Source organism: Tissierella sp. MB52-C2 (assembly GCF_030931715.1).
Classification (GTDB): Bacteria; Bacillota; Clostridia; order Tissierellales; family Tissierellaceae; genus Tissierella.
In genome coordinates, this window is the sequence record NZ_CP133261.1 from 2,883,576 (window position 1) to 2,941,246 (window position 57,671).

The 57,671-nt window shown below is 31.1% G+C and carries 57 protein-coding genes and 1 riboswitch (2 of these 58 cut by a window edge); of the genes, 5 read left to right on the forward strand and 52 right to left on the reverse strand.

Annotated features, from left to right (window positions below; all coding sequences use genetic code 11):
* Positions 1-684 carry the 3' portion of a S9 family peptidase gene (locus RBU61_RS14720; protein WP_308876281.1) on the forward strand. Its footprint begins 1,314 nt before the window's first position, so the window shows 684 of its 1,998 coding nt (coding positions 1,315-1,998); its start codon lies beyond the left edge, outside the window; the stop codon is at positions 682-684.
* Between the two features lie 29 nt (positions 685-713).
* Here the strand turns inward: RBU61_RS14720 and pcp are convergent, their stop codons facing one another.
* From pcp to RBU61_RS14760, 8 genes are all read right to left on the reverse strand, one after another.
* Complete coding sequence (gene pcp / locus RBU61_RS14725; protein WP_308876283.1) at positions 714-1,355, reverse strand: pyroglutamyl-peptidase I; 642 nt, start codon at positions 1,353-1,355, stop codon at positions 714-716.
* A gap of 225 nt (positions 1,356-1,580) precedes the next feature.
* Positions 1,581-2,933 (reverse strand): TldD/PmbA family protein, encoded by a 1,353-nt coding sequence (locus RBU61_RS14730; RefSeq protein WP_308876285.1) that lies wholly within the window; start codon positions 2,931-2,933, stop codon positions 1,581-1,583.
* A 2-nt stretch (positions 2,934-2,935) separates the two neighbouring features.
* Positions 2,936-4,321, reverse strand: coding sequence for a TldD/PmbA family protein (locus RBU61_RS14735; protein WP_308876287.1), 1,386 nt, complete (start codon positions 4,319-4,321; stop codon positions 2,936-2,938).
* Positions 4,322-4,335: 14 nt separating this feature from the next.
* A complete protein-coding gene (locus tag RBU61_RS14740) occupies positions 4,336-5,292 on the reverse strand; it encodes an oligopeptide/dipeptide ABC transporter ATP-binding protein (RefSeq protein WP_308876289.1) in 957 nt (318 codons plus the stop codon).
* The gene (locus RBU61_RS14745) at positions 5,285-6,310 is read right to left on the reverse strand and encodes an ABC transporter ATP-binding protein (protein ID WP_308876291.1); all 1,026 of its coding nucleotides are present in this window, start codon (positions 6,308-6,310) and stop codon (positions 5,285-5,287) included. Before RBU61_RS14745 ends, RBU61_RS14740 begins: the two co-directional genes overlap by 8 nt.
* Before the next feature lie 11 nt (positions 6,311-6,321).
* On the reverse strand, positions 6,322-7,242 hold the full coding sequence (locus RBU61_RS14750) for an ABC transporter permease (protein WP_308876293.1): 921 nt from the start codon (positions 7,240-7,242) through the stop codon (positions 6,322-6,324).
* Positions 7,243-7,253: 11 nt separating this feature from the next.
* Positions 7,254-8,189 (reverse strand): ABC transporter permease, encoded by a 936-nt coding sequence (locus RBU61_RS14755; RefSeq protein ID WP_308876294.1) that lies wholly within the window; start codon positions 8,187-8,189, stop codon positions 7,254-7,256.
* Positions 8,190-8,261: 72 nt separating this feature from the next.
* Positions 8,262-9,956: a peptide ABC transporter substrate-binding protein gene (locus RBU61_RS14760; protein WP_308876296.1), complete on the reverse strand. Its 1,695-nt coding sequence runs from the start codon at positions 9,954-9,956 to the stop codon at positions 8,262-8,264.
* A 186-nt stretch (positions 9,957-10,142) separates the two neighbouring features.
* On the opposite strand from RBU61_RS14760, the gene RBU61_RS14765 reads away from it, so the two are divergent.
* Both RBU61_RS14765 and RBU61_RS14770 read left to right on the forward strand, forming a co-directional pair.
* Positions 10,143-11,207, forward strand: coding sequence for an ArsR family transcriptional regulator (locus tag RBU61_RS14765; protein ID WP_308876298.1), 1,065 nt, complete (start codon positions 10,143-10,145; stop codon positions 11,205-11,207).
* Positions 11,208-11,287: 80 nt separating this feature from the next.
* Positions 11,288-12,142 carry a YihY/virulence factor BrkB family protein gene (locus tag RBU61_RS14770; protein WP_308876300.1) on the forward strand — a complete coding sequence of 285 codons (855 nt, stop codon included), beginning with the start codon at positions 11,288-11,290 and terminating at the stop codon, positions 12,140-12,142.
* Between the two features lie 49 nt (positions 12,143-12,191).
* Here RBU61_RS14770 and RBU61_RS14775 read toward each other — a convergent pair whose 3' ends face one another.
* The 3 genes from RBU61_RS14775 to RBU61_RS14785 all read right to left on the reverse strand — a co-directional run bounded on the left by RBU61_RS14775 (position 12,192) and on the right by RBU61_RS14785 (position 16,137).
* Complete coding sequence (locus RBU61_RS14775; protein WP_308876303.1) at positions 12,192-14,225, reverse strand: methyl-accepting chemotaxis protein; 2,034 nt, start codon at positions 14,223-14,225, stop codon at positions 12,192-12,194.
* A 273-nt stretch (positions 14,226-14,498) separates the two neighbouring features.
* Entirely contained in the window at positions 14,499-15,920 is a 1,422-nt protein-coding gene (locus RBU61_RS14780; protein ID WP_308876304.1) for an aminopeptidase, read from the reverse strand.
* Positions 15,921-15,948: 28 nt separating this feature from the next.
* Positions 15,949-16,137: a YjfB family protein gene (locus RBU61_RS14785; RefSeq protein WP_308876306.1), complete on the reverse strand. Its 189-nt coding sequence runs from the start codon at positions 16,135-16,137 to the stop codon at positions 15,949-15,951.
* Between the two features lie 149 nt (positions 16,138-16,286).
* On the opposite strand from RBU61_RS14785, the gene RBU61_RS14790 reads away from it, so the two are divergent.
* The gene (locus RBU61_RS14790) at positions 16,287-16,850 is read left to right on the forward strand and encodes a hypothetical protein (protein ID WP_308876308.1); all 564 of its coding nucleotides are present in this window, start codon (positions 16,287-16,289) and stop codon (positions 16,848-16,850) included.
* Between the two features lie 45 nt (positions 16,851-16,895).
* Here RBU61_RS14790 and RBU61_RS14795 read toward each other — a convergent pair whose 3' ends face one another.
* The 41 genes from RBU61_RS14795 to RBU61_RS14995 all read right to left on the reverse strand — a co-directional run bounded on the left by RBU61_RS14795 (position 16,896) and on the right by RBU61_RS14995 (position 57,350).
* Complete coding sequence (locus RBU61_RS14795) at positions 16,896-17,210, reverse strand: hypothetical protein (protein ID WP_308876310.1); 315 nt, start codon at positions 17,208-17,210, stop codon at positions 16,896-16,898.
* A gap of 83 nt (positions 17,211-17,293) precedes the next feature.
* Complete coding sequence (locus RBU61_RS14800) at positions 17,294-17,941, reverse strand: hypothetical protein (RefSeq protein WP_308876312.1); 648 nt, start codon at positions 17,939-17,941, stop codon at positions 17,294-17,296.
* A 376-nt stretch (positions 17,942-18,317) separates the two neighbouring features.
* The gene (locus RBU61_RS14805) at positions 18,318-19,631 is read right to left on the reverse strand and encodes a glucose-6-phosphate isomerase (RefSeq protein WP_308876314.1); all 1,314 of its coding nucleotides are present in this window, start codon (positions 19,629-19,631) and stop codon (positions 18,318-18,320) included.
* Between the two features lie 32 nt (positions 19,632-19,663).
* Positions 19,664-20,782 (reverse strand): dTDP-glucose 4,6-dehydratase, encoded by a 1,119-nt coding sequence (gene rfbB, locus RBU61_RS14810; RefSeq protein WP_374212452.1) that lies wholly within the window; start codon positions 20,780-20,782, stop codon positions 19,664-19,666.
* 27 nt (positions 20,783-20,809) lie between these two features.
* Positions 20,810-21,679: a glucose-1-phosphate thymidylyltransferase RfbA gene (rfbA, locus tag RBU61_RS14815; protein ID WP_308876317.1), complete on the reverse strand. Its 870-nt coding sequence runs from the start codon at positions 21,677-21,679 to the stop codon at positions 20,810-20,812.
* A 26-nt stretch (positions 21,680-21,705) separates the two neighbouring features.
* Positions 21,706-22,803, reverse strand: coding sequence for a DegT/DnrJ/EryC1/StrS family aminotransferase (locus RBU61_RS14820; protein ID WP_308876318.1), 1,098 nt, complete (start codon positions 22,801-22,803; stop codon positions 21,706-21,708).
* A gap of 196 nt (positions 22,804-22,999) precedes the next feature.
* Positions 23,000-23,863, reverse strand: coding sequence for a fumarate hydratase (locus tag RBU61_RS14825; protein WP_308876320.1), 864 nt, complete (start codon positions 23,861-23,863; stop codon positions 23,000-23,002).
* 2 nt (positions 23,864-23,865) lie between these two features.
* Positions 23,866-24,399 (reverse strand): fumarate hydratase C-terminal domain-containing protein, encoded by a 534-nt coding sequence (locus RBU61_RS14830; RefSeq protein ID WP_308876322.1) that lies wholly within the window; start codon positions 24,397-24,399, stop codon positions 23,866-23,868.
* A 12-nt stretch (positions 24,400-24,411) separates the two neighbouring features.
* Entirely contained in the window at positions 24,412-25,548 is a 1,137-nt protein-coding gene (locus RBU61_RS14835; protein ID WP_308876324.1) for an HpcH/HpaI aldolase/citrate lyase family protein, read from the reverse strand.
* Positions 25,549-25,568: 20 nt separating this feature from the next.
* Positions 25,569-26,462 carry a hypothetical protein gene (locus tag RBU61_RS14840; protein ID WP_308876326.1) on the reverse strand — a complete coding sequence of 298 codons (894 nt, stop codon included), beginning with the start codon at positions 26,460-26,462 and terminating at the stop codon, positions 25,569-25,571.
* A gap of 15 nt (positions 26,463-26,477) precedes the next feature.
* On the reverse strand, positions 26,478-27,623 hold the full coding sequence (aepY, locus tag RBU61_RS14845; protein WP_308876328.1) for a phosphonopyruvate decarboxylase: 1,146 nt from the start codon (positions 27,621-27,623) through the stop codon (positions 26,478-26,480).
* Positions 27,616-28,599 (reverse strand): aldo/keto reductase, encoded by a 984-nt coding sequence (locus tag RBU61_RS14850; protein ID WP_308876330.1) that lies wholly within the window; start codon positions 28,597-28,599, stop codon positions 27,616-27,618. The genes aepY and RBU61_RS14850 overlap by 8 nt, the downstream gene beginning before the upstream one ends.
* Before the next feature lie 43 nt (positions 28,600-28,642).
* Positions 28,643-30,019, reverse strand: a complete 1,377-nt coding sequence (locus RBU61_RS14855; RefSeq protein ID WP_308876332.1) for an MmgE/PrpD family protein — start codon at positions 30,017-30,019, stop codon at positions 28,643-28,645.
* Positions 30,020-30,046: 27 nt separating this feature from the next.
* Positions 30,047-31,285 carry an ATP-grasp domain-containing protein gene (locus RBU61_RS14860; RefSeq protein ID WP_308876333.1) on the reverse strand — a complete coding sequence of 413 codons (1,239 nt, stop codon included), beginning with the start codon at positions 31,283-31,285 and terminating at the stop codon, positions 30,047-30,049.
* A gap of 44 nt (positions 31,286-31,329) precedes the next feature.
* Positions 31,330-32,460 carry a glycosyltransferase family 2 protein gene (locus tag RBU61_RS14865; RefSeq protein WP_308876335.1) on the reverse strand — a complete coding sequence of 377 codons (1,131 nt, stop codon included), beginning with the start codon at positions 32,458-32,460 and terminating at the stop codon, positions 31,330-31,332.
* 81 nt (positions 32,461-32,541) lie between these two features.
* Complete coding sequence (locus RBU61_RS14870) at positions 32,542-33,669, reverse strand: glycosyltransferase (protein ID WP_308876337.1); 1,128 nt, start codon at positions 33,667-33,669, stop codon at positions 32,542-32,544.
* Positions 33,670-33,728: 59 nt separating this feature from the next.
* The gene (gene tagD / locus RBU61_RS14875; RefSeq protein ID WP_308876339.1) at positions 33,729-34,115 is read right to left on the reverse strand and encodes a glycerol-3-phosphate cytidylyltransferase; all 387 of its coding nucleotides are present in this window, start codon (positions 34,113-34,115) and stop codon (positions 33,729-33,731) included.
* 22 nt (positions 34,116-34,137) lie between these two features.
* On the reverse strand, positions 34,138-35,388 hold the full coding sequence (locus tag RBU61_RS14880) for a CDP-glycerol glycerophosphotransferase family protein (RefSeq protein ID WP_308876341.1): 1,251 nt from the start codon (positions 35,386-35,388) through the stop codon (positions 34,138-34,140).
* Between the two features lie 37 nt (positions 35,389-35,425).
* Positions 35,426-36,190: a CBS domain-containing protein gene (locus tag RBU61_RS14885; protein ID WP_308876343.1), complete on the reverse strand. Its 765-nt coding sequence runs from the start codon at positions 36,188-36,190 to the stop codon at positions 35,426-35,428.
* 130 nt (positions 36,191-36,320) lie between these two features.
* Positions 36,321-37,499, reverse strand: a complete 1,179-nt coding sequence (locus RBU61_RS14890; RefSeq protein ID WP_308876345.1) for a cytidylyltransferase domain-containing protein — start codon at positions 37,497-37,499, stop codon at positions 36,321-36,323.
* Between the two features lies 1 nt (position 37,500).
* Entirely contained in the window at positions 37,501-38,367 is an 867-nt protein-coding gene (locus RBU61_RS14895; protein WP_308876347.1) for an N-acetylneuraminate synthase family protein, read from the reverse strand.
* Complete coding sequence (locus tag RBU61_RS14900; RefSeq protein ID WP_308876349.1) at positions 38,342-40,231, reverse strand: 6-hydroxymethylpterin diphosphokinase MptE-like protein; 1,890 nt, start codon at positions 40,229-40,231, stop codon at positions 38,342-38,344. Before RBU61_RS14900 ends, RBU61_RS14895 begins: the two co-directional genes overlap by 26 nt.
* Positions 40,218-40,844, reverse strand: coding sequence for a hypothetical protein (locus RBU61_RS14905; RefSeq protein WP_308876351.1), 627 nt, complete (start codon positions 40,842-40,844; stop codon positions 40,218-40,220). Before RBU61_RS14905 ends, RBU61_RS14900 begins: the two co-directional genes overlap by 14 nt.
* A gap of 155 nt (positions 40,845-40,999) precedes the next feature.
* Positions 41,000-41,815 carry a flagellin gene (locus RBU61_RS14910; RefSeq protein WP_308876353.1) on the reverse strand — a complete coding sequence of 272 codons (816 nt, stop codon included), beginning with the start codon at positions 41,813-41,815 and terminating at the stop codon, positions 41,000-41,002.
* 111 nt (positions 41,816-41,926) lie between these two features.
* Positions 41,927-42,328, reverse strand: coding sequence for a HEPN domain-containing protein (locus tag RBU61_RS14915; protein WP_308876355.1), 402 nt, complete (start codon positions 42,326-42,328; stop codon positions 41,927-41,929).
* Positions 42,321-42,677 carry a nucleotidyltransferase domain-containing protein gene (locus RBU61_RS14920; protein ID WP_308876357.1) on the reverse strand — a complete coding sequence of 119 codons (357 nt, stop codon included), beginning with the start codon at positions 42,675-42,677 and terminating at the stop codon, positions 42,321-42,323. The genes RBU61_RS14915 and RBU61_RS14920 overlap by 8 nt, the downstream gene beginning before the upstream one ends.
* A 153-nt stretch (positions 42,678-42,830) precedes the next feature.
* A complete protein-coding gene (locus tag RBU61_RS14925) occupies positions 42,831-43,424 on the reverse strand; it encodes a hypothetical protein (RefSeq protein ID WP_308876359.1) in 594 nt (197 codons plus the stop codon).
* On the reverse strand, positions 43,411-44,700 hold the full coding sequence (locus RBU61_RS14930; RefSeq protein ID WP_308876361.1) for an AAA family ATPase: 1,290 nt from the start codon (positions 44,698-44,700) through the stop codon (positions 43,411-43,413). Before RBU61_RS14930 ends, RBU61_RS14925 begins: the two co-directional genes overlap by 14 nt.
* A gap of 184 nt (positions 44,701-44,884) precedes the next feature.
* Positions 44,885-46,432 carry an HD domain-containing phosphohydrolase gene (locus RBU61_RS14935; protein ID WP_308876363.1) on the reverse strand — a complete coding sequence of 516 codons (1,548 nt, stop codon included), beginning with the start codon at positions 46,430-46,432 and terminating at the stop codon, positions 44,885-44,887.
* A gap of 35 nt (positions 46,433-46,467) precedes the next feature.
* Positions 46,468-46,692 (reverse strand): carbon storage regulator CsrA, encoded by a 225-nt coding sequence (csrA, locus tag RBU61_RS14940; protein ID WP_308876365.1) that lies wholly within the window; start codon positions 46,690-46,692, stop codon positions 46,468-46,470.
* A gap of 1 nt (position 46,693) precedes the next feature.
* On the reverse strand, positions 46,694-47,107 hold the full coding sequence (gene fliW, locus RBU61_RS14945; protein ID WP_308876367.1) for a flagellar assembly protein FliW: 414 nt from the start codon (positions 47,105-47,107) through the stop codon (positions 46,694-46,696).
* Positions 47,108-47,238: 131 nt separating this feature from the next.
* Entirely contained in the window at positions 47,239-48,210 is a 972-nt protein-coding gene (flgL, locus tag RBU61_RS14950; RefSeq protein WP_308876368.1) for a flagellar hook-associated protein FlgL, read from the reverse strand.
* Positions 48,211-48,234: 24 nt separating this feature from the next.
* Positions 48,235-49,647 (reverse strand): flagellar hook-associated protein FlgK, encoded by a 1,413-nt coding sequence (gene flgK, locus RBU61_RS14955; protein WP_308876370.1) that lies wholly within the window; start codon positions 49,645-49,647, stop codon positions 48,235-48,237.
* A gap of 23 nt (positions 49,648-49,670) precedes the next feature.
* Positions 49,671-51,050 (reverse strand): flagellar hook-associated protein FlgK, encoded by a 1,380-nt coding sequence (gene flgK, locus RBU61_RS14960; protein ID WP_308876372.1) that lies wholly within the window; start codon positions 51,048-51,050, stop codon positions 49,671-49,673.
* 3 nt (positions 51,051-51,053) lie between these two features.
* A complete protein-coding gene (locus tag RBU61_RS14965) occupies positions 51,054-51,521 on the reverse strand; it encodes a flagellar protein FlgN (protein WP_308876374.1) in 468 nt (155 codons plus the stop codon).
* Positions 51,522-51,535: 14 nt separating this feature from the next.
* Positions 51,536-51,898, reverse strand: coding sequence for a flagellar biosynthesis anti-sigma factor FlgM (gene flgM / locus RBU61_RS14970; protein ID WP_308876376.1), 363 nt, complete (start codon positions 51,896-51,898; stop codon positions 51,536-51,538).
* Positions 51,882-52,292 (reverse strand): TIGR03826 family flagellar region protein, encoded by a 411-nt coding sequence (locus tag RBU61_RS14975; RefSeq protein ID WP_308876378.1) that lies wholly within the window; start codon positions 52,290-52,292, stop codon positions 51,882-51,884. Before RBU61_RS14975 ends, flgM begins: the two co-directional genes overlap by 17 nt.
* Positions 52,293-52,395: 103 nt before the next feature.
* Complete coding sequence (locus tag RBU61_RS14980) at positions 52,396-53,043, reverse strand: ComF family protein (protein WP_308876380.1); 648 nt, start codon at positions 53,041-53,043, stop codon at positions 52,396-52,398.
* A 3-nt stretch (positions 53,044-53,046) separates the two neighbouring features.
* Positions 53,047-55,269, reverse strand: coding sequence for an ATP-dependent RecD-like DNA helicase (locus tag RBU61_RS14985; protein ID WP_308876382.1), 2,223 nt, complete (start codon positions 55,267-55,269; stop codon positions 53,047-53,049).
* Between the two features lie 47 nt (positions 55,270-55,316).
* Positions 55,317-56,489 carry a methionine adenosyltransferase gene (metK, locus tag RBU61_RS14990; RefSeq protein WP_308876384.1) on the reverse strand — a complete coding sequence of 391 codons (1,173 nt, stop codon included), beginning with the start codon at positions 56,487-56,489 and terminating at the stop codon, positions 55,317-55,319.
* Between the two features lie 228 nt (positions 56,490-56,717).
* Positions 56,718-56,822, reverse strand: a riboswitch (SAM riboswitch).
* 57 nt (positions 56,823-56,879) lie between these two features.
* A complete protein-coding gene (locus tag RBU61_RS14995; protein WP_308876386.1) occupies positions 56,880-57,350 on the reverse strand; it encodes a small multi-drug export protein in 471 nt (156 codons plus the stop codon).
* Between the two features lie 171 nt (positions 57,351-57,521).
* Here RBU61_RS14995 and RBU61_RS15000 point away from each other — a divergent pair, with 171 nt between their 5' ends.
* A protein-coding gene (locus RBU61_RS15000; RefSeq protein ID WP_308876388.1) for a methyl-accepting chemotaxis protein crosses the window boundary here: on the forward strand, positions 57,522-57,671 show its start. It continues 1,938 nt past the right edge of the window; 150 of the gene's 2,088 nt are visible here — the first part of the coding sequence; the start codon lies at positions 57,522-57,524; the stop codon falls past the right edge of the window.

Sequence of the window (57,671 nt, forward strand, 5' to 3'; positions counted from 1 at the left end):
CCTGCCATATTAAATATCCATGGCGGTCCTAAAACAGTTTATGGAGATATATTTTACCATGAAATGCAATACTGGGCAAATGAAGGCTATGTTGTATTCTTCTGCAACCCAAGGGGTAGTGATGGTAAGGGCAATGAATTTTCAGACATAAGAGGTAAATATGGTACTATAGACTATGATGATATAATGAAGTTTACTGATTTAGTCCTAGAAAAATGTACTTTTATAGATAGGGAAAGAGTTGGAGTAACTGGTGGTTCCTATGGTGGGTTTATGACTAACTGGATAATAGGCCACACCAATAGATTTAAGGCAGCTGCTTCTCAAAGATCTATCTCTAACTGGATTTCTAAGTTTGGTACTACAGATATAGGATATTATTTTGTAGAAGATCAAAATGCTGCTACACCTTGGTCTGATGTGGAAAAACTATGGTTCCACTCTCCTATGAAATATGCAGATAAGGTAGTTACACCTACTTTATTTATTCATTCAGAGGAAGATTATAGATGCTGGCTACCAGAAGGTATTCAAATGTTTACTTCCCTAAAGTATCATGGAGTAGATTCTAGATTATGTATGTTTAAGGGAGAAAACCATGAACTAAGCAGATCTGGAAAGCCAAAACATAGAATTAAAAGATTAGAAGAAATAACCAATTGGTTTGACAAATACCTAAAATAAAATAATCAGGGCTAGGCCTGATTATTTTATTAATGAGTTTTTCCTTCCTGTGCCTTTATATCCTCTTTATATTTTAATGCCCCTTCGATAGCTAGTTTTAAGGCTTTTGTAATATTTGCTGTACTCATACTAGCAACATTTCCTTTATCTACAACTTGCTCCGGTAGAAAAGGTACATGAATAAATCCTCCTCTTAAATTAGGAAACTTCTTGTCAATTAGATATAATAATCCATACATAATATGGTTACATACAAAGGTTCCAGCAGTATTGGAAATACTAGCAGGTATTCCTCCTTTTCTTATTTCCTGAGTCATAGCTTTAATAGGTATAGATGCAAAATATGCATTTTCACCATCTTCAAATATTTTTTCATCTATAGGATGGTTTCCTTCATTATCTGATATTCTTGCATCATCTATGTTTATAGCCACCCTTTCTAAGGTAATATCATATATTCCACCAGCTTGACCAACACATATAACTATGTCTGGTTTTTCTTCCTCTATTGCCTTTTCTAATTCCACTATGGATCTCTTAAAGACAGTAGGTATTTCTTTTTTTATAATTTCTGCCCCACCAATATTATCTTCTAAATCTTTTATTGCCTCATAGGCAGGATTTATCTTTTCTCCTCCAAAGGGATCAAATCCTGTAATCAATACTTTCATTTATTTACCTCCTTCACTATACAAAAGCTATTTTTTTCTTGTATTAAGACACTACTATTTTTTATAGTTTTTTATTACCCCTTTTCACCTACCTTTACTTTAGTAATTTTATTTAAAATATTTTGTTTTTACTAAAAAACGAGTGAAGATTAGTCTCCACTCGTTTTTATTATGTGATTCAATGTTGTAAGTATATGTTGTAAGTATAGAATTGGTATATAAATTTTACTTACCAGCTATTGTTAGTTTGCCCACCAAAATTGAAGGGGAGCCAAAATAGTTTGAACTTGGATGACAAAACTTAGTATCATTTCCAATGCTCTTAATATTTTTTAGCATCTCATACAAGTTTCCTGCCATGGTTATTTGAGAAAGTGGTCTGACTACTTTTCCATCTTCCACTAATAATCCCTTAGATAATAAAGAGAAGTTTCCAGATGTAGGATTGATTCCTGCATGTAGTCCATCAATATCTATAATAATTATACCCTTTTCCATGAATTTAATCATATTTTCTAAAGATTTATTTCCTTCTTCAATACACATATTTGTACTCATTATGTCAATAGAGGATTTATGTGAATCTCTAAATCCATTTCCTGTAGAAGAAGTATTCTCCTTCTCAGCAATTTTATTATTATAGAGAAAAGTCTTTAATACTCCTTTTTCTATTATATATTTTTTATTAGTTAAAGTACCTTCATCATCAAAAGTTCTATAGTATTTTCCATCTTCCATCAAAGGGTCTTCTATTATATTGAAAAAATCCACTGCTACTTCAGTGCCGATTTTTCCCTTCATTAAAGATAAATTCTTTTGAACATTACTTCCAAAAAATATTGGCAAAAAACTACTAAACATATCTGCTGCCACATTGTTTCTAAGGATTACCTCATAATTAGAAGACTCTATTGGTTCTGCTCCAAGCATCATCAATGCGTCTCCTACACTATCCTTAATAAGTATCTCCTTATATTCTTCCTTAAGGTCATTGAATAGGTAGTGAGAATACCCTGTCTGCATATTCCTTCCCTCTTCTGTAACAGCTCCAAGATTTATTGTACCTATAGTATGACTATCTTCTAATTCTAGACCTTTAGTGTTTCTAATATATACACTTTCAGTCTTCTCGCCATAGCTACATTGGCTTATGGTTTTTACTCTTGTATCTACACTATAGGCTCTTTTTTCTAAATCAAATAAGTAATTTATTTTGTCTTCTTCACTATATTTATTAAGTAGATTTTCCCGTGGAATAAATTCTTCTACTCCTAGTGTTTGGGAAGAAATCTTTTCTATCGTCTCATTATGGTTATTCTCTGCATATTGAATTAAATTTTTTATCAGCTCATCTAAATTTTCCTCTGCCAGCTTTTCAGTATAGGAATAGCCCATTTTTCCATTATAAATCCCTCTTAAGGATAGACCTATTTCTTCTGCCACTATATATTTTTCCAATTCTCCCTCATATATATTAAAATCCACTGAAGAATCTTTACTTATATAGACTTCCATTTCCTCTATATCATAGGCCTTACCCTTCTCAAATAAAGAAGATATTAATTTATCTCTATCCATTCCTATTCCTCCCTTCCGCCAACAGTCATGGTCTTAACCCTAAGGGTAGGCTGTCCTGCACCAATGAATAATGCTCCACTACCTGCATAACAATAACCTTGCCCAATCTGAAGATTATCTCCTACCATATCTACGTCTTGAAGGATTTTATTACCATTACCTATTAAAGTTGCACCCTTAACTGGTTTCGTTATTTTACCATTTTCAATTAAATATGCCTCTGATAGGGAGAAGTTAAAATCTCCTGTAGCTGGGTTTACTGAACCCGCTGAAATATATTTAGCAAATAAACCCTTCTCTGTATTTTCGATTATCTCTTCTTTTGTACTAGTACCTTTATCTATATAGGTATTTGTCATACGAGCAGTTGGAGAAAATCTATAGCTTTGTCTTCTTCCTGAAGCTGTAGGGTTCATATTCATTCGTCTAGCATTTAATTTATCTATCATATATCCCTTTAGGATACCATTTTCAATAAGAATATTTTTCTGTGTTCTCATACCTTCATCATCTACTCCAAGGGAACCCCAAGAATTGACTATTGAACCATCATCTACTAAAGTAACTACATCAGAAGCTATCTTTTCTCCTATTCTATCTGAAAAAACTGAAAGTCCTTTAGCTACAGATGAAGCCTCTAAGCTATGTCCACAGGCCTCGTGAAACATTAGTCCACCAAATCCATTATCTACAACAACTGGCATATTTCCAGCAGGACAATAATCAGCCATTGCCATTGTCTTAGCATTTCTAGCTGCTTCCCTTGCATAATCTTCTATAATAATCTTATCATAGAACTCAGTACCCATTAAAGCACCAGGTCCAATATATCCAGTTTCTATTTGTCCATTATGTTCAGCTGCGGCAATAATTAACATTCTTGTTCTCACTCTTGTATCTTCTATATAGATACCTTCCGTATTGGCTATAAGTACGTTTTGCTCTTGATCTAAGTAATTTACCGTCATTTGGGTTATTTTCTCATCATAGTCCATTCCAGCTTGATATGCCCTCTTTGTGAATTCCATTTTCTTAGATAAATCAACTTTAGATGGAAAATTTACATAGGGATGATTTACTGGATCAATAGCTTTATCAAAGTTTAATACAATATCTTTTTTATCACCTTTAAAAGATTTTGTTATTCTTCTTGTAATATTTATAAGATTTTCTTTAGATAAATCGTTGGTATATCCATATACAGAACTTAACCCCTTAAAGACTCTAATACCTATACCAAAGTCTCTTCCACTCATACCTCTTTCAATATTACCACCAAGAGTGGCAATTTCTGTAGAAAAGTTATCTTCCATAAATACTTCACAGAAATCACCACCGCATGATAATGCTTCAAAAAATATATCTTCAATTATTGATCTATTTAACATCAAATTCCCCCTTTCTAATATAAGTGACAGGCAACAAAATGATCCTTTTCCACCTCTTTTAATACAGGGGTTTCCTTGTGACAGATATCTTTTGCATAGGCACATCTCTTAACAAATTTACACCCAGGTGGCGGATTAATAGGTGAAGGTACTTCTCCTTCTAGTTTTATCCTATTTCTTGTTTCCTCTGCACTAGGGTCTGCCACTGGTATAGCAGATATTAGTGCCTTTGTATATGGATGTAATGGATTGTCATATAAGGCATCATTACTTGCTAATTCTGCCATGGAACCTAAATACATTACCCCTACTCTATCTGATATATGTTTTACCATGGAAAGGTCATGGGATATAAACAAATAAGTTAAACCCATTTCCCTCTGTAATTTTATAAGAAGATTTACTATTTGAGCTTGGATAGATACATCAAGGGCAGAAATAGGCTCATCACACATAATAAATTGTGGTTCTACTGCTAGAGCCCTTGCTATACCTATTCTTTGTCTTTGTCCTCCTGATAGTTCGTGGGGGAACCTAGAACCATGTTCAGGATTTAAGCCTACCTTCTTTAGCAAATCGTGTATTCTTTCTTGTCTTTCTTTATTACTTAATTTTAAATGAACATCCATACCTTCACCTATAATGTCACCTATGGTCATTCTAGGATCTAAGGAAGCATATGGGTCTTGGAATATAATTTGAGCATTTTTCTTAAACTCAAGTTTTTCTGCTCTGTTCATTTTATGAACATCTTTTCCATTAAATAAAACTTGACCTGATGTGGCTGGATAAATGCCTAAAATTGTTCTACCACAAGTAGTTTTTCCACATCCAGACTCACCAACTAAACCTAAAGTTTCACCTTTTTTTATATTAAAGCTTACATTATCTACAGCTTTAAGAGTTGCATTTTTTCCTACTTGAAAATATTTTTTCAACTCTACTATTTCTATGAAATTATCCTTACTCATTTTTTCCACCTCCTAAGTTCCTTACTCTGTCTACTTTAGGAGCATCTGGGTGCTGTAGCCAGCAATTTACTTTATGTGTACCTGAAAGACTAGTTTCTTCTGGTCTCATTTCCTTACATATTTCCATTGCATGCTCACATCTTGAAGCAAATGGACAACCTGGTAATGGAAGAATTAAATCTGGTGGTGTACCACCTAAGGAGTAAAGCTCTTCCTTACTCTTTGTATCTACACTTGGTACAGAGCTAAGTAGGGCCCAAGTATATGGATGCTGGCTATTATAGAAGATTTCTTCCTTAGTTCCAGTTTCCACAATATTTCCTGCATACATAACCTGAATTCTATCTGCAAAGTTTGCAACAACTCCAAGGTCATGAGTTACAAGAATAATGGCAGTACCAAATTTATCTTTTAATTCCTTTAATAAATCCATAATCTGAGCTTGAATAGTTACATCAAGGGCAGTAGTTGGCTCGTCTGCAATAAGCACTCTAGGATTACAAGATAAAGCTATGGCTATCATAACCCTTTGTCTCATTCCACCTGATAGTTCGTGGGGATATTGATTTATTCTTTCTTCTGCATTTGGAATATTTACTAATTTAAGAAGTTTTATTGCCTCTGTTTCTGCTTCTTTCTTACTGTTTTTTTTATGAATCTGTAAGGTTTCCATTATTTGCTTACCTACTGTCATAGTAGGGTTTAAAGATGTCATAGGGTCTTGGAATATCATGGCTACATCTTCCCCTCTATAGGAAAGTAGTCTCTTTTTATCCATTTCTACAACATTTTCACCATCAAATAAAATCTGTGAACCTTTTTTTATTTCCGCTGGTGGAGTTTTTAATAGTCTTAGAATAGCCTTTGCTGTAACAGTTTTTCCACAACCTGATTCTCCAACAATGGCTAATGTTTCTCCCTTGTGAACGTCAAAACTAATACCTCTAACAGCCTTTACCTCTCCTGCATAGGTATGAAATGATATATTTAAGTCTTTAATTTCTAGTACCTTTTCCATTTTTCTCCCTCCTATTGTCTTAGTTTAGGATCTAGAGCATCTCTAAGTCCATCACCTAGTAATGTAAATGACAACATGGTTAAAGCAATCATAAGAGCCGGGAAAAACAATTGATGAGGATAAAATATAAAGTTTTGCTGTGCAGCTGATGCTAAAGCACCCCATGAAGTTGCCGGTGGCTGAGGTCCAAGTCCAAGATAGGATAGGAATGACTCAGCAAAGATATACCCCGGAATATCAAAGGTAATAGTTACTATAACTATACCTAAAGAATTTGGAATTAAATGTTTTGTGATTATTTTCCAAGGACTAACTCCTAGTGCTTCCGCTGCCATAATATATTCCTGCTGTTTTATTTGTAACATCTGCCCTCTAACAAGTCTTGCCATACTGCACCAACCAGTTAAAGTTAAAGTTAAAAGTAAAGTTCCTATATCTCTTGATTCTGTAACTATGGAAATTATAATAACTATTATTAAATATGGAATAGAAGTTAAAACCTCAACTATTCTCATCATAATATTGTCTACTTTTCCCCCGAAGTATGCAGCAAAGGCACCATAAATACTTCCCACTATTGTAGAAATAAGTGCACCTACAATACCTATTATCATAGATGTTCTACCTGCTTGCCATACCCTAGAGAAAACATCACGTCCTAATTCATCTGTACCAAACCAATGCTCACTATTTGGCTTTAGGTTAATCTTTGATGAATCTACTTCTTCATATTTGAAACCATTTATATGTGGTCCTATTACAGTCATTATACATATGGTTAAAAGTATTACAATGGCTAACATTGCAACCTTATTAGTTTTAAGTCTTCTCCAAGCATCTTGCCAATAGCCGACTCTAGGACGTGCCATGGCTTCATTTGATGATGGGTCTATACCAATCTTTCTAAATTTATCTTTTGAAATGCCTTCCATTTTGGGCCCTCCTATTTGCTATTTTTTGCAACTCTAATTCTAGGGTCTGCAACACCATAAAGTAAATCTACTACTAATTGAGTTATTACAAATAATGCTGCATAAAAAACTGTAGTTCCAATAATCATAGTATAATCCCTATCATTAATGGAAGTAATATAATATGAACCTAATCCTGGAATACCAAATATCCTTTCAATAACAAAAGAACCTGTAAATATTCCTGCAATTTGTGGTCCAAGTATAGTAATAGCAGGAAGTATTGCATTTCTAAGTACATGTTTTCTTACAACATTAAATGGACTAACACCTTTTGCCTGAGCTGTAAGAACATAGTCTTGATTTAATACTTCTAGTACATTGGAACGCATATATCTTCCATAAGTAGCTATGGAACCAAAGCACATGGCTATTGTAGGAAGAATAGTATGTTTGAACTTACCCCAGCCAGTAGTTGGTAAAAGCTCAAATTTAACCGATAATGTATATTGCAAAAGTGCAGCAATAATAAATACGGGAACAGTAATACCTAAAATAGCTATAAACATAACTAAATAATCTGGCCATTTATTCCTATTTAAGGCAGCTATTATTCCAAGAGTAATACCAATTACAATACCTAAGCTAATTGCTTGCATACCTAGTCTACCTGATACCTTTGCATTTGTTAGTACAGTTTCTGTAACTGATCTACCTGGATACCTTAGAGACTCCCCTAAATCTCCCTTTGTAATTAGATTTTTCATAAATGTTCCATATTGAACTATAACAGGTTTATCCAATCCATACTTTTGATAGTAATTTAACTTAATTTGTTCTGGCAAATTCTTAGCCATATGAGCTAAGGGATCTCCTGGTATACTATGCATCAAGAAAAAAGTAATAGTTACAACAATCCATAGAGTAAGAATCATATATCCAATTCTTTTCATTATATACTTACCCATAATCTTCCTCCTTTGCTTATTTAGCAATATAGCAGTCTATAGATATATCTATAAACTGCTATATAAATTTAACTATCTACCTTGAGTAAAGCTATATTTATATCCTTGAGTACCAAATGGAGTAACTCCTAAGTCATTAACATATTTATATCTAAATACATGGTCTCTTGGATATACTACTGGAGCTACTGCTGCTTCTTCATATAATAATATATTTTCTGCTTCTTTAAAGTACTCTAAACGTTTAGCACTATCCATCTCTGAAGCAGCTAAAGTCACAAGTTCGTCAAATCTTTCATTTACCCAGCCAGTACCTATAGCTGGTGCATCTGATTTAAATAAGTTTAGCATATTAATTGGGTCATTGAAATCTGCTCCCCACTGCATATAACCAATTTGGAAATCTCCTTTTTTTACATTACCATCAAATACCGGCCATTCCATTTGCTCTACTTGGAAATTAATTCCCAATGTTTTAATATAAGTTTGTTGTAGATACTCTCCATATGTTCTGAACCATTGATCTGTTCCACCTAATGAAATCTTTACTGTTAATTTAGATGGGTCTGTATCCATTCCTAATTCTTCTAACCCTTTGATTAAAAGTGCTTTAGGATCTTTATTTTCATCAGCTAATTTTTTAATTGGCGATTCTGCCACTTGTCTATACTCGTCATCACCTATATTTATACTTGGTGGTACCCAACCATAAGCTGGAGCAGGTACTCCATAGAATACAGCATCAGCTAATTCTTCTCTGTTTAAAGCTATTGTAAAAGCTTTTCTTATATTGGCATTTTTAAATACCTCATCTTGAGTATTGAAGAACATGAAGTTAATACTTGGATAAATTATTTCTATATGATTTAAGTTCTCATCCTTCATAAACTTATCTTTCCATTCTCCCTTATTAACCGTCGCTGAATCAAAGGAACCATTTGCTAGGGAGTTATAAATAGCATTTTGATCTGAAATAATTTTCAAATTTACATTTTGTAGTTTAACAGTATCTTTATCCCAATAGTTATCATTCTTAGTTAAAACCAATTCACTATTGTGAACCCAAGTCGTTAAAGTAAATGGTCCATTATATACTAAAGTATCGAATTCTGAACCATATTTATCTCCTTGTGCTTCAACTATATCTTGTCTTTGAGGGTACATTACTCTTTGATAAGTTAATTGCTCAAAATATGGAGTTGCTGACTCTAAAGTTATTTCAAGAGTATTATCATCTAAGGATTTTACTCCAAGTTCATCAACTGTAAGTTCTCCATTATTTACTTTTGACGCATTTTTAATTGACATCAAAATCCACGCATAAGGTGATGCTGTTTCTTGAGCTACTGATCTTTTTATACCATATTCATAGTCTTGAGCTCTTACTTTAACTCCATCTGACCATGTATTTTCTCTAATTTTAAATGTCCATACAGTACCATCTTCACTATGCTCCCAGCTTTCTGCTCCTGCTGGTGCTAGGAAGTTATTTTGATTCTCATCTTCTTCTAATCTAGTAAGTGGTTCTAATACATTATTAAGTACTTTGTTTGAATACATATCTGAACCTTTAGAAGAGTCTAAAGTACTTGGTTCTGCTACTAAATAAAGATTTAGATATTGTTCCTTATCAATAGTTGCTTCCCCATCATTTTGATTACCTTCTGTTACTGGTACTTCACTGTTTTCTTTTTTTCCACAGCCTGCTACACTAAGTAAAATTAACATTAATGCAAGTGATAATGCTAAAAACTTTTTGCTTCTCATCTGTGAATCCTCCTTTTGTTATTAAGTATATTAATTTTATAATTTCAGTATAGAATATTTTCTAACGCCTGTCAACTTTTTATCTATCATTACGTTAGATTATTTTCTAACATAACCCCAATTTGCTATTGAATTAATTTTCAGTATATTGTATCATTTACATAAGACTAATTAGGAGGTGAAAAAATGGAAAATACTCAAGTATGCAGAATAGAATATAATAAAGCAATAGAGTTTATATCATCTATTCTCAAGTATACTAACAATAAATCTCGCCAAATCTATTGGAATACTCCTGATTTGGTAAATGATAGTGCTAAGGGAATAATGGATTTTTCCCCTAATAAAGAGGTAAAAGAATGGTTAAAGTATGTAGATAATAATATATCTCCTTTTTTTCGTAATGATTTGGTATTCGTAACAGATGAAACCTATAGATTAATAGATGTTTGCCTTAATCTTATAATGATGAAGGATATTAAAGAACCCCTAGAAATGATAGAAGCCCTAGGAGAGTTGGAGTCTTCCACTATGATTCAAATTTCCTATAAATATTATGAACTTGCGGCTTCACTAGATAATGATATAGAGTTAAAAAACACCTTAACTGAAGTTTATTCCCCTGAAATAGCTTCAGCCTTTATGCAAATGAAGACTCATCCTGAAGAATATAAAAATAAGCTAATAGATGTCTTACAAATTTTCTATAATGAATTTTATAAACCCTTTGAAGATAACGTTTATAATTATATGGAAGAAAGATTAGTTTTTCATAATGAATTATTTAAAAAAGATTCTGCTGGTTTTATAAATACCATAGGAATTGGAGATTATTCTAAAGCCATGGAGCTTCACAATGAAATAGTTATATATATGAGTTTTTATATCGATGTGGGTATAATTTATTTTACTTTTGAAGATATTTTGGTTATGTGCTGCGGCCAAACTATTGAGCATAGATTTGAAAGCAGGAAGAAACGTGATACTTATAAATCATTATTTAAGGCTTTATCTGACGATAAAAGAATAGAAATACTAAAATTAACTTCTAAAAGACCTTGGTATAATAAAGAGCTGTCAGATTATTTTAATTTAACTACAGCTACTCTATCCTACCACTTAAATTTATTACTAGATTTAGAGATATTAAATTTTGAACCTAGTATTATAAATAATAGATACTACTACACTACAAATAAGAAAAGACTTGAAGAACTTTTCAATATGGCCTTAGAAGATTTGTTTAACTAAGGTATAATGGCTCCAGCTAATTGTTCATATATGCATTTTTATGGTAAACTATTAGTATACTTATAGTTGGGGGTGTTATTTTGTTAAATTGGCTAGATAGATATGATAATATATATGCTAAATTTTTAAAGGAATTATTATTTAGAGTAAAGGATGACAATGTAACCGCCATAGGTGCTCAATTATCCTATTATTTAGTATTGTCTATTTTTCCATTTCTAATATTCCTTTTAAATATACTAAGCTATACTTCCATTGCTCGGGAGGATGTATTACATAGTATAATAGTTTTATTGCCAATGGACACTCAGAGAATAGTATCTAATTTATTTATTGAAACCGTAACAACTAGCAGCGAAACTTTGCTCTCCCTAGGTGCTATCACTGGTCTTTGGGCAGCCTCTAAGGCAATAATGGCTCTCATTCGTATATTAAACAAGGCCTATGATGTAGATGAAACGAGGCATTATCTAGAGTTAAGGGGGATGGCAATATTATTTACCTTGGCTCTTTTATTGTTATTGGTTATAGTACTATTAACATTAGTATTTGGAGAAGTCCTTGGAAATCGATTATTTGATTTCTTAGGTATTACACAAAATTTCATTTCCTTTTGGCAATATTTTAGGGTGATTATATCCTTGGCCTTTATGATTCTCATATTTGCATTATTATATAGATTTATACCTTCCATAAAAAATGGCAGAAAAATCAACTTAAAAAATACCATTCCTGGTGCCATATTTGCATCTATTGGATGGATATTTACGTCTACTATATTTTCTTACTATGTAAATAATTTTGCCAACTATGGAAAGACATATGGCAGCCTTGGAGGAATAATAGTTTTACTTATTTGGCTCTATTTAAGCAGTATTATAATAATCTTAGGCGGAGAAATTAATGCCACCTTGTGGTATATACGAAATAATTAAAAGAGGATTAGACTAAAACTAGTCTAACCCTTCTTTATCTTTCAAATTGCTACATTTCAATTTTTGCTACTAAATCTCTCAATTCCATTGCCAATTGAGACAATGATTCTGATGATGATGCGATTTCTTCCATGGAAGCCGTTTGTTCCTCAGTTGCTGCAGATATATTTTGAATACTATCGTTTATACCCTTACTCATGCCTTCAATAGCAACTGCACCTTTTACTGCATTTTCTGTTCCTTCTGCCACTTGATTTATGGCTTTAGCTATGTTTTCCACCTGGCTTGTTACTTTATTTATAGATTCTGAGATCTGATTAAAGTATTCTATAGATTCCTTTACAGTAGCCATACCCTTATTTATTTCAGAATTGCTTAACTCCATATTATGGTTAGCTTTCTCTATTATAGTATGGTTTTCTCTTATTATATTATCTATTCTACCAGTGGATACTGCTGTTTCTTCAGCTAGTTTTCTAATTTCATCGGCTACTACAGAAAATCCACGACCTGCATCTCCTGCACGGGCTGCTTCTATAGCCGCATTTAAAGCAAGTAAGTTTGTCTGTTCTGCAATAGATCTAATTACATTTATGATTTCATCCATTTCATTAGAACTGTTATCTACTTCTAATAGAGATAACTTTACTTCTTCAGAACTTTTTACAATATTATTCATTTGAACATCGGTTTCTTCCATCTTAAACTTACCTACATTAGTCTTATCTGAAACTTCATTGCTTAAATTATCTATTGTCTCTGCATTGCTGCTTATTTCTTGAATTTGGGCAGATATCTCCTCCATATATGATGTCACATTTAATATATCGTTTAATTGATTTTCAGCACTTACAGCAATTTCTCCTGTGCTTTCAGCCATATTAGTGGCAGCAGAAGTAGATTCCTCAGATATGGCAGTTAATTCCTCAGAAGAAGAAGCCACCTGCTCAGCCGATATATTCACTGTACCAGCAAAATCCCTTAGATTTTGGACTACAATTTTATTAGCTTGTGCCATTTCTCCTATTTCATCTTTTCTATTTAAAATCTTAGGATTTACATCTCTCTTAATATTTAATTGTGCTACTTCCTTCATATGTTCAGTAATTTCTCCTATTGGCTTCACAATGGAGCTACTATATATAACTGAATATATTACACCACCGACTAATACAATAAGTGTAAGATTTATCATATAATCTCTTAAATTATATAAGTCCTCATCCATCTCCTCCACATCTATGGCTACAGCCACAGACCATCCATTGTTATCTAGGGGTGCATAGCTGGCATATCTCATTTTTCCATCATAGAAATATTGTTCTACATCAGACTCACCATTGACCATTTTCTCAAATACTTGCGCTAATCCTTCATACTCAGGAATAGTTTTCATATTTTCTATAGTAATTTCTCCTGATTCAACTACTTCTGGGATATGATATGCTATTAATTCTCCATTTTCATTGACTAAGAATGCATCTCCTGTTTCACCAAAACTTATATCATTTACAATATTGTAGATTTCACTAGCAGGCTTAGTTCCTTGTAGTACTCCAACGATTTCACCATTATGTTTAATCGGAGTAGCAAATGGTAGTATAGCCTCCTTTGACGCCCTACTTATGACAGCCTCGCCAAGAGTCGTTTGTCCTTCTTTAGCTGCCTTAAAATATTTTCTATCACCAATATTAAAAATATTTCCATTTTCCATTACTATATTTCCATTTAAGTCTGAAAAGTATAAATCACTATAATTTAATCTTTCCTTTTCCATGTTTATGGCCTCAAGCTTTACATTCCAGTCTGTTTCTGGATTAGATATTCTTTGGTGACTGGCTGCCCCTTCTATGCTATCTAAAATCCTCTCTATTTTTTCATCAATTATTCTTGCTGAATCATAGGCTTTATTAGATAAAATTTGATCCATATGACCTTTTATACTTTTACTGAAAAATATGTAGGATATAAGAGCCATAGAAACTGATACAACTAACAGTATCAATAGATTAGAGCAAATCATTCTAGTTTTTAAACTATTAAATATTTCTCGGACATCTTTTCCCTCTTTTTTCCTTTTCATCGTAACATCTCCTTATATCATAAATTGTGTTTATGTGTAATATATATCAAACTACGACATATATTATCATATTCTACCAATATTTTCCACCAACTGTGTAGGATTTTGTAGATTTATTTTATACTAAATTAATAATGCAAATTAGCAGTAAAAAAGCTTCTAAAAACAACTTTTTTGAAGCTCTTTAGATCAAATTAAATTTTAAAATTAAAAAGATAAAAAGCAAAACTTTCCTATGACATAAAAAAAGGACAGAAAAATCTGTCCTTTTAACTATATATTCTTTTCATAGAAAACATTATAACCCTTGTAAGTCATATATACATCTGCTTTGCTAGCAATTTCATAAGGTGCATGGACACTTAGTAAAGGCACTCCACAGTCTACTACTTCCATTCCATACTTTGCTAGAATATAAGCAATAGTGCCGCCACCACCTTGATCAACTTTACCTAGTTCACCCATTTGCCATACTATATTATTGTCATTAAATAATTTTCTAATTCTACCTAGATATTCAGAGTTAGCATCATTACTTCCGCCTTTACCTCTAACTCCAGTATATTTTACTAAAGTTATTCCATTACCTATGAAAGGTGAGTTTTTCTTATCTAAAACTTCAGGATAATTAGGATCAAAACCTGCTAATGTATCAGCAGAAAGTACAGAGGAATTTGCCAATGCTCTTTTTACTATAAGCTCTGAATACTTTTCTTCCATAAGATTTATTAGTTCTGAAACCATGTTTTCAAAGAACATTGATTCCATACTTGTATTTCCTACACTACCTATTTCTTCTTTGTCTACAAATAAAGCTACAGCTGTTTTCTTTGGTTTCTCTACATCTAATATAGCCTTAAATGAAGTGAATACACATACTCTATCATCTTGTCCATATCCACCAACCATACCCCTATCTATACCTACATCCTTTGATTTACCTGCAGGAACTATTTCAAATTCTGCTGAAGTAAAATCTTCCTCTACTATTCCATATTTTTCATTTAATATATTAAGTACATTTAATTTAACTTTTTCATTTATATCTCCATTTTTATAAGGAATGCTACCTATTAAAAGATTTAATCCTTCTCCAGTAATTCCTTCACTTAGTTTCTTTTCCATTTGATCTTTTGCTAAATGTGGAAGTAAATCTGTAATGAAGAATACTGGATCATTTTCGTCTTCACCTATGACTATATTAATTTTTTCTCCATTGGACTTTATTACAACTCCATGTAAAGCTAGAGGTAATGTTACCCATTGATATTTTTTAATTCCACCATAGTAATGAGTCTTTAGTAATGCAAAGTCTGAATCCTCATAAAGTGGATTTTGCTTTACATCTATTCTTGGAGCATCTAAGTGAGAACCAATTATATTCATTCCCTTTTCTAATCTTTCTTCTCCTATTACAAATAGTACAACAGATTTATCCTTGTTGTTTCCATATATCTTCATACCTGGAACAGGCTTTATTCCTTTTTCTATAACTTCTTCTATGGATATATATCCATTTTCAGAAGCAACTTTTATTATTTCTAGTGCTGCTTCTCTTTCAGTTTTCCCTTTGTCAAGAAAAGCTCTATATTCTTCATTTATTGCAAAGACTTTTTCTTGTTCCTCATTATCTAATACTTCCCATACATTTTTCCACTTATGAGTTAATTTTTCTTGTAATTCTTTTCCCTTCATCTTGTCCCTCCTAGAAATATTATTAATCCTACAATCTAATGTCTATGTTTCCACCTAATTTAGGATTTACAGATTGTTCCATTGCTTTAGTATTTACTTCTAGCATTTCTGCAACCTGGATTTCTGATGTATCCATTGCCATTTTTAGAACTGAAATGCCAACTTCTTGAGCTACTTTCATTTGACTAAGACCTATTGATAATGCTGCTATATCCATTATACCAACTCCCTTGCATAATATTATAACATTATATAACAATAAAGGATAGAATATCTGCCCTTTATTTACCAATTATTTCTTTAGTTTTGATACATATTTTGCTACAACTTTTCCAGAATTTACCGATAAATATATTAGGGGTGATTATGTTGAAAGTTGAGAATATACACAGAACTACACCTGTGGTAGCGACAGAAAAAGTAGATGCTGAAAAGAAAATAGATTCAAAAGCTGAAGCAAAGGAGACTCAAACAGCAAAAGAAACTCCAGCAGCAGTTTATGAAAAGACAGAGCGAAAAGAAACGTCTCATATTTATGATAAAAATACTATTCTTAAATTAAAAAGAGAAAGTCAAGAAGCTCATTCTCAATTAATAAGACTAGTACAAGAAATGCTTAGACGTCAAGGAAAGAGCCTTGAATTATTAGGTGACGATGAAATTGTAGAAGTCGATGAAACTGCAAGGCTAGAAGCTCAAGAGCTAATAGGACCTGATGGACCTCTTGGAGCAGAGGCTGTAAGCCAGAGACTAGTAGACTTTGCAATAGCCATATCTGGTGGAGATAAATCTAAAGCAGACACACTTAGATCTGCCATTGATCAAGGATTTAAGGAAGCAGAAAAGATATTAGGTGGACTACCAGATGTTTCTAAAGAAACTTATAGATTGACTATGGAAAAATTTGACGCTTGGGCTAATGGGGAATAAAAAAATACATATCTACTGGACATCCAGTAGATATGTATTTTTTTATTAATCTCTTTTTATATGAAACTTACTTTTTGTACCTATTATTTTATCCATTACTTTAGAGACTTCTTCTTCATCTATTTTCTTAATTTTATTATCTACATAAGAAGCATATCCATCTTCCACATAGCAATTAATACTCTTTAGGGGGACTCCTGTTGCTGTAATAATATCTAAAATCGTAGCGTCGGGATGCTTTCTTATATGCTCTATGATTAGATCATATTCTTCCTCTATCTTTTTAGAGCAATCCTCACAATATGATTTTCCATTTCTATTAAAGAATTTCCCACATCTCTTACATATTTGATATGCCATGAAAATCACCTCTATATGATTGTATCATAAAATATAATAACTTCTTTTATTTTATAAAATTTAGAACTTAATACCCATATCAGCTAATAAAAATAAATTAATCCTTTATATAAATTTTTTTCCTTTATCCAATTATCTAAAGAAAATATCTCTTTATCTCCCCAATTCGACGTAATTATATAATTATTACCTTCTTGATTTTTAATATAACCCGTAATAGTCACCCAATGATATTTGAGGTTCTTAATTTTACTATTCCAGGTAAGCATTAGCACTGGTGAATCTATCATTAATCCTTCCTTAATAAAGTTTATAGCAGTATTTACTTCCTTAGGCATAGATAAAGTCTTAGAGCCTATGTTAATTCCCTTAGACTTAGCAAATAGCTTCAATCCTTTATTTAGTTTTCCCAAACTAGGTATACCAAACATACTAGGCTGGACAAATCCGTAGATATCGTTGATAAATCTTGTAAATTCAACTTTTGAAAGACCTGGGTATCTATATATTCTATCTAGCCCCTTTCTGTATATAGCCATATGGATCAGAGCATTTCCAGCAGCTATCAGACCACAAGATCTATCTGACCAAAATTTTGATCTTAGTTTTTCCATATATAGCCATCTTTGGAATCCACCATAATATATATTATTGATTTTGACAAAATCTTCGTGATTAGTTAGATATGCTTCTTCTATTATATTTTCTTTTGCTGTATTTAGATTGGTCAAATGGACTCCTCCGTTCAGTTCTTGACATTTAAATCATTAATTATCTTTAACTTCCAATTTATTCATTTCTCTCTAATTGTATCATATAGATAAATTTAGATATATGTTTTTTTATATCCAGTTATATCCATTCCCTATAGAGATGTTTTTTGAATAAGTATTTGAAGAAATCATTTTTGAAATTAATTTAGATTATATCAAGTTCTAAAACTAAAAGAGAAAAAGTATAACCTTCCTATTCGGTATAAAAAAAAACAGAAAATCTGTTCTTATAATTTAATGTCTATAGTCTTGCCTAGATGAGGATTAATTGATTGTGCCATCATCTTGGTATTTACTTCTAGCATCTAAATCAAATCTACAGCTTGTACTTCTACTATATACATGAGGTTGCTTCCTTATTATTTTCCAATAGTCTATAAATATTATTCTTATACTTCTCTACTGCTGGTTGGTCAAAGGGATTAATATCTTGAATATATGAGGACATTACACAAGCTTTTTGGAAAAAATACATTAGCTTTCCCAGATGAAATGTATCTAGCTTGGAAAGAGTTAACACTATATTAGGCACTCCTCCATTTTCATGTGCTTCCCTAGTCCCTTCAAATGCCTTTGCATTTATATAATTAAGACTCAAACCCGAAAGATAATTTAATCCATCAAAATCATCTCCATCAAAATTTAACTCTAAATCCTTTTCCAGTGATTCTATCATAATTACTGTTTCGAAAATATTCCTCTTACCATCTTGTATTAATTGTCCAAATGAATGAAGATCTGTAGTAAAGTTTGCAGATGCAGGATAAATTCCTTGTCCATTTTTCCCTTCAGACTCTCCAAATAACTGCTTCCACCATTCTGATAAATAAAAAAGACTTGGCTCATAGTTCGCTAAAATCTCTATATCTTTTCCTTTTCTATATAGAATATTTCTAATGGCAGCATATTGATAGCATATATTCTTATCAAAATCTTCTTCACTATATTCAATCATACCATCATATATACCTTTCATTATTTCATCTATATCTATGCCAGAAACAGCCATTGGTAAAAGCCCTACTGCTGTAAAGACAGAATATCTACCACAAATATCTTCTGGAACAACAAAAGATTCATATCCTTCCAATCGAATTAATTCTCTCAATGCACCTTTTTCTCTATCTGTAGTTATATAAATCCTATTTCTAGCTTCTCTATTTCCATATTTCTTCTCCATTAGATTTTTTAATACCCTGAACGCAATAGAGGGCTCCATTGTAGTTCCAGATTTTGAAATTACATTTAAACTAATATCTTTATCTTCTATATACTCTAGTAAGTCAGCAAAATATTTGCTTGATAGATTATTTCCTACAAAATATATCTCTGGAAATCTACGTTTTTCTTTTGATAGTGAATTATAGAAGCTATGGTTTAAAGCTTCAATGCACGCTCTCACCCCTAAATAAGAACCCCCTACACCTATTATAATTAGAACTTCAGATTCATCCTGTATTTTGTAGGCTGTAGTTTTGATTCTTTCAAACTCATTTTTATCATAATTAGAAGGTAAATCCATCCATCCCAATAGCTCATTTCCTTTACCTGTTTTTTTATCTAGTAGATAGTGATTTTCTTTTATCAGTGGCCTAATATGATTTAAATCTTCATTAGAAATAAATGCCCCCGAGTAACTTAATTCCATTAAAATCCTCCATTTTATTCAATTTATAATAATTAATTATCATCTTTAGAAATATTAGATTTATTAAATATATCTGAATTAACTTCTATTTCAGTATTTCTGAATCTATCAGCATACATATTTTCATAGTATTTCACATAATCTCCAGACATTACATCGTTCATCCACCCTGTATTATTTAGGTACCAATCTATAGTTTCCTTTATCCCTTCTTCAAATGTATAAGAAGGCTTCCAGCCAAGTTCAGTTGTTATCTTAGTATTATCAATTGCATATCTTCTATCATGACCTAGTCTATCTCTTACATATGTTATTAATTCTTCTCCTTTGCCTAAATAATTTAGTATTAACCTTACAATTTCAATGTTTTCCTTTTCATTGTTACCGCCTATGTTATATACTTCCCCTAATGTTCCCTTATGTAATACAGTATCTATAGCAATACAATGATCCTCTACATGGAGCCAATCACGAACTTGCTTACCATCACCATATATAGGGAGAGGTTTGTCATTTAGTACATTATTAATCATCAGAGGAATTAGCTTTTCTGGGAATTGATAAGGTCCATAATTATTGGAACAGCGAGTGATATTCATAGGGAGTCCAAACGTTTCATAGTATGCTCTTACCAATAAATCTGCTGATGTTTTTGTAGCTGAATAAGGACTGTTTGGTGCTAAATTTGTATCTTCAGTAAAATATCCTTCTCTGCCTAAAGCTCCATAGACTTCATCAGTAGATACCTGAACATACTTAACGCCTTGTTTAAATTCTCTACTATATTTATTATTAGCATCAAGCTTCCAATATTTCTTAGCTGTATCTAATAATGCTTGTGTACCAAGGATATTAGTTTTTGAAAATATCTCTGGATCCTCTATACTTCTATCCACATGAGATTCTGCAGCAAAATTAATCACGACATCAATATTATACTGATAAAATACCTTGTCCAATAAATCTCTATCACAAATGTCTCCTTTTATAAAGTGGTATTTTTTTGAATCGCCTATTTCTTTAAGATTATTTAAATTTCCCGCATAAGTTAATAAATCTAAATTAACTATATTATAATCATACTTAGATAACATATATTTTATAAAGTTAGAGCCAATAAAACCTGCTCCACCTGTTACAAGGATATTCATCACATACTCCTTTCCAGATATTCATAGTTAGAATTCATCTGCTATATTTAATAGATACTGTCCATACTCAGTTTTTTCATATTCTTTTCCTAATGCAATAAGCTCCTCTTTGCTAATCCACCTATTCCTATAGGCTATTTCTTCTGGGCAAGATATATATAAGCCTGTCCTCTTTTGCATTGTGTTGACAAAGTTTGAAGCATTGGCAAGTCCATCATATGTACCAGTATCCAGCCATGCAAATCCCCTTCCCAATAATTCAACTTTTAATTTCCCTTCGTTTAAATAGGTTCTATTTAAATCAGTTATTTCTATCTCTCCACGAGATGACGGTTCTAGATTTTTTGCTCTCTCTATTACACTATTATCATAATAATAAAGTCCTGGCACTGCATAATGAGATTTTGGATTCTCTGGTTTTTCTTCTATTGATAACACATTATATTTTTCGTCAAATTCTACGACTCCCAATTCCCTAGGATCTGGTACATAATAACCAAAAATTACAGCACCTTCCTTAATACTTGAAGCGTTAGTCAATTTTTGTACAAAACCTTGTCCATAAAATATATTATCTCCAAGAATTAGGCAAACGCTATCATCTCCAATAAACTCCTCTCCAACTATAAAAGCATCTGCAAGTCCTCTTGGTTTTTCTTGAATTTTATATTCTATCCTCATCCCAAGATGTGATCCATCTCCTAATAAACTTTCATAAAAACCTATGTATTCAGGATTAGATATTATAAGAATTTCTTTTATCTTGGATAACATCAATACACTTAATGGATAATATACCATTGGTTTATCATATATTGGTAGTAGTTGCTTGCTAATTCCTTTGGTTATTGGATATAGTCTGGAGCCGTTTCCACCTGCTAAAATTATGCCTTTCATTTTTACCTCCTAATAGTTGTAAGGGCTTATCCCTTAATAATCTTACATATTCTATCAATATCCTCTAATGCTAAATCTGCATAAAGCGGAAGACATAACACTCTATCAGCAATATATTCTGCCACAGGAGTACCCTGTGAACTAAAATAATCTTTATAACATTCGATACGATTTGTTAATGGATAAAAATACTTTCTTGCCATTATGTTATTTTGCTTCAGCAACTCATAAATACCATCTCTACTATTTTTATATCCATCAAATACAACAGGAAAATAGGCATAATTGCTTTTCACATTTTTCTGTTCCTTCAATAGCTTAATTCCATTGATATTCTCTAGATTCTCTATGTACCTTTCTACTACTCTTTTTCTGCTATTTATATCTTTATCTATATTTCTTAAGTTGCAAAGTCCCATTGCGGCCTGAAATTCATTCATTTTTGCATTGGTACCGATATCTTCTATAGATTCTTGTCCTGTAATACCAAAATTTTTAATGCTATTCAGTTTATTCTTGAAGCTTTCTTCTTTAAAAGTTATTGCTCCCCCTTCTATGGTATGAAATACCTTTGTAGCATGGAAACTAAACATAGAAGCATCTCCAAAATTACCAATACCTGTATCATTAACAGTTACGCCAAAGGCATGAGCAGCATCATAAATAACCTTTAGATTATATTTCTGGGCAATCCTATGGATTTCGTATACATCACATATATTTCCATATACATGAACAGGCAATATTGCAGACGTCTTTTCTGTAATAAGACGCTCTAGCTTTTCAGTATCTATTGTATAATCATCAGGATTGATATCACAAAATATTGGCTTCAATCCATTTCTAACAATGGCATGAGTTGTAGACACAAAGGTAAATGGCGTCGTTATTACTTCACCAGTTAAATTAAAAGCTTGTACTACACACTCCAATGCAAGATGTCCATTTGTAAAAAGTGAAAGGTTTGGAACATCTAAACATTTAATTAATCTTTCTTCTAATTGATTATGTTTTTCTCCCATGTTCGTCAACCAATGACTGTCCCACAAAGATTTAATTTCTTCAATATATTCTTCAATAGGTGGCATTGAAGAACGGGTTACCTGTATCTTATCGCTAAACAATAAAAACACCTCATTATAAACTATAATTTCTTAAATTGCCTTATCCTTATATTTGCATTCTATAGAGTTGCATAACATATAGTTTCCCAAGAAGTCCTATGATGATGTCTAATATAAATTTTATACTCTGGAACAAGACTTTTTATAAATCAAAACCCACATCACTTTCATAAAACTAACTAACATTAATTCAATTTTATAATAATACACTTGCAACCCTTGGCTCTACACAACAACAAAGGCGAAGGCTTACAATACGAACTCCGCTAGCTCTTTGAGGACCTACATTTAAAAAAGTCCCAAGAGCAGTAGTATCTCCTTTTAATCCTAGTGCCCCTACTTGGCTTTCATTAATACTATTAGTTATTTGTTCTTCTAGTTTACTTTGTTTATCGAGGTTTCCTCTAATCATTGCTTCTATCATTAAACTCGTTGCTTCGAAGTGAGTCCTCCCAATACCTATAGCTGGTACACAAGGGGTACATCCTAAATTTTCAGCTTCTTCCTTTGCCCAGCTTATAACTTCTTCCAATATAACCTCTAAGCTATGTTTATGAAAGACACGATGAGTCCTACCTCTAATTTCAGGACCTCCTCCTTGCATTAAAATATGTACTCGTATAATGTCTTCCTCTATCATCTTTATAATTATTGGTGCTAAATTAACAGAACTTGGATCTTCGTCAATACCACCAGATTGTTCAAGTCTTTCCACATCAGATCCTAGAATAGCCATAGGTCTTCCCGGTAATTCTCTAAGCCCAAGTGCAACACCCTCTCGAATTGCATCGAGAATTTCTCCTGTTAAAGCTTTTGTTTTCCCTAACTCAATAAAAATATGCGGAATGCCAGTGTCATCACATAATGGACTTTTCCTAGCTTTTGCTATGTCCGCATTTTCTAATAAACTTTCCAAAATCAACTTTGCCCTTGGTAACTTTTCATTGGTGATAGAACGATTAAAGGCTCTTATTTGATCTTCACGGTAACTAGAAGATGCTGTTATTAAAGCTGTCTTTATTTTTTGAATTATTTCATCTATTGAGTTTAGTTCTTCCATTACTATTCCTCTCTTTTCTCTTTTTCCACTATATCTTCAATAGTTATACCATTAACCGCAACAATAATAATCGGTATTCTTTCGACAAACAATCGATTCATAGCCTCCATTCCTTCTTCTGAAAAAGCTACTACTTCTCTTCTAATTATCTTACTTTCTAATAGTGCTGTTACAGGTGGCAACGTAGCATAAGCAGAGTTCTCTATATTAAGTGCATTTATAGTTTCTTTTTTAAGCTTGCCCTTTCCTAAGTGAAGTCTTACACCAGCCTGGGAAAGAATCGGAATACTACTCTCAATATCTAGTTTATTACTAGAAGTTGGCCCAACCCCAGCAGGACTAACTGCAGTATGAAATATAACACTACCGTCTAAATCTACTTTAATCTCTTCTAATTTATCCATTTTAATAAGATCTACTAACTTAGGAAGAACTGCATCCCTTCCAGTAAAAATATTGCCTGATAAAAAAACTTGGTCACCTGGATGAAGATTTTGGATATCTTCTTTACTAATAGGGCTTCTTAACTCCTTCAAAAAACCACCACCTTATCTAAAGAGTTTTGAATAACACGATTCTGTTTCAATTACACCATACGCTCTAGCTTTTGTATAGATTTTTTTAGCCCAGTTTCTATGAGGATTGATTTCATTCATTTTATTGTTATTTATACTCTTAATTACACCACCAGATGTATCTAAAATTTGTAATGCATCTTCATATTCTTCTCTAGTTACCGACTGCATTGCATTAACATATTTTAAATGGGATGGATGAATAATCGTTTTACCTACAAACCCATTTGCTTTGTCAAGTATTACTTCTCTTAGCAAGCCATCAATCGCTTCATTTATAATTGTATTTCTTTTTAATAATGAACGATTTATATCCTGATTCAAGTCTTCAAATTTTGTATCTTTATCAGCTAAAAAATATTCCCAAACAGGTCCTGATATTACATAATCATCTTCTTCCCTAGTTAAGAAGTTTAAAATATCTGATAAGGCATCTCTTACCATCAAAATATCATAAATAGAATAATCCATACCTCGTCTAACTCCAAACTTTGAAGAAAAATCTGTTGCCCCAACTCGCAAATTTAAAATTAGTTCTTTATAGGGTCTTAATAAATTTCTTATTCCAGTTAGTTCGTATGTTCTTGTTTCTTTGTATACTATTTCATTACTTTCTAAGATAGGCATTCCATAAAGTATCTCAGAATGTTTAATATTTAAGTCTTTAAGTTGACTAAGATATAAGTACCCATTCTTCGTAGTAAATTTAGGAAATACAAAACCTGTAATTAGCCTAATTTGTTTCTTTCCAAGGTGATCTGAAAACAATCTAAATTGCTCAGGCGATCTAACCCTTAAAAAAAATAAAGGTAAGTCTTTTTCTTCTATTTCATTTTTTTCAACCTTTTCAGCAATAATATTTAAGATATTAATCACATTTTCTTCTGCCTTTGGTAACTCACTTTTGTCTATTGCATCTTCAAAACACATTACTAAACTAGTTAACCCTTCTAACTTATTATTTAGTAAAGAATCTAATATGAATTTTGTTGCAGGCATATAAAGCGTTGCACCTAGGCAATATTGTAGAAAGTTCCTTTCAGTATACTTAGTAAACTCTTCTGGTTGTCTTACAAATTCATAGTTTTTATTATATTGATGATGCCGCATATCGATTCACCCTCTTAATTTTATTTAATCGATCCCTTTTTAGAGCATATTGCTTCGGGATAGTATGTTTCAATCATTCTTTTTACTAAAGATACCTGTTTTGCTCTTTTTTTGGCATCAGAATCTGTTGTTTCCCAACTATGGTTTTGTGCTACAGACCCACCTGTTTTTAAATAAATTGGTGCAGCAACCCTGATCATCTCTGGAACTTCATAATGACGAATAAATCCTCCAGAAGAAGTTGGATTTTCAGTGTGTACATCTATAGGAATATCAATAGCTTCTCTAATTGCTCCAAGCATTTGTAATTGTATATCTCTAACTGGATTAAAGGAATTAGCACCAATCATTTCAATGAGTTTTGCTGAACATGGATTTCCATGACCACAATGGGCAGAGATTTTAAATTTACTTTCCTTTGGAATTTCTCCTTCTTCTCTAGCTTTATTTAAAATCCACAATGACCCTTCATCGTATACTAAAAAAGATTTACAACCTAATTTTGAGGCTCGCTTAACTTCCTCAATGGCTCTTATAATCTGATCTTGTCCACGAAGTCTATATCCCATCCGTTGTCCTTCAATTGTATGCACTGATGCACTAGTATCATAAGTAGCTCTAGGCCCTATTGCCAACACAAGTTCCACTTGGTGCTTTTCTGAAATCTGGACCATTTCTGTTATTTCATTATCTGTAAGAGTCATTATACCCTTTGTTTGTGTCACACGGTGTATGACAATACCATAATTATCAAGTTCTTCTAATAAAGCTTTCATTGGTCCAGGTCCTTGAATTCCAGGAACCTCGAATCTATATTGTGCCCCATCCTGAAATCTCTTTTGTGATGTCAGTAACTCATATTGATCTCCAGTAGGTAGTCCATTCCTTCTTAAAAATGCTTTTGTTTCTTTCATACTTTCCCAGCCTTTCTATTTATCTTTATTTATTTCTTTCATTAAATTATTCTTAATTTCTATTAATGAAACATCTAGCTTAGGAATATCACTTCGAATTCCCTTTCGAATATGTATATCAAGAAATTTAGGTTTTTCAGCCTTTAATAAATTATTAATTGCAACTTCTAAACCTTCTTTCGTATTTACTGAATTCCCAATAGTATGATAACCAATATTTTTTGCAATCCCAGTGAAATTTATTTTATGTGCTACTGAAGGTTGTCCACCAACAGATTCATGTGCTCCATTATTAAGTATAATATGCATAATATTAGTACAATCTGAAGAACCAATAATCGACATTGATCCCATGTGCATTAGTGCTGCTCCATCTCCATCTAAGCAAATGACTAAGCGATTTTTATTACCAATGGCAAGACCTATTGCAATAGAAGAAGCATGACCCATAGACCCAACATTTAAGAAATCTTGATCATGGGACATTCCATATTTATTTCTAACTTCGTATATTTCACGTGTAGCTCGTCCTGTTGTTGCTACAAATAAAGAGTCTTTAGGAACAGATTTTACAACTACTTCAATTGCATCTTCTCTTGACATTGTTAATTCACTGTCTTCCAATAAAAGATCTTTCTTTTCTCCTTTTTCTAATATACCTTTTCTTACCAAGATTGCAACAGGTTTATTAGTTACATTAGCTGTTTTTGTTGCCCACTTAATTACTTTCAAAACATCTTTATCTATTTCTGTATTTAGCTCTCTATATGGAATATCTAGTAATTCCAAAAGTTCAGGTGTAACTTCTCCCTGTTTTTCATGATGTGCCCAATCAATCGTTCCTGGTGCACCTCGCCAACCAATAAGCAAAATCACAGGTATTGAGTAGGTTTCTTTATTTGTTAAAGATATTAAAGGATTCAATGCATTTCCCATGCCTGAGTTTTGCATGTATACTAATGGAACTTCTCCTGTTGCTAAATAATGTCCCGCTGCAATACCAACTGCATTCCCTTCATTTGCAGCAATAACATGTTTTTCATTACCCAGATTATTAGATAGAAACATACAAAAATCATTCAATAGTGAATCTGGTACACCCGAATAGAAATTTATTCCTTCATCTTTTAGATAGCTATAAAATTTCTTTGGCTCAATCATTTTTTTCCTCCAATAACTTTTCTGTAACAAATCTATAATACTCTGGACTATCTATTTTCGTTTTCTTCCATCCTTGCTCAAATGTGTCTACAATTGTTTGTGGTAAGGGACCATTTTTACCAATATCTAAATTTTGCTCAAGTTGTTCTAGCTTTGAAGCACCAACAATAACCCCGTCTCCATGTCTAGAATCGAGTAAAGAATGATAGATAAGCCACCTATATGCCGCCTCTATAATTGTTATTCCTTCTTCTTTACATTGATTATTTATTAAGCTATAAGCTTCAAAATAAGACTCCTTCCAATAGCGATCCATATAATTAGATCTATAAGTAAAGCGACCTGGATCCGGATTGTCGGTGTACTTAGAATATCTTCCTGATAAAATCCCACCTGCAAGGGGATTGTAAGCATAAAACCTCATTCCCAACTTTCTTATAGTTGGGAAAAGTTCACTTTCAGCCTTTCTACTTAAGCCATTATAAACACCTTGATAAACGGTAGGTATTAGCCAACCATTTTTTTTACAAATATTATAGACATCTACAACCATATGCGCTGGAAAGTTACTTAATCCTAGTTCTTTAAACTTATTCTTCTGATACAGTTCTGCACATACTTCTAGAGTGTTTTCTATTGGAGTATTTGGATCTGGAAAATGCAAGTATAAAATATCCACTGCTTCTAATGATAACCTTCTCAATGATTCACAAATTTGCATATTAATTGCTTCTCCATCTAACCTTTGAGTTATTCTAGGATTAACCTTTGTTGCAATACTATACTTGTTTTTTGGTACATCTTTTAATGCCTTTCCTAATATTTCTTCAGAAGATCCATTATTATAAACAAACGCTGTATCTATTTCATAGTAACCTGATTTAATAAACTTATTAACCATCTTTTCAGCATCCATTTTATCAACTTGTGGACCAAATGTCATCGTTCCTAGAATCAACTTAATATTATCGCTCATACTATCTTCTCCTTATAACACTATTGAAAATCTTATCCTCAATTTATAGCAAAGAATATAACTCCTCCAACCTATTTTCTAAATTCATAACGCAGTCAATTATTTTATTAATCTCTTTATCAGTTTTATTTGCATATCTTGCCAAAGATATAAATTTATCAATTAGTTCTTGGTCTGTAAGGGGATTCTCTGGTTCACCTTTTGGAAAGTCTATCCTCTCAGTATATTTAGTATTATCCTTTTTGGTTATTGTCAATATCGCTGGACGCATTTGAGGAACAAGTGCTGATAATTCTTCATTTTCACAGATTTTTACCTTCTCAAGTAAAAAATGAATCTCAGGTTCTAAAATCATATTAGATGAAAACTCCTTATCTGTAGCTTTCCCAAAAAGCAAAGCAATAACAGTACTATAGGGAATACTCATTTTTGCAGAAGAAGTTCCTTGTATTTTAGTATGATCATGTCGACCAATAACATATTCATATGTATCAATTTTAATTTCTTTTATTTCTTCAAGTAATAATTGATTGTTCCTTCTAATATTAAAAGCTGCTTCAATTGATGAATGACAATGTCTACAAGCAGCATATAGTTTAAAGTATACTTTTAGTATCTTATATGACTCTTCCTTTGAGATTAATAATTTTGTGTTATCGAAGTTATCTGACATCATCTCCAAAAAACCAATGTTTCCAGACAAGGCATCCTTTGGAACCAAAAGTCCTATTTTTGCCATATACGTAGATAATAATCCATTAACAGATGCTTGTCCTACATTAAATGCCTTTAATTGTGATTCATCATCTAAAACCTTTAAGGTTCCCCCACTGGTAATCGCTGCGCTTGAAAATGCTGCTTTCATCTGCTCTTTAGTAAATTTATCAGCTACTGCAATACTAATTGCTGCTCCAATAGACCCACATGTTGCAGTTGGATGATATCCTTTATTATAATGACTTGGTTGAATTGCAGAAGCCAGCCTTATCGAAGCTTCATATCCAATAATTATACCCCTTATTAAATCCATACCGCTAAGTTTATATTTTTGTGCATATGGTAAAAGAGCTGAAATAATAGGAGCACCAGGATGAATTGCTCCAAATCTAACTCCATCATCTAACTCTAAAAAATGAGCACTTATTCCATTTATAAACACAGCATTTTGCAAATTTGTTTTATATTCTGTTCCAATAACAGATATATCTCCATATTCGTCACATAAATTACTAATTGAATTACTACTATTCATTTCTATACTTTTAGCACCTGCAAGTGTTACTCCTATATAATCAAGTATGCACCTTTTGGTTTGATGTATTACAGATTCATGAAATGTATCTTGAGAAAGTTCATATAATCTATCTAAAAAACAATCTGTAAGATTAAAACCTATATTAGCACTATCTTTTATATTCATAATTTAAGCTCTTCCTTTTTCATTAGATTACAAGTATATATCTTTTCTCATAATTGGTGAATTCATTATATCGTGAATTTCTAATTTCTTGATAGCAGTTTCTATTTTAGTATTTAACTCTTCTAAGTTATTTCCCTTAACTACAAAAGCACCGACCCTGTTAATACTCGATATATCATCTCCAATGGTCATCCCTTTTGTTTTATATTGTACAATATATTCAATTATATTTTTCTCTATTAATTCTTTATCACCCTTAATAAAACCCATTATTGATGGTTTAGCATATAATAAAGTTTCAGAGAAGTATTGTTCATTCTTTTTTGTTGCTATATCAATTGGTAATCCCATAAAAGAATTAATCGTTTGATTTATTATATCAAATCCTGTTATAAGTTCTATCATTCTAGAACTCTCTCCTCCACCTATTCTAGGTGCAAATTCAATAATATTTATCTCTTCATTGCTAATAATTGCCTGTACCATAAGCGGAGTATTATCTAATTGAAAAACAAGTGCTATCTTTTCCACAATTTCCTTAATCTCTTTTATCTTTTTACTATCTATATTTGGTGGTGTAACAGTACCAGTAATTTGTTGTAAGTCACTACTTCTACAATTTATTTTTTTTCTTTCCCGAATTGTTAAAATATGGGCTTCATGATTTTTAATGAAGCAGTCTATACCTATTTCTTTGCCTTCTATATATTCTTCAATTATAGCTTGATTACTTCTACTAATCTTTAAAGCATTATTCAAATAAAATAATAATTCTTTATCATCTACTACTTTATTAACCCCTTTTGACCCATTACTATCTGATGGTTTTACTATTAATGGATATTTCAAATCATTATCTTCATATTCACTAATCTCTTTTACATTAATATATTTTGAAGTTGGAATAGAATTCTGTTCCATTATTCTTTTCATAAAAATCTTATTTGTTACATTTAAAGATGTCTCATAACTATATGGAACATGATAACCTAATTTTTCAGAAACATATATGGCTGTAATATTAGCTTGATCAATACAAGTAGTTATAACTAAATCCACCTTTTTATCTTTTGCTATTTGTAAGACTCTTTCTTTATCGAGAGTGCTTTCTTGAATATGTTCATTAGCATATTTCTTAGCAATAGGGTTTTCATAATAGTCTATCAATATAGTATAATAACCCCTTCTTTTTAATCTTTGAATTAATTCTATATGAGCAGATGTGCCACCTAAAACAATTGCTTTTAATCTATCATCCTTCTGCATTACTATCTCTCCATTTCATGTTGAACAGTTGTGTTTTGAATTTATCACAGTAATTCTTTTAATGAAATTATTTTACTTTTTACATTTAATTTAATTAACTCATCTCTAATGTTTTTAGAGTCATAAAAAGGAGTTATAATTATTGCATCAACAAATGAATTTGTGTTTATCTCTTGAGGCCTAATTATAGGCCTTTCACTACACCCCTTTACATGACTATCTATAAAAAATGCTACTTCTATATCTGTATTATTCAGTTTATCTTTAATAGCATTTCCAAGGGTTCCAGCACCATATATTCCTATATTGGTAATTTTATTTTTTATAAAGTAATCAAGAATAGTCTCACTATCTATATGATTTTCAAAATTACCTTTTAAGTCCCTATATTCTTCTAATAATATGGCATTATCTATATCTTTTTGCAAATATGCACTATATTTTTTAGGTAAATATTTTAGAACCTTGTTTTTTTGCTCGGACCTCATTTCTGAAAATCTTTTTTTATCTTTCTGTGTAATGCTATTTTTATTAATCCTATAAACCCCCACGACGTCTTCCATTATAGCACCATATCCTTTTTGTAAACACAGTATCTGTGAGATATAGTCACCATATGGGGCATTGTACCAAATATCTGGAGGGTTTTCTAATACACTCTTTCTATACATTTTAGTTAATGTCCTTATCGATAAAGGATTTCGACGTAATTTTGTACCCTCTATTAAGAAATCCTCTAGACTAAACTTTTCATTTTTATGAATTTGATCTTCTAGAAAACAATTTGTCTTTTGTTCATAAATTTTGTATCCAAAACCACAAATAGTGTGTTCAGGATTATTATCTAAAAAGTCTACTTGTTTTTGTAGTTTATAATTATCTATCCAATAATCATCACCTTCCAGTGCTGCAATATACTCACCACTACACATTTCAACATTCGAAATTGAATTTTTTCTAGCCCCAACATTTTTTTCCTGTAAATTCAATCTTATGATATCTGGATATTTATTTTCATAATCTATAACTATACTCCTAGTATCATCCGTGGAACAATCTTCACCTATAATTAACTCATATTTAAAGTTTGTTATCTGAGATATCACACTATCTATGGCTTCTTTTATAAATTTCTCGTGATTATAAGCAGTCATTACTACACTAACTTTTAACATTCAAATTCTCCTTCTAATTAAAATAAAATATCTAATTCATAAGCTCACTCAGATTTAGAACTTCCATTTCTTAAATTCTTACTAACTTAGAATATCTTCTATTGAAATTATCTTTATCTTAGTCTTCTTCTTTAAAAATTCTCTTATATTATTAAAATCAAAAGAAGGTGTTATGATAATGACATCTACATTTAGATTATCGTCCACTTCATAGGGTTCAATAATATTTATTTGATTATCTCCTCGTGTATTTTTATCTATAAAATGCAAAATATTTACTCCAGAGCCTTCTATCTTTTTAATTAGTAAATTGCATAAAGTGCCTACGCCGTATATAGCAATATTATTAAAATTATTTGTTTTAAAGTACTTAACTATATCATGACTATTTGAAGGATCCATAAATCTATCTATAAATTCACTATAAGATTTCCTGATAATTGATTTTTCTATGCTCATCTGAATATCTTCACTATACTTCAAAGGTAAATATTCTAAAATATATTGCTTAACTTGTATCCATCTTTCCAAAAACTTAATCTTATCTTTCTGGGTTGTACTATCTTTATTAATTCTATATGTCCCCATAACGTCTTCTAAAAAAGCTCCATACCCTTTTTCTAATAATAATATCACTCTCATCATATCTACCGTGGGTACTTTTTCATTGAAATTCGGATGGTTTTCCAATGCACTCTTCCTAAACATAATTGTTAACAATCGTGGAAATAACTTATTGGATTCATTTTTAGCTTCTTCTTTTATAAAGTCTTCTAAGCTAAATTTTCTATTTTCATGTACTATGTTCCCCAGAAAATTTCCTGTTTCATGATAATATCTTTTATATCCATGACCACAAAAACTACAATCAAGGTTCTTATCAAGAAACTCTACTTGCTTTTGAAGTTTTTTCTCATCTATCCAATAGTCATCACCTTCTAAAAATGCTATATATTCACCTTTACACATTTTAAAAGTAGATAAAAAGGTTCCTTTGCCCCCAGTATTATAATCTTGTAAGTTCAATTTAATAATGTCGGGATATCTTAGCTTATATTCTTTAACTATAGCTCTAGTATTATCATCCGAATAATCTTCACATATAACTAATTCATATTTAAAATTAGTCCTTTGCATTAATACACTATCTATTGATTCTCTTATAAAATCCTCATGGTTATATGTAGTCATCAAAACACTAACTTTCATGTACTATCTCCTCCAAAACCTTCTTTAATATGTTCTATATCCTAATATTTAAATCTATATTATACTCCTAAATCCTCTTTTATCTTCGTAGTAGATATTTCTGGTGTCCTATTTAAATACACTACATCACAATGTTCTTTTAAGTAATCAAATTTTCCTTCCCAATCGTCACCCATAACAAAAATATCTACTTTAAACTCTTTAATATTCCCAATTTTTTGTCCCCAATTATCTTCTGGAATAACCAAATCAACGTATCGAATAGATTCAACTAACTTTCTTCTTTCCTCATATGAAAAGTAGCATTTTTTCCCTTTGATTTCATTAAATTCATTCGTTGATAATCCAACGATTAAATAGTCTCCTAACTCCTTTGATCTTTTTAATAGATTGATATGTCCATAATGTAATAAATCAAATGTTCCGTATGTAATTACCTTTTTCATAGATTAACCTCTCCATATAAACCTAATTTAAAATTATATCAAGTATTTTGTCATACAATCTTGCTGAAGAATTACCATCATTATAATCGAACATCATATTTAGTATATTTTTTCTTTTCTTCTCAAACTCATCATTATCACTTAAAATATATTCTAATGCTTTAACAAGCTCGTCCATATTTCCAGCTTTCGGTCCTGGTGTGATACTATCGTAATCGTAATAGATCTCCCTACTTTCACTAATATATTCTTTTAAATCATATGAAAAAAATATAATAGGTCTATTCGTTAACAGAAAATCAAAATATATAGATGAATAATCTGTAATTAAAATATCCGATAAGTTCAAAAATAAATATGGGTCTTCTGCCGAATCAATGTTTAATATATTTTTATATTCTATATGATTAAAACTACTTTTTAGTTTTGACATTGGATGAGCTTTTATTAGTAAAATAGAATTATTATTACTTAAAAAATTATCTAGTTGTTCAATATTAACTATATCAAAAAACTTAAATTCACTATGTCTGAAAGTAGGCATATACATAATTACTTTTTTACCATTCTGCTTTTCTCTCTCTAAACGATTATATAACTCAATATTTTTAATACTCAAATTCTTATTATTTATTAAATAATTTTTATTAAAAAAAACATCATTTCTTGGATAACCACAAACTATACCTTTATCCTTACTTGTCCTAAATGCCTTCTTAAAAATATCTCTTACATATTCAGATGTAGCTAAATAATAATGAGTCGGTTGTTCATTTTGGATTCTTCTAACAGTCCACCTTAATTTTTTATATAGATTAGGAGGATTTCTTACTTCATCGAACTTATTGTCACCATGAATCTTCTTTAATGGTATGCCATGAAATGAATTTATTTTTTTAGCTCCTCCAGATAGCCAAAATGAAATATCTTTAGTATGATGGTCAAAAATATATACTCCTGATCTTAATGCAAAAAAAACTCCCTTTAATGAATATATGCTATATGCTTCATATCCATTTGTCCTTAATGTTCTAACAATATCGTCTATATCAGATATCCAAATAGGTCTTATACTGCTATCCTTAATTTCATTAACATAAAGATAAAAATATTTGGGATTATCACCAAAACTCTTTCCCATATTGCTACCAAATAACCATATCTTTTTATCCCTTGGAATTAAATAGAGTAAATAGTATATTGGAATAAATAATATTGCAAACTTATCTACGATTTTTTTTATAATTACGAATATTTTATTTGAATACTCCAAAACCATAACCCTCTCTTCTGCATCAACAATATAAGATTTATATATTATTTTTTATTCTTCCATATACATCTTCATATCTGATTATATCATCTTCTCCAAAATAATCTCCTAATTGCACTTCAGCCACCATCAACAAATCAGTACAAGAAGTATTAACCAGTCTATGTTTACATCCTTTTGGAATAAATACATAACTTCCTTCCCTTACTTTCATTATTGATTCTCCTAGTACTACTTCACCTTCTCCAAGAATTATTATCCAATGTTCTTCCCTTTTTTTATGTTCTTGAAGACTTAACTCCCCTTTAGGATTTACTGTAATAATTTTTGATTGGGATTGTGAGTTTAAAAATGTAGTTTTATAGTGACCCCACGGTCTATTATATATTTCATGTTCTAACTTTGTATCATCTAAAGATAGAAAATTATAATTGAGATCAAATTTTATAGCTTCCATAAGAAGTACATGCATATTTTTCTTGGTTATTATGTTTATTAAATGATTATTTTCGTTGACTATAGGCAAGAAATCTATCTTCTCTGATTTAAAAATCCCAACTATCTTACTAAAATCATCATGTTCATTAACATAGTTAAAATCATCCTTACATATATCTACAATTCTATTATCAATCTTATATCCTTTTATAAAAGCTCTTCTTATATCACCATCAGTTAGGGTTCCAACAACTACATCATTATCATTTACTAAAATTAAAAAACCTTTCTTATTCTCTTCAATTTTTGTCAAAGCGTTTAATATTGTATCATCAATTTTTAAAACAAAGTTCATAATGTTCATAATTTAATTTCCCTCTTATTTCATATTCCATTATTTATAACTATAGATAATAAATAATTTATCTATTTTATTAATCTTAATTAAATTATTATCAAAAACTTCTTCATACACTTCATTCTTTTCATATTTTCTATAATTCAACCAATTTATGTGTAATTATTAGCTCAGCTACTTCTCTCAATGCACCTTGTCCACCTTTAGCTCGTGTAACATATTTGGCAGCATCTTTTACTCTTTCCATACCATCTTCTACTGAGCATCCTAGTCCAACTATCTTTATAGCCTCTAAATCGTTAACATCATCACCTATATAAGCAATCTCCTCAAGATTCAAACTGTGACTCTCTGCAATTTTCCTAACTAGAGGAGCTTTATCTTTTATACCCATATATATTTCTTTAATTCCTAATTTTTCTGCTCTCTTTTTTACTAGTTCAACATTTTCTCCTGTTATAATAACTGTATTAATGCCAATTTCTCTCAGAATTTGTACTCCCATTCCGTCCTTTGTGTTGAATTTTTTCAATTCATCGCCCTGCTCTGAATAGTACATCCCACCATCAGTTAAAACTCCATCACTATCAGTAATGAGTAGCTTTACGCCTCTGAATAATCGTTCTATATTAGTACTATTATTCTTTTTCTGCTTTAATAAGCCCTCTACGATTATCCAGTCACTAGGCTCATCAATTTCAAAATAACTATCTTCAGACATTTCCACTACACCAATATTACCAGATAGTCTATTTTGGGATTTCAGCAACTCCATTTTGTTAGTAATATAAAAAGCACCATTCTCTACAAGAAACCCTTCAAATTTTTGTCTCATCGGTCTATTATTATAATCATAATTAGCAGAGAAATAACTATGCTCGCTTTTTCGCCAAATAAAACGTTTTTGTCTAACTACTGAAAGTATGCTCTGGAATTTTTTTTCTAATAGCATTTTAAATCCCTTGTCCAAATCTTTGGCTTCTAATAATGGTGATGTAGCTTGAATCAAAACTATATTTTCAAAATCATATTTCTCAGCGAATTCAAGCATAGCTGATTCTGTTGTAGAACTGTCCCCTGCTGTGGCTTCTGATCTATTAATTATCTCTACTTTGTCCGAATCATATAATTTAACTGCATTTTTAATTTCTTCGCTATCAGTAGCAACAAAAACCCTGTCAATATACTTACATTCTATAGCTGCATCTAATGTCCAATATACTAGTGGTCTATCATTTATAATCTTAATATTCTTTAATGGTATAGATTTACTTCCTCCCCTTACAGGTATAAATGCAACATTTTTATAATTCATTTTATCGCCCCTTATATTTCAGTTTCTTTCTCTGAACTTTCTCTAAATCCAATATTTCTTCTTTTTTATAGTTAAGGGCTTTAGCCACATTTTCAAAATCTAAAACCAATTTCCTCATATCTTCAGGCTCCAAGGAGGCAGAATGGTCAGTCCCCTTCCATGTTCTATCTAAGGTAAAATGTCTCTCAATATATTCTGCTCCTAAAGTGAAAGCTGCGATATCAACAGCGGTTCCTAGATGGTGTCCTGAAAATCCGATTGCTTTCACTATATCTTTATATTTATCAACTATTTTATTTATCTCAAGCAGACAAACATCTTCAAATGGCACTGGATATCCCGATGTGCAACTATATAGTACAATATCTTTATTTCGTTTCTTATTTATGGCTAGCTCAATAATCTTATTAACTTCTTCAGTTGTTGTCATACCCGTAGATATATGAATTTCTCCATTATAATTATCAAATAAAAAACTTAACATTTCAAAATGAGTATTCATAGCAGAAGGAATCTTTATAAATTTTGGATTCAAACTAACTATTTCTTTTGCTGATGTCATATCCCAAACAGAAGTGCTATAAATCACTCCATATTCCTCACATAATTTCTTTAACTCCCTATTTTGCTCCAAGTTTAATTCTAAGTATTCTCTATGTTCTCCATATGTCTTTCCATAGGAATTAATAGGATTTGGGTGTGGTGCATTATATTCTTCTTCTGTTAGCAATTCTCTGTTACTCCTCTTTTGAAATTTAATAGCATCAACCTTACAATACAATGCAGCTATTTTTATCATTTCTTTTGCTATATCAATATCACCTTTGTGATTACATCCTATTTCAGCTATCACTATTGGTTTCTTCATGTCTATTTCCTCCCATATACCTATCTATATTTTCTTTCATCTCTTCATAAATAGGCTCAATCACTTCTATGTCTTCAGCACATATATCTATAAAATTTCTAAACTTTTCTACTATTCTTTTCCCTTTTTCTATTGGATTACATTCTTCATTTAAATTATCTATACTGTTAGTCAATATCTTATATTCGACTCTATTCATAGGTAGAATAAAAGTCTTATAATAATCATTATTTTCAATTTTTCTAAGTTTCTTATCCAACTCAAAATATAACTTTTCTGCTTGTGGAAAATTCCTATTATTTACAACCTTCTCTATCCTATTTAAGATATCTCTATACTCTTTATTTATTTTTAGAACTTTTGAATATTCTCTATCCATCTTATTTGATTGGAGCTTTAGATAATCTTTATCATAGCTTGTATTATTTCCAGCTAACCACCCGTTATTAACTACTTTTTCTTTCAAATCAGCTGTTATTACTTCTTCAAGCTCTATGAATTTTGCACCTTCTATATTTGCTCCGCCTTTTGTAGTATTGATAACTTCAATGTTTGGCAACATTTTAATATAATGTTCAATCTGCTGTCTCATGGAATTAAATCCTTCATTTGTTGATATATCATGCCCATAAACATCCTTCACAGATATTGCCTGACTCTTTTGTTCTTCTGTAAGGTCTTTTCTATAGTTTATTCCTTCTGAATATGTTTTCTCTCCTCTATAAGCCAAGTTTTGACCTACTAGTATGATTGGACTAATCCCTAATTCATATAGTAGCTGTATAGTGACAACTGCTATTGAGGGAGCATCAAATACAATATTCATGTTGGTATTATCTTTATTTTTTAAATAATAGCTAGACACAGTATCTTGAGATGTTATCATATGATATTTATCTCCATGGTAGCCAGTTAATGTCTCATATCCTACACTACTACCAAATATCATAGCTATTTCTTCTATTTCTCTATCTTTAATTACTTTGTATATCCAATGATTTGTAGGCTTAGGATCATAGGTACATACTGCATCAGGATATATATTATGGTGTAGCAATGTTCGTATGGCTGAACCCACGCTAAATATATAGGCAAGACCATTTCCTTTTATATATCTAATATTTTCAATTTCCTCGTTTAAAGAAGGTCCAGCCGCTACTAATAGTGCTGGCTTTCCTTTAAGTTGTCCTTTTTGATCTATTAAGATATTTGGAGTACTTAGTATACTACCAAAATTTTTCATGCTATTTATTATCCATCTTTTTTGAAAGTTAACTTCTACACCTATGCTATCTTTTTTCTCAACTATGATTTCTTTAAATAACTCTAAAAATCTCTCATATTCATTTTGAAATATATTTATATGACTATTTAAAAAGACTTGTATAATATCCTTGCTAGATTTATCAATAAACTGACTTATAAAATTTCTGATATCATCCTCATCAACTCCTAATGCTATGTCCTTTAACCTATGTGAAGGTAGTTTCTTTATTGACTTATATGACAGATACTTATACAGAAGCTCTGGTATTGGCTCGTATATATAATAGTTTACATCTGGATATCTTTCTAAAAATAAATCTATATGATAACCTAGCCCTACTCCATAGAAAATTACAGTAGAGTTCTTACCTACCTCATTATATTCCTCAATTATAGCTTCCGCTTCTTTAATCGGATTATATTTGCTATGTAAGTATAATTTTTTTCCTTCCTTTTCTACATATAGGGTTTTATACCCTTGCTTGGTATCCTCATCAATTACTAAATTATTTTCAATACTATCTTCTAGCCCTTTAACCTTATTCCAAGTATTTGGATAAATTACTTTTAATATATTTATATTATCAATTAAAATCATGTAACTCTTCCCCTAAGTTTACTATATTTGATAATTTTTCCGCCATTTCTCTAAATATCGATGCGATTTCATAAGACAATATATCAGCTATGGAAACATAGTCATTATTTGATAGTACTTCATCCATATTTTCTAATATTTCTTTAAGCAAAAATACGTCTTTAGCGTATAAATTCCAGTACTCATAATTTGATATAGTATCTTTAAGTCTATGGTCTCGATCTATGGAAGTAAATGTATCTATTATCCAGCTAATACCTCCAAATAAATCATTTAAATCATTCCAAGACTCATTGGTTGGATTTTTATAAAAGGTGTTAGCCAAGCCCTCTATTATCTGTGGAGTTCTTTCAAGATAACTCAATGTAGAAAGTAATATATCTTCAATCAACTCTTTATATGTTAATAATATAACTTCTATTTTATTTATGTTTTTGATATTGTTTAAAAAATAGTCATAGTAATCTCCCACTATTTCATTGCAGTCTATAACCATGTGGCTTAGAGTTTTTGATGATTTTTGTATTATACCATCTATTTCCATAAGAATATTATTTATTTGATTTTTATCATTGTCGTATTCTAATATTTGATTTTCAATAAATATTTTCACTAATAGCCCCCCAGTTTTTTAATCTATATATATTATCGACAAAATCTGATATATATTTATATAATATTCCATTTTAGTCTATTACTGCAAATAAAATACTAAAAAACCAGAGGAGACTTCCTCTGGTTTTAATTTGTCTCTTGAGACTAATTTAATTATCTTAATAATTGTAATACAGTTTGTGGTGCTTGATTTGCTTGAGCTAACATAGCAGTTGAAGCTTGTTGTAATATGTTTTGTCTTGTTTGCTCCATCATTTCTTTTGCCATGTCTACGTCTCTGATTCTTGACTCAGCAGCTTGTAAGTTTTCAGCTGAGTTGTCTAAGTTTTTGATTGTATGCTCTAATCTATTTTGAATAGCACCTAATTTTGATCTTTCAGTTGATACACTTTTTATTGCAGTATTGATAGTTGTAATTGAAGCTGCTGCACTTGCTTGACCACTAATCTTTGTAGTTAATGCAGCATCAACAGTAGTTGACAGCTTAGCAATATCCACAGTCATATCTTGAGTTTCATTAGCACCAATTTGAAGTTTCTTTCCTGTAAAATTACCATCTAATAATTTCATACCATTAAATTCAGCCCTAGTTTCAATAGCAGTAATTTCATCTTGTAAAGCTTTTACTTCTTCTTGAAGAGCTGCTCTATCAACAGCAGTATCATTAGTATCATTTGCTGATTGTACTGCTAATTCTCTCATTCTTTGAAGCATTGAGTGAACTTCGTCCATTGCACCTTCTGCTGTTTGAATTAATGAAATACCATCTTGAGCATTCCTTGATGCTTGGTTAAGCCCTCTGATTTGGCCTCTCATTTTTTCGGAGATGGATAATCCTGCTGCGTCGTCTCCTGCTCTGTTGATTCTGTAACCAGATGATAATTTCTCCATTGATTTTGCACCAGCATTTGTTGATATACCTAATTGTCTGTGTGTGTTCATTGCCATTAAGTTGTTATTAATTCTCATTTTTATTCCTCCTTGATTTTTGTTTTTGGCATCCTTGCCATTTTTTAAGAAGTTTTCCTTCTCAAGATTATTATCGACTATAGTAAATAATACTTTAGTGTTTTCTGGAAATTATTTATAATTATTCCATATATATTTTTGAATTGTATCTATAAAGTCTTTCGCATTTATAATTTGTTGGTAAGTATCTTCTTTTGTTACAATAAAAAAATCATTATAATCACTTTTATTTCTTAATTTTTCAGCTCCCATTAGAATTTTAGAATATTTCTTATCTATTTTATTATTTCTAATATAGTTCTTATTGAAATATGAAATTATGGCCGAATGTTTACTAAAATCTACTCTTTCATATACTAATAATGCTCTTACACTATGAAATATTGAATAATATGATCTATTAAGAGATTGAGAAAATAAATTATTATCATATAATAACTCTGATGCTTCTAAATCCTCTTTTGATTTTATCAGTCTATATGTTGATAAATCACGAATATTTTTATTATCCATACAAAGTAACACCTTCTTTTTTCACATTATTGAAGAAAGGTAAAATATCTGAATGACCTTTATACACTTCATAACTTTCGGAAATAATAGACACTACTACATCATATTCTAAAGATAAATCTACCATTATATCAGTAATGCGATCTTCATATTGTCTTAAATCTCTATTTTCTTCATCTACTAAAACCATAATGTCTATATCAGAATCACTTGTATTCTCTAATCTTGCATAGGAACCATACAATATTGTATTTTTTAGCTTATTTCCAAATAGTTTAAGTAATTCTTCCTGTATCTTAGATAATAATTCTAATATATTTTGATCTTTGATACTTTCTACCCCCAACATAAATTTCAGCCCCTTCTAATCCAATGATACCATCTTTTATAATATTATACCCTATAATTAAGTTAAATACATCTTTAAACCAGAAAAGGAGAGTAAAACTCTCCCTCACAATTCTAACTTAGACTTCATAACTCTTATTTAAAATCTAAACATCTATTTTTCTATCTCAATTACAAACTTTTCTTCAAATTCTTCTGCCGTATATGTATAGACCTTTTTAAAATATAAGTTTTTAAATTGCTTACTCAATTCGAATGGATCAGGTTCTAGCCTTCCATGTTTATTTATTAAGCTTATAAACTTATCAAGTTCTTTTGATTCTTGTACTTCATCCTTGTCCAATTTCTTCGTAGGATTTGGTCTATAATCCTTGTTATAGACCAAAATATAATTAAGATCTTTTCTTGTATGGGAAATACCTTTATTTATTATATCAATAAAAATTAATATACTATCAAATATCTTTCTCTTTACATTGTGTATTTCCTTTTTCATATTTCCATTTTTAAATTCAATAAAATATAATTCATTATTTCTTATACACAAAGCATCATTTGATTTCGGTGTATCACCTAGTTTTAAACCTTTTATATAGTCATTCTTCACGCCATCAAAATCAATTACTTCGAATTCTGAATGGGTCATATATTTTATATTTCTTTTATCTGCATCGTCTTTAGAAGTTTCTTTGAGAGTACTTTTATTTTTTTCAAAAATACTATAACTGGATATATCAATCATCACCATACCTCTCAATCTCCAATATCTCAAAAGGCTTCGCAAGTTTAGCATATACTTCATCAATTGATGTAGTCACATCTCTGATTGTAACCCTATCATCTATGTTTTCAGCTAAATAGTAGTTACATTTATCTGCTATCTCATATTTTGCAGAATATACTTGAATAGCACGTAAAAAATAAGGGCTATGGGTGTTTAATAGAATATGCATATTAAATTTCTTCTGTAAAAGCACAATAATTTCTGCAAATAAGATTTGCCATTCTGGGTGTAAATGGATTTCTGGTTCATCTAAAACGATAGTTCCGTTGTCCTCTATACTGCCATTTAATAGTAGGGTCTTTAGTATAACAAATGTTTTTAGCCCTGTGGATATGTTTTTTATATCTAATACCTTATCTAAATTGTTTTCTTTATAGCCAAACTTTCCATTTGAAGACTTTATCATTTTACCACTGCATACATCATCTATTTTAGAGGTAATATCCATCATCTTCTCTGTCACAATAATTTTATTTATAGCATCTTCTATTCCAAATCCTTCTTTTATATCTCTAAGTTTTGATTGTAAATGGAGTCTATGATTAGCATAACTCTCCGTTCTTAAATAGAATAAAGAAGGTCTTATTTCATCTAATACAAATGGATCGTCAATATAAATTACCTCTGTATTTAAACTAAGATTTTTTGAAATACTCTTTACCTCATTATCTTGTATCAAAATTTCAATATTTGTATCTTTAATCTTTAACTCTACAATACCATCTTCATGGTCAGAATAAATATTATTAATTTGATTGTTAAACTCTGCATTAAATTTCTGTGATAGTACTGTTTTTAAAATTTCTTCATCTGGAATAGATACAATTTGTAATATTCTTTTTACAGTACTCTCAAAATCAGAACTGTCATAGAAGTTTTCATTCACATATTTGTCAATCTCTCTGTCATATATTAAATATTCTTTTAATCGGTTCTTTAGTAGATCTATATCTTTATATATCTCTGAATTTTGAATCAGATTTTCTATTAATTCCTCTATATCTAATGTCCTAGCTCCTCTGTAAATAGGATTATATATAATATCTAATGCTTTTCTTATTGCATTTTTTCTTTCTCTTTGAATCTGTTCTTCAATTTTATAAAAACTATTGAAAATACAAAACAAAGTCTTGCCTACTGTACTTTTACCCGTATTATTCTCACCAGCAATAATTGTAATCCCATTTAATTCGACTGTTGCCTTTTCAATTTTACCTATATTATTAAGAGTTAAAATCATTGTCTAACCCTCCTAACAATTAAATTTGGATAAATATATACTCATTTAATGACTATAGTAAATATATATTCTATTTACTTTATAGTATATACAAGTATTATTGTCATTACAACAATATTACAAACATTATTATAAATTAATGCATATACAAAAAGAGCCAAGTAAAATGCCTTAGCTCCTTCTTCTACAGTTCCGCTTCTCCTTCAGCTTCATCACTATATCTTCTTCTTATCTCTAAAAACTTATTTAAATTCTCAAATAATATATCTACTAATTCTGGATCAAAATGTTTTCCTTTTTCTTCTTTAAAATAATTTAATATATCGTTCATTACCCAAGCTTTTTTATATACTCTTGGGCTGCCCAATGCGTCAAACACATCGGCTATGGCTGTGATTCTACCGTAGATATGGATTTCTTCACCAGCTAGACCTCTTGGGTAGCCTTTTCCGTCATATCTTTCATGGTGTTCATGGGCTATTATGGCTGCTGCTTTTAGGATTTCCCTTTTTGAATTTCTTAATAGATTATATCCTATGGTTGTATGACTTTTTATTACATTGAACTCTTCTCCTGTCAACTTCCCAGGTTTTAGTAATACATTGTCTGGTATGGCTACTTTTCCTATATCATGTATAGGGGAGGCATGAGTAAGCAACATAATATCTCTAGGAGATAATCCATATTCTTCTGCTAGTACCTGACAATATTTAGATACTCGCTTTACATGAGAGCTTGTTTCTTCTGATCTGGCTTCTGTTACTTCTCCTAAAGTATATAGAATTTCTTTTTGAGTTTCCTCTATTTCTAAGTTTAAGCATAGATTATCAAAAGTTGCAGATACAGATTTATGGAATATATCCAATAAGTCTATGTCTATATAATTATTCTTAATCTGGTTTTCTACAAGTAAAATAGCTTCACTTCCTGATGTACTTTTATATTTGGCAATATATACATTGTCAAATAGTTCATGTTCTCCTTCATTATATATCTTATTTATTTTCATCAAATCAGTAGTTGATACTGACTCTCTTATCGTCTTGTTGATACAGTCTTTATATTTTCCTTTTCCTTCTATCATCCTAAATATATTGCTTGTCCCTTCTCTTACTGCTACAAAGGAGTTTAGCTCGTCTTCTTCCTGTATTCTACATCTACATTGATTAATAAGGGAACTTAGGTGAGATAGGCTAGATATTAAAAAATCACCTATGGTATCTTTTTCATATAAATTTGATATGGATGATACTACTTTTTCCATGGATTTTCTATTATTTCTCATAACTCTAATATCTTTAAATGATCGTATAGACGATAATATAACAGTACTCATTTTTCTACAAAGAAGTTCAGACTTTCTCTCATATCCATTTATGTCATAATTTAATATTATATTGTCTTCCAATCCATTGATATTTTTTTCTGTCATTAGAAGTATTCTAATATCTTCATCTTCAATATCTTCTCTAATATATTTTACCAAATCTAAACCTGAATCCTCTTTCTCTATAAACATTTCCAGTAAAACTAATACAATATCTTTATTCTTTTCTAAGATCTTAATGGCTTCCTTAGTATTATATGCACTATGGAAGTTTATACTTTTTCCTTCAAAGGTAAGGTCTTTATTCATTTCTTTTATTATTTGATGTATAAAATTATCATTATCTATTATGAGTATATTCCATTTCTCACAATGTTTATCGTAAAGTTTTACTGTACCATCCATGGTTGCCTTTGTCCTCCTCACGTAGCTTAAGTCTTTTACTTCTCTAGAAGCTTCTTTATATCCTCTATTTTATATCTATTGTTTATTGCAGCTAAGTTTTCGTCTTCTATATTCTTATATATTTCTTTTCTAATAATTTCTATATTTCTAGGTGCATCTATACCTAGTTTTATTTTTCCCTCTTCTATTTCCATTATTTTTATTTCTATATTTCTATCTATTATTATTGACTCATTCTTTTTCCTTGTAAGTATAAGCATATTATTCTACCTTCCTTTGGGAGTCTTTGTTAAATATAAAATGCTTTGTACTATATCTTTCATCATCTAAGATTACTTGTTTACCTAGCATTTCCCTTGTATTTATGACTATAGGTCCTAGAAGATTAGTAGTAGTATTCTCAATATTTTCTGGAATTACTACTATGGTGTATATCATTACATCTTCTTGTCTCTCTATTTTTAATCTATTTCGTGCTGTTTCTGGGATAATAATATCGTAGTCATTGAATATTTCAAAGGGATTTATGATAATAAAGGATAAGTCCTTATCTTTAACTGATTGCAAATAGCTGAAAGGGCTGTCATGATTTAATATAATTACAAATTCTTTTTCTTCTTCAAAGGCAGGAATCCCTTCTGGGAAATGAATTATTTTTTCTTTTTCAATTTTCAATTATAATTCCTCCAATTAATAATTATTTGTTCTATAAATAATTAAGAATATTATACAATATTTTCCAAAATTCTTCCATAAGCATTTATACCCAAAAAATGGAATATGGTGTACTCAGGTACACCATATTATTATCTTAAAAAGTCCATTAAGCTCGGTTGAATTATTCTTCCACCTACTGATAAACTTGCTCTATATACATTTTCTTCTATGGCTAGTTTCATATAGGCTTCTGGTAAACTCACATCTTCGTTAAAGGATAATAATTCCTTTAGACTTACTTTTTGATTCTCTAGTTTACCTTGTGTAAGCTCTAGCCTATTCATCTTTGCCCCTATTTCTGCTGTAACTGATAATACTTGGTCCATAGATCCTTTAATATTTCCTATGGCTTCTTGAAGCTTATCAGGATCTTTGCTTTCTAAGGATCTTTCTAGTTGGTCAAAGACTGCTATTAGATATGGAGTGTCACCATTAGTTATCTCTTCTGTATATCCTGGATCACCTAAAGTCCCACCTGTATTTAGATCATATCCATCAGCCTTACCAAAAACCTTATTCCCCAAAATATTTATCTTTACTGTTTCTGCTACTCCTACATTATATTCAAATATTTCTTCTTTTCCATTGACGTCTTTCTTTAAATCTACTGCATATGTGCCATCTTCATTTAACAACTTCTTATCTGTTTTGTATCCTGTAAATAAAGATCTTCCTGCATAAGTGGAGTTTGCTATCTGTATTAAATGACCCTTTAATTCTGCTATCTCATCTCTTACTTTATCTAAATCATCTGTATTTGTTCCGTTAGCTGCCTGCACCGTTAGTTCATTTGCCCTATGAAGCACTGCCTTGATTTCCTTTAGAGCAGATTCTGTTTCCTTCATCCAAGACTGAGCATCCTTAGCATTTCTAATATATTGTTCTACTTTGGATATATCTGTATTAAATTTTAATGATTTACTAGCAGCAATTGGATCATCAGATGGAACTCTAAACCTTTTCCCTGCTGTTGCCTCATATTGGAGCCTTTCTAATCTTTGTAATGTACCGTTTAAATTATATGTCATGTTGTTAATCAACATATTGTTCGTTATCCTCATCTATATCACCTCTTATTCACTCTTTTATCGCCCAACTAATCCCAATCTATTTACTGTAAGATCTATTATCGCATCCATTGTGCTTATCATTTTTGCTGCTGCCACATAGGTATGTTGATATCTTACCATATCTGCCATTTCTTCTTCTAAGGACACACCTGATATAGAGTTACGTTTTGTTTCTATATTGTTACGTATTAATTCTTGTGTTCCATATGCTCTTTTTCCTTGAAGACTATCTACTGCTAAGGATGATAATATTGATTTAATAAAATCGTCTGGAGTTCCTTGAGATAAGCCATCTCCAAAGAACTTTCTATCTTCCCTTTGGTCTATTAATGCCAATAGATTAGTATTGTCTTCAGCTGCCCCACCAGGATTCTTTGCCGCTGCTATTAACTTTACATCTTCTAGAATTTTTTCATTTACAGTTATAGTTGCTGCTGTTGTACCTACAAAGAAGTCTATTCCATTAACTGTTGATTCATAGCCATATCCTTCCCTATGTTGCTCATTGAATTTTTCTGCAAATCCCTTTGCAAACTCATCTAATTTATCCATATAATAAGGTATTCCTCTATAAATGTTGTTTTTTCCATCACCTTCATACATATCCATTAGCCCTTTTAGTTCACCTGAACGTAGGTTTACTTTTCCACCATTTTCCCAAGTAAATCTCTCACCGATATCTGCTTTTTCATCAAATTTGATTTGGTTGGTATATACGTGGTCTACTATGGATATTCCACCTAAGGATACAGTATACTTTCCATCTGAAGATTCATTTACATTTATATTTACTAGTTTAGACAATTCATCTACCAATACTTCTCGCCTATCCCGTAAGTCATTGGCTGTTCTACCATCTATTTCTGCTGAATATATTTGTCTATTTAGTCCTGCTATTTGACTACTCAAACTATTTACTTTTTTTACATTCATTTCTATGGAAGTTTCGGTGTCTTTCACCATATTTTGCAGTCTTTTAGCTGTTTCATTTAAATGTTTTGTAAAGGCCATGGCGTTTTCCTTTACTGGGTTTCTAAAAGCAACGTCTGATGCATTTTTACTCATTTCGTCTAAGCTGCTATAGAAATCATCCATATATTTTCTAAAACTATTATTAGAAGGCTCTCCCATTAGTTTTTCTATTTCTGTCAGGGAATTTTTCTTTATTTCCCATTCACCCGTTGGACCCATTTCATTCCAATACTTAAAGTCTACAAAAGAGTCTCTTACTCTTTCTACTTTAGTGATTTCTGTACCAGTACCTAGAAATCCTATTCCTGGCATTAGAAATGGGTTTGTAGCCCTTTGTTCTACTCGTTGTCTTGAATACCCCTTTGTATTCGCATTGTCTATATTATGGTTTACAGTATATAAAGCTCTTTGTGATGCAAGAAGTCCTTTTACCGCAGAATTGAATCCATAAAACATTTTTTCTCAGTCCCTTCACTAATCTATCTTCCCACTATTCCTAATCTATTTACTATTGTATCTATCATTTCATCAATAGTATTTATTACCCTCGAATTTGCTGTATATGCGTGTTGGAATTTTATCATATCTGACATCTCTTCATCTAAGGATACTGCAGAAATACTTTGCCTTTTTTCATCTATGGAGACAATTAAAAATCCTTGGCTATTTACTATGTTTCTTGATTCTTCTCTTTCTATTCCTAGACTCAAAACTATGTCCTTATAATATTCATCTGGATTCATATCATAGATTTTCAAAGTCTCTCTTAATTCATAAATTTGTTTTGCTATATCTCCATTTCCTGTTGCATCGTTTTGTGTAGATACTGCTATTTTATTATAATCTGAAAGGTCTGGATTTACTTTAATAGTACCAGCACTATCTATATCTTTAAAGAAATCTTCCCCACCCTTCCCCTGTAAGTCATGACCTTTCTTATGAAGTTCATTTATTGCTTCTGCTATGCTTTTTACTAAAGTATCTACTCTTTCTTTATAATTGACTATAGACTTGTCCCTAACATCTATAAGTCCTGCCAGTTCTCCTGAATTTAGTTCCATTTTTTCGTTAGTGTTTTTCCAGTAGATTTCTGCTAGACCATTTTCTGGATTGTTTTTTATATCTATGCCGTTTACATAGCTGCCACTTACTAAATCTCTTCCCTTTAGAGATATAATTGATTCTCCAAATCTATTTTCATGGATATTAACTGGTATTAGCTGTGCAAGTCTATCTAATAGACCATTTCTTTCGTCTCTAAAATCATTGGCATTTATGTTGCTACCTTGTCCCTCTACTGCCTTAATCTTGTCGTTTAGCTTAGCTACTTGATTCAAAATCCCATTTATTTCATCTACTTTATTTAATATTTCTTTATTTAAGTTTTGCTGTATATTGTTAAGTTGAGTAGATATATGATTTACTGTTTCCGTAAAGGCTACTGCAGATTCATGAACTAACCCCCTCATGGTTAGACTTTCTGAATCTTTATAAAGTTCATTCCAGTTATCCCAAAATCCATCCATTATTTTTTGCAGGCCGCTATTGCTTATCTCATTAAATACTCCTTCTATGTCTTCCAAAGTTCCAGATTTTCCATAGTGATAACCAAAGCTTGCTAGTTCTCGTCTCAATTTTTTATCTAAAAACTCATCTCTTACTTGTTTTATCTGTGAAACACTAACCCCTGTACCAGTTTGAAATCTTCCATCTGTTTTATAGTAATTATCCTTATGTAGAGCAGATTGTCTTACATAATATGGATTATTTGCATTAGATATATTATGTGAAATTGTATTCAAGGACGTCTTTGTTGCTTGTAGTCCTGATATTGATATATATAATCCTCCAAATGACATATCTTACACCTTCCTATCAAAAATACTATTACCATTTTCTTTTACATCTTTGTTACCATAATTAGGACTCATAGGGCTGCTAGTAATTAGGTTCATATTGAAATCAACCCAATCAAGGTTTTCCATTATTAAATCATTGTTTACTTTGTTTCTCAAGGAAAGTTCTTCCATTATATTTGTCATTTCTTCCTTAATATTGGTCAATATTTTATTATCTTCTGGGAATTTTTCTATGACAAAAGAAATAGGAGTGTTTATTGCCACTCCCCAGGTATCTAGAAATCTTTCTCTTTCTTCTTCTAAAAGAGCCATTTGATTTACCAAGACTTCTTCCAGTCTAGTAATTTCTTCTAGTTCCTGTACATTATTAGATATAATTATATCTGTTTTCTTGAAGGATAAATCCCTTAGTTCTATTAAAATCCTTAATTCTTTATTAAGAATTTCTTCTAATTCTTCTTTAAACGTCATTTCTCCACCAACCATTATATTTTTTTATCAAAAGTAATATCTTCAATCATCTTTTCAGCTATTTTCATTCCATCTATTTTATAAGTTCCTGTTTGTACTTGTTTTTTAATATCTTCTACCTTGTCTATTCGTATTTCTTCTAATTCTTTTACTTTCTTTAAAGCGTGTTGAAACTCAATGGCCTGTTCCGATAGTTTAACTTGGTCTTTATCTTTTGTGTTATTGTCTTTAACTTTTTTAACACCAGCGTTTTCATTATACACTTTAAAGACATTGTTAATCTTATTTATTCTCATAAAAAAACACCCCTCTTCCCTTTCAATATTATTATCGGTAAGATAAGGTGTTTCTTTAGCTTTTTTATCTTTTTTTTCCATATTTATCTGCTAATCTAAACTTTTCATCTCTTTTACTTAAGTCTAATTTAGACCTTGCTGCATCTACTACTGCACCAAGTTCTCTTTGTATTCCTGAAGCACATTTATCACAAAATCTTCCTGTCCTAATACTTGTGCCACAGCTTTCACATTCTAATATAAGATTACTTCCTTCTCCTATTTCTAGTCTTCCTCCTCTTAGAAAGTCTATAATCTTTTTTGAATCTACTTCTGTCTTTTCACTAACTTCTTGAATATTTGCCCCTGGACTATCATATAGATATTCTCTTACCTTTTGAAAATCTTCTTCATCATCTCTTCTACAAGTTGGACATACTCTAAATCCATCATAATTATAAATCTTTCCACATCTACTACAGTTCTTTACATTCATCTTTTCACATCCTTTTCTTATAACGAATAGGAAAGTTCCACCTTAATATCCTATATAAAGGGACTTTCCCCAAATGAATTTCAAAATGCTACCTTGTAATGCTTCAACAGAGGTCTTTTTTACTTGAGGTTAGAGCAATGGCTCTGACTTCCCTAGCACCATTATTTATAAGTAGTCTAGCACATTCTTCCATAGTTGCTCCTGTAGTTATAATATCGTCCACTAAGAGTATTTTCTTTCCTTTTATTTCCTTGGGACTTTTTATGTTAAATGAATCTTTAAGATTTGTAACTCTATTTATCTTGGTTAAATGAGATTGTTCCTTTGTCCATTTTGTTTTTATTAAATTCTTCTTAGATAGGGGGATATTTAGCTTTTTTCCTATAAAGCTTCCTAATAGTTCAGCTTGGTTATATCCTCTTATGGCTTCTTTTCTATTATGAAGTGGTATATACATTATTAAATCTATATTCTTATGTATGTTATTCTTTGTTATGGTTTCTATTATAATATCACCAAGAGGCCTATATAGATAGTTTTTTCCGTTAAATTTATAATCCCCTATGATTTCCCTAATAAATCTATTATATCCCATGGAATAGCAGATTCTTTTAATATAGGGGGAATTTAATTCTAGTTCTTTATGGAATATTTCCAACCTTCCATAACAATCTTTGCATATATACCCAGTTATATTACTATTATTCTCTTTACAAAAAAGACAAATATTATTTTTTCTGAATAGCAACATAAATTATTCCTCCATGAAAATAGACATATAGCTTCTAATTTTCTTATCTAAGGCTGAATATCTCTTTGTTATTCTATTATTATTTATCATCATAGATAAATACCGTTCTTCTCCTACTAATACTACTAGTTTTCTTGCCCTTGTAATGGCAGTATATAATAGGTTTCTAGTCAAAAGCATGGGTGGTCCCCATGTAATCGGCATTATAACTACTGGAAATTCTGAACCTTGGGATTTATGTACCGTGGTAGCATAGGCTAATTTCAATTCATCTAATTGATTGAACTCATATTCCACTTCTTTTTCCTCATCAAAGAGAACCTTCATAGTTCTATCTTCTTCATCTATATCTATGATAAATCCAAAATCTCCATTAAATACTCCCTCACCCTTATTTATTTCTATTCCATTTTTCACTGTCTTCCATTCAGTAGTATAATTATTTTTTATCTGCATTACTTTATCGCCAACTCTAAATAATTCTCCACCTATTTCTTTTTCTTCCTTATTATCGCTTTTTGGATTTAAAGCTGATTGCAAATGTTTATTTAGAGAATTAATACCTACATCTCCTTTTTTCATTGGAGTTAGGACTTGAATATCCCTTACTTTATCTACTCCATAAAACTGTGGAAGTCTTTCATTACAAAGTTCTACTACTGTATCTAAAATGGATTTCGTATTGTCTCCCCTTAAAAAATAAAAATCCTTTTCTTTTTTATTTAAGATTGGGTCTTCTCCCTTATTTATTTTATGAGCATTGACTATTATCATGCTTTCTTCTGACTGTCTAAAGATTTCATCTAACCTTACTACCTTAATTGCTCCTGACTCTATTATATCTTTTAATACATTTCCTGCACCTACAGATGGTAATTGATCTATATCTCCCACTAGAACTACTCTAGTTCCTGGATTTAATGCTTTAAGTAAAGAATTCATAAGTAATATGTCTATCATTGAAGATTCGTCTATAATTATTAAATCCCCTTCTATGGCATTGTCTTCGTCTTTTCCAAATGCCATACTTTCTTCTTCCATAAATGAGTATTCTAGTAATCTATGTATTGTTTTTGCTTCTTTTCCTGTGGTTTCTGTCATTCTCTTTGCTGCTCTGCCTGTGGGAGCTGCCAATATAACTGAAAGTTCCAAGTCTTCACATATTTTAATTATGGCATTTATAGTAGTAGTCTTCCCTGTACCTGGACCACCAGTAATTACTACTAGACCGTTTTCTAAGGATTCCTTTATGGCTAATATTTGTTTTTCAGCAAATAGAATAGTTTCTTCTTCCTCTATTCTCTTTATTTCTTTTTCCACATCTATCTTTAATTCATCCAATTTTACCTGAGATAATTGTACTAGTTTTTTACTTACATTATTTTCTGCTATATGAAAAGGAGTATAATAAACCAAAGTATCCTTATTGTCTTTAACTATATGAATACTTCCCTTAAGTCCTAGGTTTCTTATGCCTTCTTCAATTAAATTTTCTTCTGTCTCTAATAATTCTTTAGTATCTGATATTAATTCTTCTTTAGGTACATAGGAATGTCCATTTCCAGCCCATTTCATTATGATATATTTTAATCCAGCTTCTACTCTATGAAGGGATTCCTTATTTATCCCCATTTTTTCTGCAATTTTATCTGCTGTTTTAAAACCTATACCATAGATGTCTTCTGATAATCTATAGGGATTTTCCATTATTATATTTATTGTGTCTTTACCATATTTTTTATATATCTTTATTCCATAGTTTACTGTAATTCCATATTGCTGTAAAAACACCATTATATCTCTTACTTCTCTTTGTTCTTCATAGGCTTCAACTATTGTTTCTAGCTTTTTATCTCCAATTCCGCTGATTTCCCTTAGCTTTTCAGGATTATATTGGATGACTTCCAAGGAATCTAGTCCAAATTTTTCTACTATTCTCTTGGCTGTCTTTGGTCCAATATGAGGTATAAGCCCAGAGGAAAGATAGTTTTCTATTCCCTTTAGTGTAGATGGTACTACTATTTCTAAACTTGTAAAAGCTAATTGTTCTCCATAAGTAGGATGATAAATCCATTCCCCTTCCACTTTTACAGTCTCTTCTAAATTAATAAAGGGAGTATTTCCTACTATGGTAACTGGACCATCAGATGTATTAAGTTTTGCAACTGTATAACCATTAGACTCATTTCTAAATCTAACTTCTTCGATGATACCCTCTAGTAACATATACTCGCCTCCCTTATTGGTTATTCACTGGAGATTTATTGAGAGGGTTATCCTCTCAATAAATCAACTTTGTCTGTTTTCTCCCATGGTAAATCTAAATCTTCTCGTCCAAAGTGTCCATAAGCTGCTAATTGACTATAGATTGGTCTTTTCAGGTCTAGATTTTTTATAATAGCTGCTGGTCTTAGGTCAAAATGTTTTCTTACTAACTCCTCTATTTCTCCATCAGTTATTTTGCCTGTACCAAAAGTATCTACATAAATAGACAATGGTCTAGCTACTCCTATGGCATAGGCAAGACCTACTTCACATTTATCTGCTAATCCTGCTGCTACTACGTTTTTCGCCACATATCTTGCCGCATATGCAGCTGAACGGTCTACCTTTGTAGGGTCTTTTCCTGAAAATGCTCCACCGCCATGTCTTGCATATCCACCGTAAGTATCTACTATTATTTTTCTTCCAGTTAAACCTGCATCTCCCATAGGTCCACCTATTACAAATCTACCTGTAGGATTTACATAGTATTTTGTATTTTCGTCTAATAGTTCTTTAGGAATTATTTCCATTATTACATGATTTATTATATCCTCTCTTATGGTATCTAGGGATACATCTCGGCTATGTTGAGTTGATACTACTACATTTTCTATTCTTACTGGCTTGTCGTTATGGTACTCCACTGTTACTTGAGTCTTTCCATCTGGTCTTAGATATTCTAATGTACCATTTTTTCTTACATCTGTTAATCTCTTAGCTAGTTTATGGGCTAAGGATATAGGTAGTGGCATTAATTCCTTAGTTTCATTACAAGCATAACCAAACATCATCCCTTGATCTCCAGCACCTACTTGGTCTAATAAATCTTTAGAATCTATTTTCTGCTCCAATGCCTTATCTACTCCCATGGCAATATCTCCTGATTGCTCATTTATAGAAGTTAGTACTGCACACGTATCTGAGTCAAATCCATACTTTGCTCTAGTATATCCTATTTTTTCTATGGTTTCACGAGCAATCTTAGGAATATCTACATAACATTTTGTAGTGATTTCACCTATTACTAGTATCATTCCTGTAGTCACTGTAGTCTCACAAGCAACTCTTGCATCTGGGTCCTTTTCTAATATTGCATCAAGTATGGAATCAGATATTTGATCACATACTTTATCCGGATGTCCTTCTGTTACTGATTCAGAAGTAAATAACCATTTTTTCATTAAATTCCCTCCCCTTTTAAGTTTGATGTTGCGTTTGACCTACCATCAACTTACTGACGTTCGCTGTGTTAGGTCATTTCCCGCAGTTTCGCAACTCAAATCTATTTACTCACTATGCTCGTATAGATTTGGTGCTCATTGCGTTTGACCTACATCAGTTCACTGTCATTCACTGTGTTAGGTCATAAAAAAAAACCTTCTTAAAGAAAAGGTCTTAGCATTTGCTTTACCTCATCTTTCAGAACTTAGTTCTGCGGGATTTAGCACCTTGTATATAAAATACTGGTTGCTGGGTTTCGTCGGGCCCGTACCCTCCACCTCTCTTGATAAGGAACTATATTTTTTTATCTACATAACATTTTATCATAGTGAAAAATCCTAGTCAACAGTTTAAAATATTGAAACTACACTATAGGATATAATGGCTACAATAAACCCTGATGATACAACACCTAATGATATGGCTAATAAGGATTTCTTAAAATCAAGTTTTAATATAGATGCTATAACAGAGCCTGTCCATGCCCCAGTAGTAGGTATTGGTACAGCAACAAATATAAATAGTCCTATAAGACTATATTTCTTTATGGTACCTGATTTTTTCATAGCTCTTTTTTTTACCCAGCCTATGGTCTTTGAAAAAATCACCGTCTTTTCAAAGAATAACATTATAGGATGAAGTAACTTCAATAAAAACGGAACTATAATTATATTTCCTATTATCCCAAGGATTGTACTATGTATTGGACTAAGTCCTAAAGATATACCTAAAGGTATAGCTCCTCTTACTTCTATTATAGGCAACATAGAAAAAAGAATTACCATAATCTCTATTCTTAATTCTTCTATTAAATCTAGCATAAATATTCCTCCAAATGTTCCGATATATATATTATACCTTTATTGACCGAAGTTTTTCAATGAATAAATTATCATTTCTATGAAATTTATGATTTGTCTATGGTAATATGATGTATATATGGGATATACTTCCTAAAAATTAATTACAAAAATGACATGGGAGATGGTTACATGAAAAAATTAAAGATTAAGGTGCCAAATTTAAAAAAATTCAAATCTAGTAAATTAAAAAATGAAAAAAGTAAAAGTGTCAGGACAATTAAATTCAAATTAATTGTAGTCCCTCTAGTATTTCTATTTACGACAATATTGGTAATTGAA

Coding starts and splice junctions, on each gene's coding strand:
- pcp (WP_308876283.1), bottom strand. CDS start 1,355: ATGAAAGTATTGATTACAGGATTTGATCCCTTTGGAGGAGAAAAGATA.
- RBU61_RS14730 (WP_308876285.1), bottom strand. CDS start 2,933: ATGGATAGAGATAAATTAATATCTTCTTTATTTGAGAAGGGTAAGGCC.
- RBU61_RS14735 (WP_308876287.1), bottom strand. CDS start 4,321: ATGTTAAATAGATCAATAATTGAAGATATATTTTTTGAAGCATTATCA.
- RBU61_RS14740 (WP_308876289.1), bottom strand. CDS start 5,292: ATGAGTAAGGATAATTTCATAGAAATAGTAGAGTTGAAAAAATATTTT.
- RBU61_RS14745 (WP_308876291.1), bottom strand. CDS start 6,310: ATGGAAAAGGTACTAGAAATTAAAGACTTAAATATATCATTTCATACC.
- RBU61_RS14750 (WP_308876293.1), bottom strand. CDS start 7,242: ATGGAAGGCATTTCAAAAGATAAATTTAGAAAGATTGGTATAGACCCA.
- RBU61_RS14755 (WP_308876294.1), bottom strand. CDS start 8,189: ATGGGTAAGTATATAATGAAAAGAATTGGATATATGATTCTTACTCTA.
- RBU61_RS14760 (WP_308876296.1), bottom strand. CDS start 9,956: ATGAGAAGCAAAAAGTTTTTAGCATTATCACTTGCATTAATGTTAATT.
- RBU61_RS14765 (WP_308876298.1), top strand. CDS start 10,143: ATGGAAAATACTCAAGTATGCAGAATAGAATATAATAAAGCAATAGAG.
- RBU61_RS14775 (WP_308876303.1), bottom strand. CDS start 14,225: ATGAAAAGGAAAAAAGAGGGAAAAGATGTCCGAGAAATATTTAATAGT.
- RBU61_RS14780 (WP_308876304.1), bottom strand. CDS start 15,920: ATGAAGGGAAAAGAATTACAAGAAAAATTAACTCATAAGTGGAAAAAT.
- RBU61_RS14785 (WP_308876306.1), bottom strand. CDS start 16,137: ATGGATATAGCAGCATTATCAATAGGTCTTAGTCAAATGAAAGTAGCT.
- RBU61_RS14790 (WP_308876308.1), top strand. CDS start 16,287: ATGTTGAAAGTTGAGAATATACACAGAACTACACCTGTGGTAGCGACA.
- RBU61_RS14795 (WP_308876310.1), bottom strand. CDS start 17,210: ATGGCATATCAAATATGTAAGAGATGTGGGAAATTCTTTAATAGAAAT.
- RBU61_RS14805 (WP_308876314.1), bottom strand. CDS start 19,631: ATGGAATTAAGTTACTCGGGGGCATTTATTTCTAATGAAGATTTAAAT.
- rfbB (WP_374212452.1), bottom strand. CDS start 20,782: ATGAATATCCTTGTAACAGGTGGAGCAGGTTTTATTGGCTCTAACTTT.
- rfbA (WP_308876317.1), bottom strand. CDS start 21,679: ATGAAAGGCATAATTTTAGCAGGTGGAAACGGCTCCAGACTATATCCA.
- RBU61_RS14825 (WP_308876320.1), bottom strand. CDS start 23,863: ATGGAAGAACTAAACTCAATAGATGAAATAATTCAAAAAATAAAGACA.
- RBU61_RS14835 (WP_308876324.1), bottom strand. CDS start 25,548: ATGCGGCATCATCAATATAATAAAAACTATGAATTTGTAAGACAACCA.
- RBU61_RS14840 (WP_308876326.1), bottom strand. CDS start 26,462: ATGAAAGAAACAAAAGCATTTTTAAGAAGGAATGGACTACCTACTGGA.
- aepY (WP_308876328.1), bottom strand. CDS start 27,623: ATGATTGAGCCAAAGAAATTTTATAGCTATCTAAAAGATGAAGGAATA.
- RBU61_RS14850 (WP_308876330.1), bottom strand. CDS start 28,599: ATGAGCGATAATATTAAGTTGATTCTAGGAACGATGACATTTGGTCCA.
- RBU61_RS14855 (WP_308876332.1), bottom strand. CDS start 30,019: ATGAATATAAAAGATAGTGCTAATATAGGTTTTAATCTTACAGATTGT.
- RBU61_RS14860 (WP_308876333.1), bottom strand. CDS start 31,285: ATGCAGAAGGATGATAGATTAAAAGCAATTGTTTTAGGTGGCACATCT.
- RBU61_RS14865 (WP_308876335.1), bottom strand. CDS start 32,460: ATGTTAAAAGTTAGTGTAGTAATGACTGCTTATAATCACGAGAAATTT.
- RBU61_RS14870 (WP_308876337.1), bottom strand. CDS start 33,669: ATGAAAGTTAGTGTTTTGATGACTACATATAACCATGAGGATTTTATA.
- tagD (WP_308876339.1), bottom strand. CDS start 34,115: ATGAAAAAGGTAATTACATACGGAACATTTGATTTATTACATTATGGA.
- RBU61_RS14885 (WP_308876343.1), bottom strand. CDS start 36,190: ATGAACATTATGAACTTTGTTTTAAAAATTGATGATACAATATTAAAC.
- RBU61_RS14890 (WP_308876345.1), bottom strand. CDS start 37,499: ATGAATTATAAAAATGTTGCATTTATACCTGTAAGGGGAGGAAGTAAA.
- RBU61_RS14895 (WP_308876347.1), bottom strand. CDS start 38,367: ATGAAGAAACCAATAGTGATAGCTGAAATAGGATGTAATCACAAAGGT.
- RBU61_RS14900 (WP_308876349.1), bottom strand. CDS start 40,231: ATGATTTTAATTGATAATATAAATATATTAAAAGTAATTTATCCAAAT.
- RBU61_RS14910 (WP_308876353.1), bottom strand. CDS start 41,815: ATGAGAATTAATAACAACTTAATGGCAATGAACACACACAGACAATTA.
- RBU61_RS14915 (WP_308876355.1), bottom strand. CDS start 42,328: ATGGATAATAAAAATATTCGTGATTTATCAACATATAGACTGATAAAA.
- RBU61_RS14920 (WP_308876357.1), bottom strand. CDS start 42,677: ATGTTGGGGGTAGAAAGTATCAAAGATCAAAATATATTAGAATTATTA.
- RBU61_RS14925 (WP_308876359.1), bottom strand. CDS start 43,424: ATGGTGATGATTGATATATCCAGTTATAGTATTTTTGAAAAAAATAAA.
- RBU61_RS14930 (WP_308876361.1), bottom strand. CDS start 44,700: ATGATTTTAACTCTTAATAATATAGGTAAAATTGAAAAGGCAACAGTC.
- RBU61_RS14935 (WP_308876363.1), bottom strand. CDS start 46,432: ATGGATGGTACAGTAAAACTTTACGATAAACATTGTGAGAAATGGAAT.
- csrA (WP_308876365.1), bottom strand. CDS start 46,692: ATGCTTATACTTACAAGGAAAAAGAATGAGTCAATAATAATAGATAGA.
- flgL (WP_308876368.1), bottom strand. CDS start 48,210: ATGAGGATAACGAACAATATGTTGATTAACAACATGACATATAATTTA.
- flgK (WP_308876370.1), bottom strand. CDS start 49,647: ATGTTTTATGGATTCAATTCTGCGGTAAAAGGACTTCTTGCATCACAA.
- flgK (WP_308876372.1), bottom strand. CDS start 51,050: ATGTCATTTGGAGGATTATATATATCAATATCAGGACTACAAGCAACA.
- RBU61_RS14965 (WP_308876374.1), bottom strand. CDS start 51,521: ATGACGTTTAAAGAAGAATTAGAAGAAATTCTTAATAAAGAATTAAGG.
- flgM (WP_308876376.1), bottom strand. CDS start 51,898: ATGGAAAAAAAAGATAAAAAAGCTAAAGAAACACCTTATCTTACCGAT.
- RBU61_RS14975 (WP_308876378.1), bottom strand. CDS start 52,292: ATGAATGTAAAGAACTGTAGTAGATGTGGAAAGATTTATAATTATGAT.
- RBU61_RS14980 (WP_308876380.1), bottom strand. CDS start 53,043: ATGTTGCTATTCAGAAAAAATAATATTTGTCTTTTTTGTAAAGAGAAT.
- RBU61_RS14985 (WP_308876382.1), bottom strand. CDS start 55,269: ATGTTACTAGAGGGTATCATCGAAGAAGTTAGATTTAGAAATGAGTCT.
- metK (WP_308876384.1), bottom strand. CDS start 56,489: ATGAAAAAATGGTTATTTACTTCTGAATCAGTAACAGAAGGACATCCG.
- RBU61_RS14995 (WP_308876386.1), bottom strand. CDS start 57,350: ATGCTAGATTTAATAGAAGAATTAAGAATAGAGATTATGGTAATTCTT.